Origin of the sequence: Fulvivirga kasyanovii, assembly GCF_009711405.1 — a bacterium.
In the GTDB taxonomy this organism is placed as follows: Bacteria; Bacteroidota; Bacteroidia; order Cytophagales; family Cyclobacteriaceae; genus Fulvivirga; species Fulvivirga kasyanovii.
Genome location: NZ_SMLW01000672.1, coordinates 1 through 57671, shown reverse-complemented (window position 1 = coordinate 57671; position 57671 = coordinate 1). Strand labels below are relative to the sequence as shown.

General features: G+C 41.1%; 55 protein-coding genes (1 of these 55 running past the window's edge). 33 read left to right on the top strand and 22 right to left on the bottom strand.

The window, feature by feature from the left end:
• The 3 genes from E1163_RS27970 to E1163_RS27960 all read left to right on the top strand — a co-directional run.
• The coding region annotated (locus E1163_RS27970; protein ID WP_155176681.1) for a porin family protein crosses the window boundary (this coding region is incomplete at its 5' end): on the top strand, positions 1 to 440 show 440 of its 578 nt. The annotated region extends 138 nt beyond the left edge of the window.
• A gap of 46 nt (positions 441 to 486) precedes the next feature.
• Complete coding sequence (locus E1163_RS27965) at positions 487 to 1479, top strand: carbon-nitrogen hydrolase family protein (protein ID WP_246223958.1); 993 nt, start codon at positions 487 to 489, stop codon at positions 1477 to 1479.
• Positions 1476 to 2786: an HTTM domain-containing protein gene (locus tag E1163_RS27960; protein WP_155176679.1), complete on the top strand. Its 1311-nt coding sequence runs from the start codon at positions 1476 to 1478 to the stop codon at positions 2784 to 2786. Before E1163_RS27965 ends, E1163_RS27960 begins: the two co-directional genes overlap by 4 nt.
• A gap of 112 nt (positions 2787 to 2898) precedes the next feature.
• On the opposite strand, the gene E1163_RS27955 is transcribed toward E1163_RS27960, so the two are convergent.
• From E1163_RS27955 to E1163_RS27945, 3 genes are all read right to left on the bottom strand, one after another.
• Entirely contained in the window at positions 2899 to 3222 is a 324-nt protein-coding gene (locus E1163_RS27955) for a hypothetical protein (protein WP_155176677.1), read from the bottom strand.
• Positions 3223 to 3420: 198 nt separating this feature from the next.
• Positions 3421 to 4425 (bottom strand): alpha/beta hydrolase, encoded by a 1005-nt coding sequence (locus E1163_RS27950; protein ID WP_155176675.1) that lies wholly within the window; start codon positions 4423 to 4425, stop codon positions 3421 to 3423.
• Between the two features lie 39 nt (positions 4426 to 4464).
• The gene (locus E1163_RS27945) at positions 4465 to 5118 is read right to left on the bottom strand and encodes a YciI family protein (RefSeq protein WP_155176673.1); all 654 of its coding nucleotides are present in this window, start codon (positions 5116 to 5118) and stop codon (positions 4465 to 4467) included.
• A gap of 173 nt (positions 5119 to 5291) precedes the next feature.
• On the opposite strand from E1163_RS27945, the gene E1163_RS27940 reads away from it, so the two are divergent.
• Positions 5292 to 5474 carry a hypothetical protein gene (locus tag E1163_RS27940; RefSeq protein ID WP_155176672.1) on the top strand — a complete coding sequence of 61 codons (183 nt, stop codon included), beginning with the start codon at positions 5292 to 5294 and terminating at the stop codon, positions 5472 to 5474.
• Positions 5475 to 5476: 2 nt separating this feature from the next.
• On the opposite strand, the gene E1163_RS27935 is transcribed toward E1163_RS27940, so the two are convergent.
• Positions 5477 to 6562 carry an aminotransferase class V-fold PLP-dependent enzyme gene (locus tag E1163_RS27935; protein ID WP_246223956.1) on the bottom strand — a complete coding sequence of 362 codons (1086 nt, stop codon included), beginning with the start codon at positions 6560 to 6562 and terminating at the stop codon, positions 5477 to 5479.
• Between the two features lie 140 nt (positions 6563 to 6702).
• Entirely contained in the window at positions 6703 to 7620 is a 918-nt protein-coding gene (locus E1163_RS27930) for a hypothetical protein (RefSeq protein ID WP_246223949.1), read from the bottom strand.
• Positions 7621 to 7796: 176 nt separating this feature from the next.
• Between E1163_RS27930 and E1163_RS27925 the strand changes: the two genes are divergently transcribed.
• The 3 genes from E1163_RS27925 (at position 7797) to E1163_RS27915 (ending at position 10348) form a co-directional block, all read left to right on the top strand.
• Positions 7797 to 9293: an ArnT family glycosyltransferase gene (locus E1163_RS27925; protein WP_185156236.1), complete on the top strand. Its 1497-nt coding sequence runs from the start codon at positions 7797 to 7799 to the stop codon at positions 9291 to 9293.
• A complete protein-coding gene (locus E1163_RS27920) occupies positions 9294 to 10010 on the top strand; it encodes a glycosyltransferase family 2 protein (RefSeq protein ID WP_155176666.1) in 717 nt (238 codons plus the stop codon).
• Positions 10011 to 10072: 62 nt separating this feature from the next.
• A complete protein-coding gene (locus E1163_RS27915; RefSeq protein WP_155176664.1) occupies positions 10073 to 10348 on the top strand; it encodes a hypothetical protein in 276 nt (91 codons plus the stop codon).
• On the opposite strand, the gene E1163_RS27910 is transcribed toward E1163_RS27915, so the two are convergent.
• Positions 10345 to 10737, bottom strand: coding sequence for a VOC family protein (locus tag E1163_RS27910; RefSeq protein ID WP_155176662.1), 393 nt, complete (start codon positions 10735 to 10737; stop codon positions 10345 to 10347). The genes E1163_RS27915 and E1163_RS27910 overlap by 4 nt on opposite strands.
• 201 nt (positions 10738 to 10938) lie before the next feature.
• Between E1163_RS27910 and E1163_RS27905 the strand changes: the two genes are divergently transcribed.
• The 9 genes from E1163_RS27905 to E1163_RS27865 all read left to right on the top strand — a co-directional run bounded on the left by E1163_RS27905 (position 10939) and on the right by E1163_RS27865 (position 20409).
• Positions 10939 to 12720: a chloride channel protein gene (locus E1163_RS27905; RefSeq protein ID WP_343033990.1), complete on the top strand. Its 1782-nt coding sequence runs from the start codon at positions 10939 to 10941 to the stop codon at positions 12718 to 12720.
• An 804-nt stretch (positions 12721 to 13524) separates the two neighbouring features.
• On the top strand, positions 13525 to 14001 hold the full coding sequence (locus E1163_RS27900; protein WP_155176660.1) for a TlpA family protein disulfide reductase: 477 nt from the start codon (positions 13525 to 13527) through the stop codon (positions 13999 to 14001).
• 12 nt (positions 14002 to 14013) lie between these two features.
• A complete protein-coding gene (locus tag E1163_RS27895) occupies positions 14014 to 14625 on the top strand; it encodes a thioredoxin family protein (protein WP_155176658.1) in 612 nt (203 codons plus the stop codon).
• A 92-nt stretch (positions 14626 to 14717) separates the two neighbouring features.
• Positions 14718 to 15233 carry a DinB family protein gene (locus E1163_RS27890; protein ID WP_155176656.1) on the top strand — a complete coding sequence of 172 codons (516 nt, stop codon included), beginning with the start codon at positions 14718 to 14720 and terminating at the stop codon, positions 15231 to 15233.
• 23 nt (positions 15234 to 15256) lie between these two features.
• Complete coding sequence (locus E1163_RS27885; protein WP_155176654.1) at positions 15257 to 16558, top strand: D-alanyl-D-alanine carboxypeptidase/D-alanyl-D-alanine-endopeptidase; 1302 nt, start codon at positions 15257 to 15259, stop codon at positions 16556 to 16558.
• Positions 16559 to 16567: 9 nt separating this feature from the next.
• Positions 16568 to 17662, top strand: a complete 1095-nt coding sequence (locus tag E1163_RS27880; RefSeq protein ID WP_155176652.1) for a glycoside hydrolase family 3 protein — start codon at positions 16568 to 16570, stop codon at positions 17660 to 17662.
• Between the two features lie 27 nt (positions 17663 to 17689).
• Complete coding sequence (locus E1163_RS27875; protein WP_155176649.1) at positions 17690 to 18496, top strand: N-formylglutamate amidohydrolase; 807 nt, start codon at positions 17690 to 17692, stop codon at positions 18494 to 18496.
• On the top strand, positions 18496 to 19869 hold the full coding sequence (gene hutF, locus E1163_RS27870) for a formimidoylglutamate deiminase (protein WP_155176647.1): 1374 nt from the start codon (positions 18496 to 18498) through the stop codon (positions 19867 to 19869). Before E1163_RS27875 ends, hutF begins: the two co-directional genes overlap by 1 nt.
• Positions 19870 to 19962: 93 nt before the next feature.
• Positions 19963 to 20409: a YtoQ family protein gene (locus E1163_RS27865; RefSeq protein ID WP_155176646.1), complete on the top strand. Its 447-nt coding sequence runs from the start codon at positions 19963 to 19965 to the stop codon at positions 20407 to 20409.
• Here E1163_RS27865 and E1163_RS27860 read toward each other — a convergent pair whose 3' ends face one another.
• Entirely contained in the window at positions 20410 to 21423 is a 1014-nt protein-coding gene (locus E1163_RS27860; RefSeq protein WP_155176644.1) for an Lcl domain-containing protein, read from the bottom strand. It abuts the gene before it with no gap.
• The gene (locus E1163_RS27855; RefSeq protein ID WP_155176642.1) at positions 21416 to 21934 is read right to left on the bottom strand and encodes a T9SS type A sorting domain-containing protein; all 519 of its coding nucleotides are present in this window, start codon (positions 21932 to 21934) and stop codon (positions 21416 to 21418) included. Before E1163_RS27855 ends, E1163_RS27860 begins: the two co-directional genes overlap by 8 nt.
• A gap of 182 nt (positions 21935 to 22116) precedes the next feature.
• On the opposite strand from E1163_RS27855, the gene E1163_RS27850 reads away from it, so the two are divergent.
• Positions 22117 to 23403 carry an OmpA family protein gene (locus E1163_RS27850; protein WP_155176640.1) on the top strand — a complete coding sequence of 429 codons (1287 nt, stop codon included), beginning with the start codon at positions 22117 to 22119 and terminating at the stop codon, positions 23401 to 23403.
• Here the strand turns inward: E1163_RS27850 and E1163_RS27845 are convergent.
• Both E1163_RS27845 and E1163_RS27840 read right to left on the bottom strand, forming a co-directional pair.
• Positions 23400 to 24011: a DUF1684 domain-containing protein gene (locus E1163_RS27845; RefSeq protein ID WP_246223947.1), complete on the bottom strand. Its 612-nt coding sequence runs from the start codon at positions 24009 to 24011 to the stop codon at positions 23400 to 23402. The genes E1163_RS27850 and E1163_RS27845 overlap by 4 nt on opposite strands.
• Positions 24012 to 24036: 25 nt before the next feature.
• Positions 24037 to 24492 (bottom strand): LEA/WHy family protein, encoded by a 456-nt coding sequence (locus tag E1163_RS27840; protein WP_155176636.1) that lies wholly within the window; start codon positions 24490 to 24492, stop codon positions 24037 to 24039.
• A 145-nt stretch (positions 24493 to 24637) separates the two neighbouring features.
• On the opposite strand from E1163_RS27840, the gene E1163_RS27835 reads away from it, so the two are divergent.
• The gene (locus E1163_RS27835; RefSeq protein WP_155176634.1) at positions 24638 to 25270 is read left to right on the top strand and encodes a 2OG-Fe(II) oxygenase; all 633 of its coding nucleotides are present in this window, start codon (positions 24638 to 24640) and stop codon (positions 25268 to 25270) included.
• Between the two features lie 15 nt (positions 25271 to 25285).
• On the opposite strand, the gene E1163_RS27830 is transcribed toward E1163_RS27835, so the two are convergent.
• Both E1163_RS27830 and E1163_RS27825 read right to left on the bottom strand, forming a co-directional pair.
• The gene (locus E1163_RS27830; RefSeq protein ID WP_155176632.1) at positions 25286 to 26395 is read right to left on the bottom strand and encodes an amidohydrolase family protein; all 1110 of its coding nucleotides are present in this window, start codon (positions 26393 to 26395) and stop codon (positions 25286 to 25288) included.
• 69 nt (positions 26396 to 26464) lie between these two features.
• Positions 26465 to 27199 (bottom strand): DUF4395 family protein, encoded by a 735-nt coding sequence (locus E1163_RS27825; RefSeq protein WP_155176630.1) that lies wholly within the window; start codon positions 27197 to 27199, stop codon positions 26465 to 26467.
• A gap of 355 nt (positions 27200 to 27554) precedes the next feature.
• Between E1163_RS27825 and E1163_RS27820 the strand changes: the two genes are divergently transcribed.
• Entirely contained in the window at positions 27555 to 28667 is a 1113-nt protein-coding gene (locus tag E1163_RS27820; RefSeq protein ID WP_185156235.1) for a tetratricopeptide repeat protein, read from the top strand.
• Positions 28668 to 28680: 13 nt separating this feature from the next.
• On the opposite strand, the gene E1163_RS27815 is transcribed toward E1163_RS27820, so the two are convergent.
• Complete coding sequence (locus tag E1163_RS27815) at positions 28681 to 30252, bottom strand: ABC transporter permease/substrate-binding protein (RefSeq protein WP_155176626.1); 1572 nt, start codon at positions 30250 to 30252, stop codon at positions 28681 to 28683.
• A 283-nt stretch (positions 30253 to 30535) separates the two neighbouring features.
• Here E1163_RS27815 and E1163_RS27810 point away from each other — a divergent pair, with 283 nt between their 5' ends.
• The 8 genes from E1163_RS27810 (at position 30536) to E1163_RS27775 (ending at position 39265) form a co-directional block, all read left to right on the top strand.
• A complete protein-coding gene (locus tag E1163_RS27810) occupies positions 30536 to 32731 on the top strand; it encodes a GAF domain-containing protein (RefSeq protein ID WP_155176624.1) in 2196 nt (731 codons plus the stop codon).
• A gap of 69 nt (positions 32732 to 32800) precedes the next feature.
• Positions 32801 to 33310 (top strand): hypothetical protein, encoded by a 510-nt coding sequence (locus E1163_RS27805; RefSeq protein ID WP_155176622.1) that lies wholly within the window; start codon positions 32801 to 32803, stop codon positions 33308 to 33310.
• Between the two features lie 15 nt (positions 33311 to 33325).
• Entirely contained in the window at positions 33326 to 33718 is a 393-nt protein-coding gene (locus tag E1163_RS27800) for a hypothetical protein (RefSeq protein WP_155176620.1), read from the top strand.
• A gap of 7 nt (positions 33719 to 33725) precedes the next feature.
• Positions 33726 to 34202, top strand: coding sequence for a hypothetical protein (locus E1163_RS27795; RefSeq protein ID WP_155176618.1), 477 nt, complete (start codon positions 33726 to 33728; stop codon positions 34200 to 34202).
• A 397-nt stretch (positions 34203 to 34599) separates the two neighbouring features.
• Positions 34600 to 35160 (top strand): hypothetical protein, encoded by a 561-nt coding sequence (locus E1163_RS27790; protein WP_155176616.1) that lies wholly within the window; start codon positions 34600 to 34602, stop codon positions 35158 to 35160.
• 277 nt (positions 35161 to 35437) lie between these two features.
• Positions 35438 to 35800 (top strand): DUF805 domain-containing protein, encoded by a 363-nt coding sequence (locus tag E1163_RS27785; protein ID WP_155176614.1) that lies wholly within the window; start codon positions 35438 to 35440, stop codon positions 35798 to 35800.
• A 31-nt stretch (positions 35801 to 35831) separates the two neighbouring features.
• A complete protein-coding gene (locus tag E1163_RS27780; RefSeq protein ID WP_155176612.1) occupies positions 35832 to 37382 on the top strand; it encodes a T9SS type A sorting domain-containing protein in 1551 nt (516 codons plus the stop codon).
• Between the two features lie 23 nt (positions 37383 to 37405).
• Positions 37406 to 39265, top strand: a complete 1860-nt coding sequence (locus E1163_RS27775; RefSeq protein ID WP_155176610.1) for a T9SS type A sorting domain-containing protein — start codon at positions 37406 to 37408, stop codon at positions 39263 to 39265.
• A gap of 120 nt (positions 39266 to 39385) precedes the next feature.
• Here the strand turns inward: E1163_RS27775 and E1163_RS27770 are convergent, their stop codons facing one another.
• The 4 genes from E1163_RS27770 to E1163_RS27755 all read right to left on the bottom strand — a co-directional run bounded on the left by E1163_RS27770 (position 39386) and on the right by E1163_RS27755 (position 44125).
• Positions 39386 to 40318, bottom strand: a complete 933-nt coding sequence (locus tag E1163_RS27770; protein WP_155176608.1) for an ABC transporter ATP-binding protein — start codon at positions 40316 to 40318, stop codon at positions 39386 to 39388.
• A 65-nt stretch (positions 40319 to 40383) separates the two neighbouring features.
• Positions 40384 to 41418, bottom strand: a complete 1035-nt coding sequence (locus E1163_RS27765; protein WP_155176606.1) for an MBL fold metallo-hydrolase — start codon at positions 41416 to 41418, stop codon at positions 40384 to 40386.
• 49 nt (positions 41419 to 41467) lie between these two features.
• The gene (locus E1163_RS27760; protein ID WP_155176604.1) at positions 41468 to 41710 is read right to left on the bottom strand and encodes a hypothetical protein; all 243 of its coding nucleotides are present in this window, start codon (positions 41708 to 41710) and stop codon (positions 41468 to 41470) included.
• Positions 41711 to 41722: 12 nt separating this feature from the next.
• The gene (locus E1163_RS27755; RefSeq protein ID WP_155176602.1) at positions 41723 to 44125 is read right to left on the bottom strand and encodes a TonB-dependent receptor; all 2403 of its coding nucleotides are present in this window, start codon (positions 44123 to 44125) and stop codon (positions 41723 to 41725) included.
• A 275-nt stretch (positions 44126 to 44400) separates the two neighbouring features.
• Here E1163_RS27755 and E1163_RS27750 point away from each other — a divergent pair, with 275 nt between their 5' ends.
• The gene (locus tag E1163_RS27750; protein WP_155176600.1) at positions 44401 to 45441 is read left to right on the top strand and encodes a sensor histidine kinase; all 1041 of its coding nucleotides are present in this window, start codon (positions 44401 to 44403) and stop codon (positions 45439 to 45441) included.
• Positions 45438 to 46202: a LytR/AlgR family response regulator transcription factor gene (locus E1163_RS27745; RefSeq protein WP_155176598.1), complete on the top strand. Its 765-nt coding sequence runs from the start codon at positions 45438 to 45440 to the stop codon at positions 46200 to 46202. The genes E1163_RS27750 and E1163_RS27745 overlap by 4 nt, the downstream gene beginning before the upstream one ends.
• Positions 46203 to 46230: 28 nt before the next feature.
• On the opposite strand, the gene E1163_RS31585 is transcribed toward E1163_RS27745, so the two are convergent.
• On the bottom strand, positions 46231 to 47322 hold the full coding sequence (locus tag E1163_RS31585) for an adenylate/guanylate cyclase domain-containing protein (protein WP_155176596.1): 1092 nt from the start codon (positions 47320 to 47322) through the stop codon (positions 46231 to 46233).
• A gap of 234 nt (positions 47323 to 47556) precedes the next feature.
• Between E1163_RS31585 and E1163_RS27735 the strand changes: the two genes are divergently transcribed.
• The gene (locus tag E1163_RS27735; RefSeq protein WP_155176595.1) at positions 47557 to 49941 is read left to right on the top strand and encodes a GAF domain-containing protein; all 2385 of its coding nucleotides are present in this window, start codon (positions 47557 to 47559) and stop codon (positions 49939 to 49941) included.
• A gap of 15 nt (positions 49942 to 49956) precedes the next feature.
• Here the strand turns inward: E1163_RS27735 and E1163_RS31725 are convergent, their stop codons facing one another.
• Positions 49957 to 50274, bottom strand: coding sequence for a 2TM domain-containing protein (locus E1163_RS31725; protein WP_155176593.1), 318 nt, complete (start codon positions 50272 to 50274; stop codon positions 49957 to 49959).
• 32 nt (positions 50275 to 50306) lie between these two features.
• On the opposite strand from E1163_RS31725, the gene E1163_RS27725 reads away from it, so the two are divergent.
• The 3 genes from E1163_RS27725 (at position 50307) to E1163_RS27715 (ending at position 52751) form a co-directional block, all read left to right on the top strand.
• A complete protein-coding gene (locus E1163_RS27725; protein ID WP_155176591.1) occupies positions 50307 to 50825 on the top strand; it encodes a hypothetical protein in 519 nt (172 codons plus the stop codon).
• A gap of 58 nt (positions 50826 to 50883) precedes the next feature.
• On the top strand, positions 50884 to 51354 hold the full coding sequence (locus E1163_RS27720) for a DUF4199 domain-containing protein (protein WP_155176589.1): 471 nt from the start codon (positions 50884 to 50886) through the stop codon (positions 51352 to 51354).
• A gap of 269 nt (positions 51355 to 51623) precedes the next feature.
• Positions 51624 to 52751, top strand: a complete 1128-nt coding sequence (locus E1163_RS27715; RefSeq protein WP_155176587.1) for an adenylate/guanylate cyclase domain-containing protein — start codon at positions 51624 to 51626, stop codon at positions 52749 to 52751.
• Between the two features lie 77 nt (positions 52752 to 52828).
• On the opposite strand, the gene fabF is transcribed toward E1163_RS27715, so the two are convergent.
• The 3 genes from fabF to E1163_RS27700 form a co-directional block, all read right to left on the bottom strand.
• On the bottom strand, positions 52829 to 54079 hold the full coding sequence (gene fabF / locus E1163_RS27710; protein WP_155176585.1) for a beta-ketoacyl-ACP synthase II: 1251 nt from the start codon (positions 54077 to 54079) through the stop codon (positions 52829 to 52831).
• Complete coding sequence (locus E1163_RS27705; protein ID WP_155176583.1) at positions 54069 to 54635, bottom strand: TetR/AcrR family transcriptional regulator; 567 nt, start codon at positions 54633 to 54635, stop codon at positions 54069 to 54071. Before E1163_RS27705 ends, fabF begins: the two co-directional genes overlap by 11 nt.
• 107 nt (positions 54636 to 54742) lie before the next feature.
• The coding region (locus E1163_RS27700) for an AsmA family protein (RefSeq protein WP_155176581.1) at positions 54743 to 57671 on the bottom strand (2929 nt) is incomplete at its 5' end.

Genomic DNA, 57671 nt, shown 5'->3' with positions numbered 1-57671 from the left:
TTACGGAGAATTATTTTGTAAGTACCGGATTGTTATTGGTTTCCAAAAGGGCGGGCCTTAAGGCCAGGCAGCCATCAGGTACAGAGGTTGAGGAGTATTCGCTGCAATACATTCAAATACCCGTTACGCTAAAGCTTTTTACCAACGAAGTGGCCCTGGATAAGAGAATATATTTCCAGATGGGGGCTACTATGGAGGTTAATGTAAAAGATGATCCGAAAAAGGACCGATACTATTATGTCGAGGACTTTAAACTTTTTGATTCGTCATTACTGATTGGCGTTGGCCTTGAATATAAAGTGGGAGTGAATACCATTGTATTTGGTGGCTTTTCTTACAGTCGGGGCTTGCTGAACACTGTAGGTGACCAGGTAAGGCTGGATGATGACATCACATTGAAGAATGATTACCTTGCCCTGGACCTGGGCATTAAATTTTGATGAAGAATAACAATTATTTAATCAGCCATCCGGATACCCTTTCTGGATGGCTTTTTTTATCTTCACCCGGTTAAGCAACACCAAAACTGCTATTGTTGAAAATATGACCTTGCAAAAAGTAGGCATCGCACAATATGCCGCTCATCACCTTGATCTTGAGAAGAGCCTGAAGCGCCTGGAGCAGATCGTGGATCAGGCCTCGGCAGAAAAAATCAGACTGCTTGTATTTGGAGAAACATGGCTGTCAGGTTATCCTGTCTGGCTTGACCATTGCCCTGAAATAGCCCAATGGGACAATGCAGCTACCAAAGAAGCTTACCTTAAGTTAAGGCAAAGCAGCATCGAAGTTCCCGGTAAAGAAACAGGAATAATCGCTGCTATGGCTCAAAAGCATGGAATGGCCATTGTAATTGGAGTCAATGAGATAATTAAAAAGGGCAGGGCCAGTGGTACGGTTTACAACACGTTGCTGACCTTTGATGAAAAAGGCAGGTTGGCCAATCATCATAGAAAACTTGTGCCGACATATACTGAGCGAATGATCTATGGCCCGGGTGACGGGCATGGGCTACAGGTAGCAGAGACATCTGTTGGTAAGGTGGGTGCTTTAGTGTGCTGGGAGCACTGGATGCCTCTGACACGCCAGGCATTGCATGATGAGGCTGAAGATATTCACATTGCAGCATGGCCTACTGTACATGATAAACACCTTATTGCCAGCAGACAGTATGCCTTTGAGGGCCGCTGCTTTGTGCTGGCTGCCGGTCAGATAATGAAGGCTTCAGAATTTCCTACGGAACTAACACTGCCCACGGAGCTGGCCAATGACCCGGATAAACTTGTGCTTAACGGAGGAAGCTGCATCATAGACCCACGTGGAGAGTATATAATACCTCCATTATACGATAAAGAAGGTCTGGTAGCGGCTGAAATAGATCTCTCCGACCGCATTAAGGAACAAATGACACTGGATGTGAGCGGCCATTATCAACGAATGGATGTTTTTGATTTTCAGGTTAACAAAGTAAGAAAGGTATGACGTTCACGCAAAAGTTATTTCGTCCGGTTGATAACAGTCCGCTTATCCTTTTCAGAATAGTTTTCGGACTATTGATTTTTTTAGAAGCCTGGGGAGCCATTCTTACCGGGTGGGTCCGCAGGGCTTTTATCGAACCACAATATACATTTCCTTTTATTGATTTTTCATGGCTACAGCCCTTGCCTGGCTATGGAATGTATATTCACTATATCATTATGGGTATAGCCGGTTTAATGGTCATGTTTGGGTTTTACTACCGGCTGGGCATTGGCATTTATACCATTATGTGGTCGGGCGTATATTTCATGCAAAAGACCAACTACAACAACCATTATTATCTTCTGGTATTGATGTGTATGTTGATGTGCCTTGTTCCAGCGCACCGCTATGCCTCAATAGATGCCAAGCGGCATCCGGAGAAAAAAAGCCTAACATGCCCACAGTGGTGTCTGTGGATATTTGCGATCCAAACCACTATAGTGTATATCTACGCGTCGGTGGCCAAGATGTACCCCGATTGGATAGCTGCCAAACCCATTAGCATTTGGTTTGACTATAAAAGCGATTATTTTCTCGTAGGTCCACTTCTGGCCAAGGAGTGGTTTCAACACTCCATAGCATACGGAGGTATACTGTTTGACCTTTTGATCGCTCCAGGGCTGATATGGAAGCGAACCAGAAAATATGCCTTTATCGCCTCCATATTTTTTCACCTGTTCAACTCAATTATTTTCCAGGTTGGCGTATTCCCGTATATGGGTATAGCCCTCGGTGTGTTTTTCTTTGAACCGGAAGTTATCAGGAGAATTTTCTTTAAAAGAAAACCCGTACCTGAATATCTCGATACCTATAAACCAAGAATTGCCTGGGTTTACATAGTGGGGTTATATTTTGTGATGCAAATCTTACTGCCATTGCGCCACTGGCTGTACCCTGGCAATGTACACTGGACAGAGGAGGGGCACAGGCTTTCCTGGCACATGATGCTCAGGGTTAAATCTGGTTATGTTTTTTTTAAAGTAGTAGATCCGAAAACCGGCCGGGAATGGAGAGTAAACCCGAATAAATACCTGACCTATAAGCAGTCTAAAGCTATAGCAAGCCGACCTGATATGTGCTGGCAATTTGTGCAGATATTAAAGGAAGATTATGCTGATAAAGGCTATCCGGAAGTAGCTATCTATGCAGTAGGCAAAGTAAGTTTGAATGGCAGGGAACAACAGCCGCTTTATGATGAAAGTATAGACCTGGCAAAAGTTGAGTGGAAACGGTTTAGGCATTCAGATTGGCTGCTCGACATGAAGTAAAGAGAATTACTTGGTTATAAAGAAAGAGGCCTGATCAAAACCGCAAGTTTTATTTTGATATCCCGGGTTTTGAAGAGGCCTCTTCTTGCGAAAAGTGTTACATTACAGGTTATTACCCATCAATTTCTTCGCCTTCTGCGCTGAACTTTTTCTTTTCAGTAACTCCCTGAGGGCTTGTGAAGTGAACTTCATAAACCGTTTTTCTTGATTTAGGGTCAGTTACCTTATATACTTTAGAAGCTTTCCAGTCAGCATAGTCAGAAGAAATTGCTTCAGAAACAGGTGAAGGAACTTCAGTCATTCTGATTTCAACTTTTTCATCCTGCTTTTGCTCCATTTTATCTTGCTGTTCTACTTGTGCTACGGCATTTGTGCTGAAAGCAGCAGTTCCAGCAATGATCATTGAAGCGGCTATAGTTCTAATTAAAGTTTTCATATTTGTTTACTATTTAATTGGTTGGTTAAAAATTTAACATTGTTTGAATAACCCTTCTTTCAGAACCGTGCCAGAGCTGCATACTAAACTTAATATTCTGATTTACAGCCAATTATAATTATTATATATAAAAACATTAATTTTAAAATTGTAGGATTTCCCTACAAGTCGTTGGGGTGTGAGGCGGAATATATCACATTATTCAACAGTATCTAAAGGCTGTAGCTTCAGCACCTCCTCAATGTATTTAAAAGTTTCCTGTCTTACTGACTCCAGGTCTTCTGAGGTAAGGTATGATCCTATTACGTGGTGATTGACATTTGGAAAAGCTATTTTTCTTTTTAGGGATTCAGGCGTCGCGAGTTGGTCATACATCTCCAGCATTGCCGGTACTGATACCGTATGATCCTGTGCGCTGTCATTTTTATAATAATATCCTAAAAATACCGGCTGCGTTACCGAGGCAAAAGTTTCTTCATTCATCGTCTCCTCAATAAGTTTTTCCAGGTGTGTAAGCGCTTCCAGCCGGTATCCATTGATCCAATACTGTTCTCTTTCAGGATCAATTTCCCAACGATTATAATCACTGCCTTTTACGAGCCTGGCCAGTTGCAATCCCCAGGGCTCGTCCAGCAGCCAGGAGTTAGGATCGTAGATTTTTATGTTTGGTGAGTAAAGCAGTAGCCCGGCAATGTCAGGATCACCCTCTGCAAGGTAAAGTGCAAAGGTGCCACCGGTGGAGGTAGCAAGTATAATTAGTTTCTCGCCAAGCTGTTTGCCAATGGCTATGGCTTCTTTTGCGGAATTCATAAGCTTTTCTGCGGTAAGGTCAATCATCGGTTCCTTATCGGCAACACCATGCCCGTAGAGCCGGGGCAGATACAAGTTGCAGCCATAGCGTTTTGCAATCTCCAAATGTAGTGGCGCACCTTCGCCCTGGCTGGCAGAAAAGCCGTGGAGGTATACGATGCTGTAAGGTGTTTTTTGATAGGCAGAGTCCGCCCAGATTATGCGGGATTGATTGTCCGGCTTTATGTTCGGAGTTTCTTCCTCATGTTTTTGTATTTGCTTTTCAAGACTGCGCAGGTCATTGGCAACTTCCGGCAACTCTTTATTAAATTGAGGAGACTCAACCTTTGGCCCCAGAAAGTATACTGCACATAATAACAAGACAATTACCAAAGACCACTTGATTGTTTTCATTTCAAAGCATTAATTGTAAATAAAAAGAAGCTTACGGGACTAACTTTCGCAAAAAGAGCCCTGTCCTACCCATATTGTTTTGATTTCAGGTTGAAGGATACCATTTTTTACTGCGGGATCAGACATTATCACCTCCGGCTCAACCTCTCCTTTCATGATCAGGATGCTCCCGTCATCATTGTCAAACACACCTTCAGAGATCACATTGCCGGTTTTAGTTATGTTGTTGAGATATTGGTCATGTTTGAGAAACCACTCAGGAGCTTGCTGTACGTTAAACTTAGTAATATGTGTTTGATACCTGATGAAGGTATAAAAGACCATTTTAACATCTTCATTCACCTTACAAACTCCACCTGAACGGGGAGTCCATGGAAGAATCTCTATTTTGTATCTGTTGGCTTTTATAGCCGGGTCAGTATATATCCACTCCCTGGCTTCTGTAATATCGTTGGTATTCAATATGAAAATACCTCCGCCTCCTTCAAACGGACCTGCAACAAGCAACTTGTCTTCTGCTGCAAGGCGCTGGATATTGGCCATGTGCCCCTTTTGTAAGCTGTCAACGGCTTGCTCGGATAGTACTTCCTTGTCAGGGTTGCTGTTCAGAAAAACGAACATATATTTTTTTTCCTGCGCATAGGATGTCAATGTAAAGCAGGCCAAAATAAGTAGCAATATCAATCTATTCATTATCAGGTTAATTATGTAGAAGAAACACCTCGCATATGGTAAAAGCTATACCTAATTTAGTTATTAAAACCGCGAACTTTTACAAACTAAAGGCAATTTTATTGCTTTTCACGCCATATTCCGGAAAAGGAACGAAAATTGATCGCTAAAGGTCACATCAACAGAATTATATCATGATCAAGACATTGGCTATCATACTTGTAATAGCAGGAATCATTGGCTTGGTATTAGGTGTTTTGGGTATTTTTGGGAGCAACCTTGTTGCACTCAGTCCCTGGGCACTCGCCATTTTGGGCCTCATCTTTTTTTCTTCCGGGATAGGCCTGTTAAAAAGGGAAAGCGGGGAAACCCAATAACATCAAAGTTCCAAAATTCTATCTATTAGCATGTTCACTTCCCGTTCGCTGTTATACACGTGCGGGGCCACCCTTACTGCGTCTCCCCGAACGGATACATGAATATTGTCACGGGCCATAAGCTCTTTTAACCTGTTGGTATCAAGTCCTTTTGCAGCCCGGATGCCGAATAGGTGTTGAGCCCTGTACTGATCATCCTCCACAGTATAAGCCGTTCCTTTCAGCCGGGCAAGTGCATCTCTGGTAATGTTATGGCAATAGTTTTGGATGTTTTCAGGGCCCCAGTCATTAATCTGCCGTAGTGCTTGCAGCATCATTGGCACCAGAATAAAATTGCTATGTTCCCCGACCTCGTACCTCAATGCTCCGGGTTGATAATCATCCTGATAATTTACCAGTCCTGCAAAATCTTCACTCTTTGCGCGGTTAATCCAGTTTTCTTCAAGAGGGTCGCCATTATCAAAGGCTTCTCCGTAATACGCCATGCCGATGGAGTAAGGTCCGAAGAGCCATTTATAGCCGGCGCAGATCAAAGCATCGGGCTGTATTTCTCCAATGTTAAAAGGAAGTGCCCCAACAGATTGAGTGCCATCGATGATCAGCAATGCCCCAACTTCACGGGTTTTTTTCCTTATAGCTTTCAAATCATATAAAGTGCCGTCCGCCCAGTGTACATGTGCCATAGCTACAAGTTTGGTGTTTTCGTCTATGGAAGCTATTATCTTCTCATTCCAGGCTTGGCCTCTTCCTTCTGCAAGTTTTGGGGCATGTATGGTTCGTAATTCTGCCCCTGCTTTGTCCGTAAGACTTTTCCATGGATAATAGTTACTTGGAAACTGTTCCCCCATCACTATGATGTTCTGATTCTTTTCTAACTGCACATTTTTGGCTACTGTGGAAGTTCCGTAAGAAACGGAGGGGATAATTACAATACGGTTATATTCGGTTGTACCTATAAGTTTTCCAAATTCTTTTCGGAGTAATTCGGTGTCTTTAAAAAAGTCAGATGGAGATATGGATGTAGGGTCGCTCTTCCCGCGGACGCCTTTGATGCCTGCTTCCTCCACACTCTTCAATAGAGGCGACATGTATGCGCAGTTTAGGTAAATATGATCTTTTGGAAGAGAAAACAGCTCAGATTGGTTTTTTAGCATAGTGTAACAATTATTCGTTCGTATCTTCTAAAATAAAGGAAACGTAAGAATAATTAGCAGGGTTGAAAAAGTATCTATTTCAGGTTCAGGGAATCACGAAGATATTTGTCCGATACACTGTTTTTTGACCAATAGTCGATGTGCAAAGTTTTGTCAAGTGTGGCGGAAGTGGTTAGCTCCTTTCCCCCTATTCCGTTGTAAGTTTCTTCCCAGGACTGTATCTGGTAAGGAAAGACCTTATCAAAAGTAATAGACAAACTTCTCTCAGGATATTTAACCTGATAGGTAATTTGTCCGCCTTCTTCATTTAATGTAGCTGTTGCCAGCACGGGTTTAAGGTTTTTGTGCATCAGGCGTGTGTGGAAAAGTCCGGGGATGATCTTTATTTCACCAACCGGCAGTGCTTTGTAATTTAAGCGTATCTGGTTCCACAGCTCATCCTCAAGCAGGGCCGCTTCTATTGACAAATCCTGATCACCTTCTTTTTCAAAATATGAAAATGACTTAAGGGAATACTTTCTGCGGTCCAGGTTCATTTGACTATACACCTGCCCACACCACTCCTGACTGGACATAGTCACCTTGAGTGTTTTGGAGTGGTTGTAGCTGTCAACAGGCGTAAAGGAAGACAGCATCATAGAATAAGGATAAATACCAGTAGTGAACTTTTTGGTGAAATTCAGCTTCATCACCGTTATCTTGTCATCCCTCGCCTGTTCAGGGTTATCCAGCTTTACCTGCTTGGATTTGGAGAATGGTTCGGTTACAAAAATCAGTACGGCCTTTCCGTCATGAATTTCACCATACCTCGATTGTTTTAAGTTGTATGCGGCTACTTCCGCCTTTCCAGAATACCAGTATGCATTGAATTCTTCGTTTTTATAGGGCTTATCCTGTTCTTTTGCAGATGGAGGATTTCCGGCTTCCTGGCTGCAGCTAAGCCCTGAGGAGAGCAGTGTAAGGACAAAAATATGAAGTATGGATTTCATCATTGCACTGATTTATTGTAGTTTTTTCAGGATAGAAGCTTGATTCTGTAGCCCTTTTAAAGGTCATCAAAAAATAAGTTTACCAACGTCGTATCCTTTACATTTTTATAAATTTCTATATTTACCGTTTCTAATAAAAACATATGCCCCAACAAATAACAAAAAAAGAAAAAGGTTCAATGAGGTTTATTTACCTGGCCGTGTTGGTAGTTTCCTTTCTTGCTGCCTATGTCTATACCTTCGACTCAAAACTTGCTATGCTGGGTGATAATGCCAGTTATTATATATTAGGCAAAGCCCTGTCAGAAGGTGAGGGTTATACCGATATCAATAGAATTGACCATAAGTCAAACAATCATTATCCTCCTGGCTATCCGGCTATTATTAGTGTAGTGTTATTATTTGGAAAAAGTATAATTTCCGTTAAAATACTGAACGGTATATTTCTTATAACGGGTCTTTGGCTTCTTTTTGAATTGGTAAATAAGATTACCGAAAATGAGCCCTTTGCGTTTGTGGTAGCCTTCCTGGCACTTATAAACTCCCATATGCTATGGTATTCTTCTATTATGATGTCGGAGATACCTTTCTTTTGTTTCAGTATCCTATCGATCTGGGCTTTTGTGAAGGCCGATCATGAAAAACTGTCATGGAAAGATCCTTATCTGATCATCAGTATTATAGCTATGATAATCTCTTATTATATTCGGTCACTGGGAGTTGCCCTGCTGGGTGGTTATGTATTATATTTTATTTTGCAAAAGAGGTGGAAACCTGGGCTGGCATTTTTTATAGCTTTTGTGGCAGGAGCTTTACCGTGGTTCATCCGGAGTCAAAAACTTGGCGGAGGCTCATATATGAAACACCTGGCTATGATCAACCCCTATCAACCTGAATTGGGAGCGGCTGACTTTGGTGATTTCGTAGACCGGTTTATTAACAATTTCTCCCGGTATATAACCTTTGAAATTCCTAGTGCAATATTCCCCGTAAAACAACCTGAATATGGCACAGCCTATAGTGCCGGAGACTGGCTTTTGGGCTTATTTATAGTCATTCTGTTTTTCTATGGTATTTTTTCACTTCCGAAATACCGTTGGCTGATCATAGGCTATATATTAGGGACACTTGCCATATTAATGATATGGCCTGATGTGTGGATTGGGGTACGGTTTATTGTGCCTGTGGTGCCGGTTTTTATACTTGGCTTTCTGTATGGGTTGTATAATGGGGTTTTGCAATTAAGGAAGCTGCTTTCATTCAATAAAGCTGTGTCTCCTTACTGGCTTTTGCTTTTAGCGGTGTTGTATGTAAAGCCTGTAAATGCTATTCATGATCAGGCGAAGATTCCATATAGCCCGGGCTGGCGCAATTATTTTGAGATAGCAAAGTGGGTGGATCGAAACCTTGAAGAAGATGTAGTGGTGAGCTGTGGTAAGCCCTCTCTGTTCTATCTCTATGCCGATACCTATACCCGAAGATATAAATTTGCCCAGGATCCTAAAGAATTAATAGAGGACCTGGAGAAGCATAAGATTGATTATGTTGTGATAGACCAGGTTTATGGCAATACTCTTCGATATTTGCTCCCGGCGGTTCGGCAATACCCCGAACGGTTTGAACAGGTGTACCATTTGAGAAACCCCGACACCTTCCTTCTTAAATTTAAAAGATAGATGACCATAACGAAATTATCTGTAATTATTCCGGTCTATAACGAAGGCAGGACTATACATAAAATACTCAACAAAGTAAAAGCCGTAAGCCTCATCAATGACATTAAGAAAGAGGTTGTAATCGTTAATGATGCCTCTACGGATGACAGTGAAGCAAAGATACAAGAGTATATGAATGCTAACCCTGAGCTCAACATTCAGTATTATGCTCAGGAAAAAAATATGGGAAAAGGTGCTGCACTTCACCGGGGAATAAAGGAGGCTACCGGGGAATACCTCATTATACAGGATGCCGACTTGGAATATGATCCTGATGAATATAACTTTTTGCTCAAGCCCGTTGTTAATGGTGTTGCTGATGTCGTTTATGGCAGTCGGTTCCTTGGAGGAAATCCACATAGGATCTTATTCTTTTGGCATTCTATTGGTAATAAAATCTTAACATTTCTCTCCAATATGTTTACTAACTTGAACCTGACTGATATGGAGACCTGCTATAAGCTGATCAATACAAAAACAGCCCAGGGTCTTAACTTGAAAGAAAGAAGGTTTGGTTTTGAACCGGAAGTTACTGCAAAGCTCTCAAAAGTGAAGGGCATACGAATATACGAAGTGGGTATTTCTTACTATGGACGTACCTATGCAGAGGGCAAAAAAATCAATTGGAAGGATGGATTTAGAGCAATTTATTGTATATTCAGATACAACCTTTTTTAAGGGCGATGAGTGGTTACTTCTTTATAATAAGTGTTATAAATATCACACATTAGAGCGTTAGGATGATAGAAGCGAAAATATACCGGGGCATTGAATATGTTCGGATAAGTGAGTTGCCGGAAGACCAAAAAGCGTCCATTAAAAACTGGTTGAATATGGATGTAATTATTAAAATACAGACAGAGACGGTATTAATGTCTGACTGCATTCTTTTTAAAGACTATGAATTCTGGTTTAAAAAGATATTTACTAACGCCGTTGCTGCGGAAGAGACCAGTCCGGTAAAGTCAGAGTTCAAAACAAAGAAGAAACCTGTAGGCGGGCTGGCATTTGACTAGCCCCAAATACCTTCTGGTACAAACTCCAGCACATTGCCTTCCGGATCATTGAAGTAGAAAGACTCCTGGCCGCTTTTCCATACCAGTTTGTCAATTATCTCTATTCCCATTGCTTCGATTTTTCTTTTTACGGTGTCATAATCTTCCTTGCTTACTTCAAAAGCATAATGTTGGTTACCTTCGGCATAATGCGGTGGTGGTGAATCTTTATGCCTGCTGTCATCCGGGTTGAAGCAAAGCAAAACAGAAGAGCCTGCCCTGAAGAAAATGTGTTTTCCTTCGTCATAATGTATTATTTCCAGGCCCAATTTGTTGTGGTAAAAATCTCTTGCAGCTTCCAGGTCCTTGATGTAAAGACATGTTTCCTTAATTTTAATGATTTCCTTCATAAACAACAGTTAAACATTTGTAGGTAATTTTCATTATAACATCGGAGCGTAGTTGTAAGTTAATTTTAACTTCTTTTCTTTTGGATACAAAGTACTATACAACCATTTTTCTAAAACTAGCTGAAATTAACAAGATGAAGGGCTTCCCTTTAAAGCTATTATTCTAACTTTGCGCACAATTAACTCGATATTAAATATATAGTGAAAATTGACGGCCTGCTGGTAAAGTTTCTTATTTGGCGTGTAAAGCATGTCAGCAATAAGAACTTTGTTCTTTTTTTGGCAGGTATCATTGGTTTGATAGCCGGAAGTGCGGCTGTAACCCTGAAAGAGAGCGTTCACTTCATTCAAAATCAGCTTATCAGCGAATTTGCCATAGAGAATGGCAACTATTATTATCTAGGTTTTCCTTTAATTGGTATTTTGATTACCGTGGCAATTTCAAGATTCCTGCTCCGTGAAAATCTTGGCCATGGCATAACACAAATACTTTACGATATCGCGAAAAATTCTGCGCTGATCAAAAGATCCAAAATGTTTTCGCGAATGGTCACTAGTGCGATCACAGTTGGCTTTGGAGGCTCAGTTGGGTTGGAGGCACCCATTGTGGTTACCGGTTCAGCAATAGGTTCTAACGTAGGGAGAGCCATGCACTTAAACTATAAGAAGCGGACCATTTTGATCGGGTGCGGAGCCGCAGGCGCAATTTCTGCAATATTCAACTCGCCTATTGCCGGAGTTATATTTAGTATGGAAGTTATTTTGGCTGATGTAACTATTGCCATGTTTATTCCCCTGCTTATTGCCTCAGTTACAGGAGCTTTGGTTTCCCTGAGCCTTTTAGGCGATGATGTCCTGTTTTCATTTAAACTGGTGGATAGCTTTACAGCTTCTGACACCCCTTACTACATCCTGCTGGGTATCTTTTGTGGGTTGGTTTCTGTGTACTTTACCAGAATGACCTATAAAGTGGAAGGGCTTATTGCCAAAGTTCAGAACAGGTTTGGAAGGGCTCTGGTTGGCGGTATATTGCTCGGCTTTGTTATCTTCCTTTTCCCTCCTATGTATGGTGAGGGCTACAACACCATAAAGCTGTTGCTGGCTAACAGAGAGCTTGAAATTTTGAATACCAGTCCTTTTTTTGCTGAAATTGATAATGTCTATATAGTATTTGGTTTCATTTTCGGCGTGATACTTATGAAGCCGATTGCATCCGCTCTAACCATAGGCTCAGGAGGCAGTGGAGGAATATTTGCTCCTTCATTGTTCCTTGGAGGAGTAACCGGTTTTATGTTTGCTACGGTGCTCAATGTTGTAACCTGGGGAGACGCAGATGTAAGTACCAGTAACTTTACCCTTGTGGGCATGTGCGGCGTAATGAGCGGGGTGCTTTATGCTCCCCTTACAGCTATATTCCTCATTGCTGAGATTACCAGTGGTTATGAACTCTTTGTTCCGTTAATGCTGGTGTCTGCCATTTCCTTCAGTACCTCATCATTTTTTGAAAAGCACTCACTTTATACAAAACACCTTATTGAGCGCGGTGACCTGATCCAGTATGATAAGGACAGACAGGTGCTGAGCCAGATTGAGCTACTCAAGATCATAGAAAAAGATCTTTACACCATTCAACCCGAAGCTACCCTTGAGCAGCTTGTAAACCTGGTGAAAATTTCAAAACGTAATATTTTTCCTGTGGTAAATGAGAAACAGGAGCTTGTTGGTGTTGTTACCCTTGACGACATCAGAAACATTATGTTTGATAAAGAGCGGCAGAAGGGTACACTGGTGAAAAACTACATGCACAGCCCACCGGCTTTTATATCTTCTCATGAAAATATGCAATCCGTAATGAGTAAGTTTGAGATCTCTGGAGCCTGGAATTTGCCAGTCATTGATCATGGGAAGTATGTTGGGTTTTTATCCAAATCCAGAATTTTCAACACCTATAGAAAGAAGCTGATCCGCCATAACAGGGACTAACGGCATGCCTGTTACCTTACATTTTTTTTCACCGGAATATAAAATTTTGATTTTCATGAATTAAGCCTTGTATAATTCATGTAATTGGTTAATTTCGCATCCCCCGCTTTGTAACGTCGAAGTTGTCCACAAAGCTTACATTAAAATTTATGCCCATAACACTATGATTTGCAGCGATTTATGCGCTCTCTGTGACGTGCTGTGGATAACTTTGTGATTTTGTGGATAAGTTTTTATTGATTTTGTAGATTCTTTATTTTGTTAAATCCTGAGTCGTAATTTGAAGTAAAAGCTCGTAACAATCTTTAAATTTTTCCGCTAAACATACATGGATATTGCAGAATAATCGAGAACTTTTTCTTAACCTCAGTCAGTCATTCCTGCCTAGTAATCCACATCTGATTCAACTCTCCTTATGTTAATGTATCTTTAACGCAATATTAATGCAATGTAAAATGCGGATTGTTTAACCTTACGTACTCAAAAGTTAAAATCTTGAAATAGTGCAAATTTATATCAAGCTAAATTTCTGAAGGATCACTAACATTTTGAATATGTGTTTACAGTCATATGTTTAATAATCGCTGTCAAAATGGGATACCAAGCAATAAGCTTGGCGGGGTATTATGGGAGGCGCACGTCATTTGATGGTTGCGGTAGTTGTTAAGAGCAGTTAAATTTCTAAATTGTAGCCCATACAAATCGAACCGCTCACGGTAACCGGCAACCGGAATATCAGAAATCACGTATTCTATTTCATCTTCGGTTGTTTGTGAAGTCGGGAAAATAAACTGGTTCTTAATTATGAATAAAAAAAATCTTCTACTCCTTTTATTGTTTTTTACTGGAGTTCCTGCTTTTGCTCAGAAAGCAGAGGTTGTAAAATTTGAAAAGCTCGATGCCATCATAAATCAGGAAAGTGAAAAGGTTACAGTTATAAACTTTTGGGCTACATGGTGTGGGCCTTGTGTTAAAGAGTTGCCCTATTTTAAGGAAGTTGCGGCTCAAAATCCTGATGTGAATGTATATTTGGTGAGCCTCGATTTTGTGGAAAAACTGGATCGTGTGAATACCTTTATAGAAAAGAAGGGTCTTCAATCCCAGGTGCTGCTTTTGGATGAAATGGATTATAATTCATGGATAGACAAAGTAGATGAAAGTTGGTCTGGAGCCATTCCGGCCACATTGTTAATCAATTCAGCTACCGGTGAAAGAAAATTTGTTGAAAAAGAGCTTGAGGAAGGTGAACTTGAGAAGCTTATTGCAGAATTGTCAAACTAAACCATTTATACCATGCTAAAGTTGAAATTGCTTTCGTTATTACTATTTGTGGTGTTTTTTGCGGGCACCAAGGTAAATTCAGGTTATCAGGTCGGAGACACGGTTAAAGACTTTGAGCTGAAAAATGTTGATGGGGAGATGCTTGCTTTATCAGATTTTGAGGACGAAAAAGGGGTAATCCTGATCTTTGATTGTAATACATGCCCATATTCACAGGCTTACCTTGATCGCATCAAGGGATTACACGCTAACTTCAAACCCAAAGGGTATCCTGTGATAGCGATTAACCCCAACGACCCGGGACGATCTCCGGGAGATTCTTTTGATAAAATGGTAGCCTATGCAAAAGAAAACGGGTATAAGCATGATTACCTTCAAGACGAGGGTCAATCTGTGGCCAGGGCCTTTGGCGCCAGTAACACTCCTCACGTATTTGTTTTGAAAAATGAGGAAGGTGAATTCAAAGTTGCTTATATCGGAGCTATAGACAATAATACCAAAGATGCAGCCGCGGCAGATAAAAAATATGTAGAAGATGCTGTAAATGCACTTTTGGAAGGAAAAACACCTACAACCAACAAAACAAAAGCTATTGGTTGTACTATCAAATGGAAAGAAGCATAACTGATATAATAATCTTCAAAGAAGGTCCGCTAAATAAACAAAACCGTTTACATTTGGCGGACCTGTTTTGTTAACCCCTAATAACAATTTAAATGGCTAAACCCGATTTATTATCTATTCCTCCGTTTTACAGGAAGTACGTAGAAGGTGTTGAGGAAGAGGAGTTGATTCCTGCTCTGATTAACAGTGGCAATATTACCATAGACTTGATCAAATCTATCCCTGAAGCCTCCGGCAACTATCGTTATGCAGAAGGAAAGTGGAGTATAAAAGAAGTTCTTGTACATATGATAGACGCCGAACGTATTTTCGCATACCGTGCCTTGCGCTTTGGGAGGAATGATAAAACAGAACTTCCCGGGTTTGAAGAAAATGACTATGCCGTTGCTTCGAATGCAGGCGAACGTAAGCTTTATAAAATACTGGAAGAATATAACAACGTACGTGCAGCTACAATCGACCTTTTTAGTAGCTTTAATGAAGAGGCTTTGGCCAGAACTGGCTTTGCCAATGGCTCAGAGATGTCAGTTTATGCAATAGGATTTGTAGTAGCCGGGCATGAAACCCACCACAGAAATGTATTAAACGAGCGCTATTTTTCTAAGTAGCCGCCGTTTCGTAATTTGCCCCTATGAAATTCAACTTCATTCTGGTAGTCATTGTATTCATGGCTGCCTGTTCCTGTTCATCTATAAAAGGAAGAAAGCAGATCATAAGCTCTGTAGAGGCCTTTGATGCCAAATATCAGCACCATTCGGGTTTGGTAGTTTATGATATTGAAATGGGTCAGTATGTTTTGGACTATCACGGCGATAAATATTTTACCCCGGCTTCCAACACTAAGATCCTTACTCTTTTTGCTTCCTTAAAAGCTTTGGGAGACTCCATTCCGGGCCTATACTATGTGGAAAGCGGAGATTCCCTGATTTTTTGGGGTACGGGAGACCCGTCGCTTCTCAACCAGGCTTTGCCCGAGAGCCGCGTGTTTGAGTTTTTGAATAATACTGAAAAGCAACTATACTTTTCTTCATCTAATTTTTATGATGACCACTTTGGTCCCGGCTGGGCGTGGGATGACTATCTCTACACCTTTTCTGCTGAAAAGTCACCATTGCCTGTGTATAGCAATATGTTTACTGTCAGCAAATCCAAGAGAGATAACTACCTTAAACTCGAGCAACCTTTCTTCAAACAATTTTTCTGGCTTGGGGATACTGTGGAGACAGAAAATGTACTTGTGAGGGATATCGGCTCAAACAATACATTTTACTTTCCTTCTTCTGTAGCAAAGGGCTTTAAGGAGCAAATACCTTTTCACTATAGTGATTATCTTTTGACCTCCGCTTTGGCCGATACTTTACATAAAACAATAAGTTTAGTAAGCTACCACCTGCCTGATGACTATAAAACTCTCTACAGCGTACCTGCAGATTCGGCATACAAGGTGATGATGCAGGAAAGCGATAATTTTATTGCAGAGCAACTGATGTTGGTTTGTGCAGGTCTGCTTACGGACTCTCTGGAAACTGAGAAGGCCATAGCCTACTCCATTAATCATTATTTACAGGGAATACCCGATGAACCTGTCTGGATTGATGGTTCAGGCTTATCGAGATACAACCTTTTCACCCCACGGTCTATGGTTTGGGTGTGGAATGAAATGTATAAAAGTATTCCTGCCGACCGGCTTTTTGGCTTGCTTTCTGTTGGAGGACAATCCGGCACACTCAAGAAATACTATAAAAATGATACACCATATATTTTTGGCAAAACGGGGACGTTAAGTAATAACCACAATATCAGCGGCTTTTTGCGCACAAAGAAAGGCAAGCTTTATATTTTTGCCTTTATGAATAACAATTACCCTACTAAAGCTGCTGTTGTTAAAAAAGAAATGGAGCAGATCTTGCAGAAGATCTACCTGAACAATTAATATTTCAATATGAAGAAGACCCTATTTATTATAGTTTTAATATCCTGCGCTTTTATTCAGGCAAGATCTCAAAATATTGACAGTCTGGATTTTAAAATAGGACAAATGCTGATTGTAGGTTATCCGAAGCAGGATATAAAGCCATCTGAGCAGACCATTGATGACATTGCCAAAGGCAGGATTGGCGGCATTATCCTGTTTGAGAAGAACATTAACCCTTCCAACTCTTATATTAAGCTAAAGCAGCTCACCTGGAATCTGCAGGCGAAAGCGCCACTTCCCCTGTTTATAGCCATTGACCAGGAGGGCGGCAGGGTTAACAGGCTTAAAGAAAAGTATGATTTCCCTAAAAGCGTATCTGCAGAGTACCTTGGGCAAATGGCAAATATAGACAGCACCCGATTTTATGCAGAAATCACGGCATCAACCCTGGCTGGCCTGGGGTTCAATGTGAATTTTGCCCCAGTGGTGGACTTGTCAACGTATAAGGACAACCCTGTAATTGCTAAAATAGAAAGGGCCTATAGTGATAACCCCGATAGTGTTGCACGTCATGCAGCAGTCGTAATAGATGCACATAGGAGATATGGTGTTATTTCAGTTCTCAAGCATTTTCCCGGTCATGGCAGCTCACATGCTGACACTCACCTGGGCATTGCGGATGTAACTGATTACTGGCAGTCAAAAGAGCTTATGCCGTATCAGAATCTACTGGATAAAGGCAAGGTGGATGCTATTATGACAGCACATATAGTCAATAAGAGGTTGGATAAAGGAGGTAATCCCGGAACACTTTCCAAAGCAATTATGACTGACCTTCTTAGAGATAGCCTGAACTATGAGGGTGTAATCTTTTCCGACGACATGCAAATGCATGCTATTACCAAGCACTATGGACTTGAGAAAGCCATCAAACTATCGATACAAGCCGGAGTGGATGTACTTATGTTTAGCAATAATATTCAGGGTAGTGAGAACAGAACGGTTGATGCCGTGCATAAAATCATAAGGAATCTGGTAGAAAAAGGAGAGATCAGTGAAGAGCGAATAGACCAATCGTATGACAGGATAGTTAAACTTAAATCAGGTATCAGAACTTTATAAACCAAATTATAAGAATCCATTTCAAATATGACAGAACCATACCATATCATAGAAGCAGAAGGAAAGAAAGTGCCTGTCCTGATCAGCGTGCCTCATAGTGGTACGCTTTTTCCGGATAACATTAAAGATCATTATGATCAAAAGCTCATAGCTGCACCTGATGATACGGACTGGTTTGTACATAAGCTCTATGACTTTGCTCCTGAAATGGGTATCACAATGATCACGGCCACTTACAGTCGTTGGGTGATAGACCTCAACCGCGACCCTGAAAGTGCTCCGCTTTATGATGATGGCCGAATCATTACAGAGCTCTGCCCTACCTCTTCATTTTCAGGTGAACCGATATACCTCGATCACCATATGCCTGACCGAAAGGAAATAGAAAGACGACTGGAGCTTTATTACTGGCCCTACTACAATAAGATTACAGAACTATTGAATGAACTTAAAGCGGAATTTGGAAAGGTCCTTTTCTGGGATGCCCATTCAATCAGGCAATATGTTCCCCTCATCAGAAAGGAAATATTCCCGGATTTGATCCTGGGTGACAACAAAGGTAAAACCGCAGATGATAAGCTGATTGAAACCGTACTGACGACGTTTAAATCTACGCGACTCAAAGTAGAGCATAACCATCCTTTCAGAGGTGGTCATCTCACCAGGTATTTTGGTAAGCCCGATGAGAATCAGCATGCCCTGCAACTGGAAATGACTAAAATCAATTATATGGACAATAAGGAAGTCCATTATGATATAGAAAGGGCTGGTCATATACGTAACCTGCTTAAAAAAACCTTTGAAAACCTTATTAAAACCGTAGACGAGCTATAATGAAAACTTATAAGTTCAATGGTATCTTACAGAATAACGGATGGGTGGAAGATGCCTGTATAACAGTGGATGATCAGGGCATTATCAAAAAGATATCAACCGAGAGCCCTGCTGATGTCGAGTATGTCAATGGTTTTGCTGTTCCAGGCTTTCAAAATGCCCATAGCCATGCTTTCCAATATGCCATGGCAGGTATAGCTGAACGACACGAAAACCCTGAGGCTGCGGATGATTTCTGGACGTGGCGAGAGGCTATGTATCAACTTGCACTCACTATGTCGCCGGAAGATATTGAGCATGTTGCCTCAATGTTGTATGCCGAGATGGTCAGGCATGGCTACACCCATGTAGCAGAGTTTCACTATCTGCACCACGATAAGAATGGTAAACCTTACGCTAACCTGGCCGAGCACGGAGAAAAATTGATTGCAGCAGCTAAAAAAGCTGGAATAAAGATCACTTTAGTTCCTATGTTTTACCAGAAGGGAGGATTTGGGGTCGAACCTCAGCCCAGGCAGAGAAGGTTTATTTCTCCTACCCTTGATTCATACTTCAAATTATTAGAGGCTTCGGAAAATGCTACAAAGTTGTACAACGGAGCCGCCATAGCTTTCGGAATCCACTCCTTAAGAGCGGTACAACCAGATGATATAGTAGCTGCAATAAAAAACGGGCCAAAAGATATCCCCTTTCATATCCATATATCGGAGCAGTTAAAGGAAATAGAGGATGCGAAGGTTTATTTAAAAAGCCGGCCGGTAGAGTGGCTGTTAAATAATACCGGAGTTAATGAAAATTTTCACCTTGTCCATGCCACCCATCTAATACCGTCTGAGGTTAACGGCATAGCCAAAGCTGGAGCTCATGTGGTACTTTGTCCTTCTACAGAAGGGAACCTTGGCGACGGGATATTTCCGTTAAAGGATTTTCAGAAACAGGGAGGAAGCTGGTCGATAGGCACAGATAGTCATGTAGGGCTTAATCCCCTGGAAGAACTAAGGATTTTGGATTACGGACAAAGGCTGATAACGCATCAGCGTAATACCTTCATTGATAACACGGAGCCGGATAGCGGTGCCTTTGGTATAAAGCATGCCCTTGTTGCCGGAAGAAAGGCAATGGGCAGCCAGAATGAGCAATATTTTCAGAAAGGAGAACATTTTGATGCCGTAGTTTATGATGCTTCTGTGCCTTTACTGGCTTCATCATCCATCAGCAACCTGTTGTCAACAATAGTTTATTCCGGTGATGCAACTATGGTGCTGGGGACTTTGGTTAATGGTAAGTGGATAGTGAAAAGCAATAAACATATCCATGCCGATGAAATAAAAGATAATTTTGTTTCGTGCATAAGAAGCCTAAATATAAGATAGCAGCACTTTTATTTATTCAAGCAAAAAACATGGACCAGGAACTCATGTTATAGCAATACAAATACGAAAGTAGCAACTGTAAATACAGACCTTATGAAACTACAAGTATACCTATCTGGTGAAATTCATTCTGACTGGAGAGATGAGTTGATCAATGAGGCAGAACGGCTTTTGCTTCCAGTGGAATTTTTGACCCCGGTTTTAAATCACGATGCCAGTGATAATGTTGGTATTAAAATATTGGGAGAAGAAGATAACAGCTTCTGGAAAGATCACAAAGCAGCAAAGATAAATGCAATACGAATCAAAAACAGTATTGAAAAAGCTGATATAGTAGTGGTGAAGTTTGGGGATAAGTATAAACAGTGGAATGCTGCCTTTGATGCCGGATATGCTGCGGCTTTGGGAAAACCTTATATTGTTATCCACCCTGCCGAGTTTACTCATGCACTAAAGGAGGTTGATGCCCAGGCTATGGCCGTTGCCGAAAATGTTGAGCAAGTGCTTAAGATACTCGAGTATGTTACACTACCAGAGTAGCTATTCCTTTCGGACGCACCTGCATTTTCCTGCTTGATTTTTTGTTGGTGTATTTGGCTGCCCGGTGCCGAGATGGATGGTATAAGCCATATTTTGCGCCGTTTCAGTTGAAGTCCAATATTCTTCCAGCGTATAATCCGCGATGAGGTAATTCTGTTTGAACAGCGCATCAAGTTCAGCTCTTGAGGGCAGATACCAGTCATCGTATCCAAATGCTACAAGATCAGCACAAATCCGTGCTGCGTATGTTCCTGCTCCGTAGGTGTTTATTAAAATATCCGTATTTCCTTTGCCATCAAAGTCAGAGTTTGCGCCTGTATTTTGGAAGGGGCCAAAAATAATGTCAGTGGCATTATCCGTTGGATGTACATAAATGTATGTGCCTCTAAAGGCTATAGGAACAGGCTGTGACGGGTTCGGGACCTCCGAACCTTCTCCTACCGGCAATGTCACCGAGTTTCCATTTGAAATAGACAACTGATTGCCATCAATCGTTAGAGTTTGTTGCGGTAGTTTAACCGAGTTTCCCGCTGAAATCTTCAACTCGTTTTCAACCAGACTGAGGGTTTGTAACTCATTTTCCGCATCAGCGTCCGCATCATCTACATTTTCTGCTGATTGTGCATGGATTGCATAGGGAACAGTCATTAACTGGCTTTCTCCTAAAAGCTTAAAATTAGAGCCTCCATTCTCGTCCATTTCTATTCTTATAAAATGCTCGTCGCTGGCCCATTTAACATTGCTGAAAGTTTTAAATATTGGATTGCCCTTACCTACGGCGAGATTTACCATGCCAAATTCGTCTGTAGTAGTAGAATGGAACTCTGCGTACACGCGCTCCTTGTTCAATGCCGATTTCAATATGGTAACTAAAAAGGAAATTTTTCTGTTGGCCATTACCTCCCCATTCTCATTTTGGATTAACGCCTGATACCTGAAAGAATTATTTCCCTGCCCAATGACGATTGAAGAGGCAAATACAAAGACCAATAATAAAGTGGCTAACTTATTCATGGGTATGTGCTTTGATGATTTTGTATTTCATGTTTTGTTTGAGGCTTTGACTCTCAACAATCAGAAGATAAATTCCCGGTGAATAGTTAGAAATATCCAACACTTTAATTTGAAGGGCATTTTCTGCCACCCACGTTTCCATCAGGATTCCCTGCGAGTCAAAAAGCTTGTACTGGAGGTCATTTGTGGTGCCGTCATGAACAATGTTCAGGAACTCGTCAGCAGGGTTTGGATAGACATTCAATAGTTTGGCACCAAGGTCTTTATCTATGCCGGTAACAGTTGTGATACTTTTGGGTTGAATAAACCCTTGTATTACTTGCAGGTTGTTGACTTTTGCTCTTCCTCCGGTTATTTCGCCTATGGTCCATAGTATTTTTAAGGACCCATGCTTATATGATCCTCCTGCCGGGGAAATCAGGGTTGTGAGTTGGTTTTGCCCAAAGCATAAACCTCCTGACAGTAATAGGGTAAGGGTGAAAAGTATTCTGGTCATAATAATCAAAGCCATGCACACTGGCCTTAAGCCAAATGCACGTTGATATATACATGTTGAAAAAGGCTTGTAACCGTTGATGTACTTTTTCTTGGGATATAGCACTTTTTATGACTTTGACATTTATTACAGCGTATGGAATTATTAGATTAATCTGCTTTTGTGTAAGTTAAGAGAGTATTAAAGGCTGACACTTTATGGGTAAACTAGCCTTCTTTATATTAATAGCTACGCTTCATGTAAGCAGTTGCCTGTTTGGGCAACAGGTAGATACTGCCAGAACAGCCAACGACCTGGTTAACAATATCTTATTGGGTAATGGTGTGCAAGTAGGTAATGTTAACTTTACAGGGCAAAAGCATGCCATAGGATTTTATGAGGATCATACCTCTCAGATCGGTATTGAAAAAGGCATATTACTAACCTCTGGTAATGCCCTCTTTGTTGTTGGCCCTAATAAATCGCCCCGTTCGGGGTGGGCAAGTGATGCTCCGGGAGATGAAGAGCTGGATGCAATAGCCAGGGGAAAAACTTACGATGCAGCAGTGCTTGAATTTGATTTTGTTACCGTTTCTGAAAACCTGTCTTTCCAGTTTGTATTTGCATCTGAGGAATATCTCGAATATGTTGGGTCAAAGTTCAATGATGTATTTGCCTTTTTTATTGAAGGCCCTGGTATAGGAAAAACCAATATTGCCCGGCTTCCGGATGGTATTACACCTATTACCGTAAACACGGTAAATAATGAATTAAATAGCCAGCACTATATAGACAACACCTATATTAACACCACTGACCCGTTTATTTGGGATGTAAGAAATAGGAAGGTTATTGAAAATAAAAATTACCTGCAGGAAGAAATACCTCCTAAATATAACATCCAATTTGACGGTTTTACTACAGTGCTGGAAGCTAGGTGTAAAGTAGTTCCCAATAAAATTTATCACATTAAGATTGCCATAGCAGATGTTGGAGATGGCATTCTGGATTCCGGAGTTATTCTCAAGGGCGGGTCATTTAGCAGCTACGGCGATCAGGTAGTTAAACTTGATCAACATTTTAATAATGATGTAACTCCAAAAACTGCCGAAAGTAAAAAACCATCACTGATAAGCCCTGGCCAGCGGTTAACCAGAAGCATTCCCAAAGAGATCATATTGGGCAACATAGAATTTGAGTTTGATGAGTATTTAGTTCCGGTAAATGCCAAGCACACTTTGACCAGTGTTATTAATGAATACTATAAAAAACCAGATAGCAAAATACATCTCGTCGGGCATACAGATAACTGGGGCTCCGATGATTATAACATTGAACTTTCACGCCATCGTTCGGAGGCCGTGGCGCATGCACTTAGGGGGCTTGGCATACCAGAAAGTAAAATAATCATCCACTTTTATGGTGAGAAGAGGCCATTAAAGACCAATAGCACTACCGAAGGGAGAGCCAGGAACAGGCGAGTGGAACTGGTGCTGAGCTATTAATGCTTCTTAAAGGCTTTAACACCGGCCAGCACTTCTGTTCTTATCCTGTTTTGCCTTGGCACTATCGGGCACGAATATTTTTTGTTATAGGCGCAGTATGGGTTATATGCCTTGTTGAAATCAAGAATAATAGAATCCCCTTCAGGAATGGTGAGACCCAGGTACCTCCCTCCTCCATAACTCTCCTCTCCATTGGTGAGATCAGTAAATGGCAGGAACAGGTAATTTTTATACTCTTCCGTTTCCCTTAGTTCATGGCTTTGGTAAATCTCCAATACAAACTTTTGACTGTCAAGTTCAAAATGTGCTTCCCCATATTTTTCATATATGGGAGACCGTGTTGTTGTTGTGGCCATTTTAAACGGCTTTTGGCCGGGTGTTCTAACAAATTTAGCCTCAACCCTGTACTTAAGGTCTATCGGGAAGAAATCAAGAGAGGTGAAGGTTTTAAGGTCTTCTTCCGTCAGAGGGCTTTCTTCCGGATTGGCAAATTCCTCATTGAGTTCTTTATGGTACTGCTCTATTTCTTTAATCAATTCATCAGGTTGAGCAAATGATGTGATGTAACAAATTGATAATACAGCCGCTATCAGGATCTTTTTGATCATAACCATAATTTTTTTAAAGGTAAAACTAGATACGGACTTCGTCTTGATAATCTACCGGAACTTTAAAAGGAAAGCCATGTAATGATACCCGGATAAAACCTTTGTAGTGCACCTTAACCTTTTTTCCACCGAGTATGCTGATTACACTTTTCAGGAAACCCATCTGCTTCATATCAAAAGTTGCATCCAAAGGTACCTTAAACTCTGAGTTGGCAGGGATCAATGTTTTTACCGAGTGGTTAATAGTCCCTATTTTATTGCCTTCAACCTCTACATCTACCTCAACCTTCTTTAGCTTCATTTTTACATCATTAGGGTTGTAAAAGTAAGCATTGGCATTAAGATAGGCTTCGGAACCAGTTACCTTGGTTACCTCAATATTGCCTACCCTCCTGAAAACGGGTGCGTCTTCCGGGTGCTTACAACCATACGTAAAGAGCAAAACAGCCAACAGCAGTAAAAGCGGGAATTTATATTTCATGTGTTATGTCTAAAGTTTGTGCACCATTCAGCATGTCATGCTATAGACGCAGCCTGATTTGTGTTTGTTACTTTCTAAACTATAATCATACCAAATTATTTCAAAACAGACACAACGATTGTAAATTTACAGTGTTAACACTTCAATGAATATTACCACAGACCAACTGGAATTTGTAGCCGATGGGTTGGCTAACCAGGATTACGCAATTGTTGATAACTTTCTTCCGACAGAGGAAGTGTTTGATATCCTGAAAGTTTTTGCCTTGCACCAGGATCATGACCGTTTCAAGAGGGCAGGTATCGGAAAAGATGATAACCTTCAATACGATCGAAGTATACGTGGTGATTACATCAAATGGATTGACCCTAAAGATGCTTTACCTCCCGTGCAGAAATTTCTGAATAGGATTAACGATTTGAAGGATTACCTGAACAGGACATGCTTCCTTGGCATCAAAGACTATGAAACCCATTTCACCATTTACCCTCCCGGCTCCTTCTACAAGCGCCACCTGGATCAGTTTAAAAATGATGGTGCCAGAAAAATATCATTCATCTGTTACCTTAATACCCAGTGGCAACCTGGTGATGGCGGTGAATTGAGGCTTTATCTTGATGATGAAATAAAAGATGTAGCCCCTACGGCAGGTAAGCTGGCATGCTTCAGGTCTGAAATCATCGAGCATGAAGTATTGCTGTCTAAAAAAGACCGCTTTAGTCTTACCGGGTGGATGCTAAATTTACCCCTGGGGCTCGAGTTTGTTGTGGATCAGTAGAAAGCCTGTACGCTGCTACTTTGGAAACAAAGATTTATCAATGTTGGGAATAACTTCCAGGGCGTTTTTATAATAAAGCTTTTTCAGGACTTCATCGTCAAGGTTCAATCCATACATTCTCCAGAAGGCATGGTACCTTTTGTAATAGGGAAAGTACTCATCATCAGTTTCCAATACCCTGAAATAGGTGTAGTATTCCTCCGGGTTCCAACTATCCTTTCCGAACATTACTCTATCCTGATATTGGGTCAGAAACCTTTTTGCCATGCGGGGTTGTCTACCCAATTCTGCAATTACCGCTCCTATTTCGGAATACATATTAGGATATTTGTCCATTAGCTCTCCAAGTTTGCCCAAATTATTACCATACCAACCCAGGTGTGCATTAATGAATTTGGTTTTCGGATGTTTTTCAAAAATATGATGTTGTTCACTAATGATTTGTTCCCATGGGGCCGGATCAGTATCAGACCTTTTGCGTCCGGGTCGCACTTTTAATTCCAGCCACCGCTCATTATGCTCGTCATGCTGTTCCCAAAAAGGCTTAGGGTCCGCAGCATGTATCAATACCGGAATGCCCAACTCACCACATTTGGCCCAGACCGGGTCTATACGGGGATCGTCAATGGTAATACGTTGCCCGTCAACTACTGCCATGGTTTGGCTTTTATATATTTTCAGCCCGTTGGCACCGGCGCTTACATCACTTTCTATCTGTTTTACAGTACGCTCAGTCCAGCCAGGTTCATTGATCGTGCTGATATCAATATTAGTGAACACAATAAATCTGTTGGGAGCAGTTTTCTTTACATTTTCAATACTACCGATAAGGTGCTCTTCAGAGCCTCTTCCCCTTCCACTTAGGTTTACCATTACGGCCATATTCAGCTTGTCCATTTCCTCAACCAGTTCATTCAGGTTCTGATTGGGCATATTGAACTGATGATTATGCACATCTATGAATGGATATCTGGCTTTTTTAACAATGTGTTCAGGCACTGCCAAAGTGGACGGCGGATCATATTCTTCCCAATCCATGTGCAACTCTTCCGGTTTAGAGTTGCTTTGGGCTGTGCAGTGAAATGAAATAGATAATAGTAGTGAGAAAAGTATAAATCGGTACATATGGAATTAGCTTTGCTACCTTCTTACGGATTAGACAAGCAAGAAGTTATAAAGCTCATACAACCAGGGTCAAAGTTTAATAGCGTTTTGAATAGAGCCTAATGAGTAGGCTTTGGCCAGAGCACTGTTATTAATGATTTTTGTGGCCTCTTTGGACCTCATACCACTATTGCAGAATATAATAACCTCCTTGCCATGATATATATCATGATCCCTGAGCTTTGGCAGAGGTATGTTTAAAGCACCTGTAATTACTTGTTTTTCATGCTCTTTAGGTGTTCTTACATCCAGAAGAAGAGCTCCTTTCATTCGGAGTTCGCGGGCTTCTGCCAGACTGATGTTGTCACCATGCCCCAAAAAGGCATAAAACTTTTCATATAACCAACTTGCTAAACAAAAATGCGTAAAGATCACGGTAAGTTGTAATGCTATCAATATACCCCCGGAAAACAGCGCAGCAGAGTATAAGCCGTTATAAAGTAATAATCCTGTAGCTAGATTAAAAGTTGCTCCCATTAAGCTTGCATACCTTCTGGGTAGTGGGTTTATGGCAGGTAATTTTTTATTGCTAGGACGACGTGTGATCCTGTTATATGCAGCATCAACCGGGTGATATTGTTTTGAGATGAATCCAGCAAAGCCAAGAGCGGCTAAAAAGAAGTGGATCGAAGGTTCATTGAAAACCAGCCCGACGGTAACCATAAAGAGGCAAAAAGCGGGCATAAGCCTTACATGGTAATTTAGGGCACTTAATTCTTCCAGTGAGCAGGATGAATATCCCTGCTGCATTAAGTAACGATTCATAGGTAAATTAGGTTGAATAGGTATCTTATGTATACTGCAGAAGGGTAAGAGGTAATCAGGAATAATACCGTTTTTAAAAAAGAATTTTTTCTTCGAATGGAAAATAGTGCGGGTAAAATGAAAGAAAAGGCTGTCAGATGGTGTGTCAGCCTTTTCTATCTGTTCTGTTTAGGTTTAATAAATCCAGTATGCCTCTGGCAGAGGAGGATATACTCTGAACCAATAAAATGACTTACCGTTTGGCCATCAACTTATATAAAAATAAATTCATTTACAACTCGTTGTTTTACCGTTACTACAATATTGTTTGAAATCACCTATATTTGAAGCCATCTGAATGATTAATCTACTGCCTATGAAAGCCCTGAGTGTTATTGTTATGATTCTGTTTCCTTTTCTGGGTATAGCCCAGTCGGCTGAAGAGCTATATGACAAAGCTGTGAAAAGTATTGAAAATGAAAAGTATAAGGAGGCGGTTCAGACATTAACCAAAGCTATAGAGGCCAAAGCCAAATACAAAGAGGCCTACAACCAAAGAGGGTTTGCTAAAAATCTATTGGGTGATTTTTACGGAGCTATTGGTGATTATAATATTGCGCTTGAGATAGATTCAACTTTTGCCGACGCACTTGTTAATCGTGGAGATGCCAAATTTAACCTTGGAGATGACTATGGGGCTTTGGAAGATTTTGATAAGGCAATAAAATATGATCCTAAGTCCGCGGAGGCTTACACCAGCAGAGGGTTTGCCAAATATAACCTGGAAGATCTTCAAGGAGCCTACTTTGATTTTTCCAAAGCTATAGAGCTGGATCCGGATGATGCAGATAAGTACTTCAACCGTGCTGTTGTAAAAGCGGAACTTGAAGAATATATCAGTGCTATAGATGATTACAACAAATCTATTTCCCTTGATCCATCCGATCCTGATGTGTATAATTATTTAGGTGTAGCAAAATATAATATAGGAGAGGTTGAGGAGGCTGTAAAGGATTACAATAAATCCATTGAAATGGATGCCACGGATCCTGTAAAGTTTGAAAACCGTGCATTAGCAAAAAGTACATTGGAGGATTATGAAGGTGCACTTGCCGATTATAATAAATCAATAGAATTATTTAACGAAGACCCTGATACCTATAATTTAAGAGGCGTTGTAAAGTATAATTTGGAAAACCATGAAGGTGCTATAGAAGATTATAACAAAGCCATTGAGTTGGACCCCTACAATCCTGTGTATTATGACAACAGGGCACTGTCGAAAATGGCAACAGAAGATTATAAAGGTGCCATTCAGGATTACTCTTACTCCATTGAGCTGTTTCCAACCGATCCCGAAACTTTTCATCAAAGGGGGCTGGCCAAAATACAGAAAGGGGATAAATACGACGGCTGCCTTGACCTCAATACTGCGGTAGAGTTGGGCTCTGAGGAGGCAAAAGCCTCTGTTAAGGAACACTGTAAGTAATAACCTGCTGATATTAGTCGGTTTCTTTACTCTTGTCGACCCTGGCCAGATCACTGATGGAGCGGATGTTCAGGTTTTCAGCCTGGTCTTTCCTCATCATTAATGCGAAAGTATTGTTGAAACCAAGAGGTGCCAGCCAAATAATACCATACTTTTTTTCGAATTCACGGCTTACAAAATCATATACTTCATCTTTTTCATAGGCAATCTGGTCCTTTTTTTCCGGTTTAAGAATTACCAGCAAACCTGTGCCTGTATATTCAGGATAAAGGTCTACCTCTCCTGCATTCAGTGCATCGAAGAGTAGTTTGGTCCCTCCAAACCCAAGCTTTAAGTCTACAATGAGGCCCGTTTTATTTTCTATGATAATTTTGAAAATATGGGCGAGGATATAACTTTCAGTAAAATTCTTTGAACCGATAAGTACATCTGGATTTCCTGCAAGAGAAACATCAACTTGGAAGCCTTTGTCTTTTAAAAAGTTTAAAGCAACCTCTTCGATATCCTCCCCTTTTTCATCTACCAGATAATTCATACGTGCCATTTCCTCATCAGAAATTGAATTTTTTAACTCATCTAGCGCGACAGCTATTTGCGGGTATTTACTAAGTGTTTTCTGTCTAATGATAGGAGCGGCATGGTACGGCGGGAAATAGTTTTTGTCATCTGTAAGTTTATAAAGATTGAAAGCTTCTATCCTTCCATCGGTAGAAAAACCACTGATTACATCTACATGCTCGTTTTTGACCGCCTGGTACATCAGGCCTATTTCCATTTCTTTAACCTCCAGGTCAAGGTTATATGTCTCCTTTAGGCCTACATACCCATCGCCTCGTTCGATAAATTCGGATGGAAAGCCAGCGACAAATTGTTTATGGTTCACTTGTTTGTTGATGCTGTACCAGGCGATAAATATTAAACCGGCAACTGCAGTGAAGAGTATGGGCTTAATCATCAGATATACATGCCTTTGTATATAACCCATCAACCCATCAAAAATAAGAGCCATTAAGGCTGCAGGTATGGCACCTGCCAGTATCATGTATGGATTATTGGTACTTAGACCCCTAAAAATGAATTCACCTAGTCCTCCTGCAGCTATTAAGGCACATAAAGTAGCTATGCCTACGTTAATGACAAAAGCGGTACGAATACCTGCAAAAAGTACAGGCATAGCCAGTGGTATCTCGACTTTTATCAGTACTTGCAGTGGTGACATGCCCATACCTTTGGCTGCTTCCCTAATGGCTGGATCAATTTCGGTAATCCCTGCGTATGTATTCCTGACTATGGGTAGAAGTGCATATAAAAAGAGGGCTACAATGGCCGGAATGACACCAATGCCTAAAAATGGCAGAAGAAATCCTAGCAAAGCCACGCTGGGTACGGTTTGAATAGCATTAACAAAACCAATTACAGGAGAAGAAAGCCGCTTGTTTTTACTAATCAAAAGGCCAAGTGACAAACCAATAGTGGAGGCTATAGCCAATGAAATTAAAGTTAGCCAAAGATGCTCGGTGATTTGATTCAGCAGCTCTTCCCGATGAGAGTCAATAAAGGATATGAATCGGTTAATTTGCATCATTAAAATACCTGTTCTTGTTGCTCGGTGTATACAATTAGCTTAAACCTTCGCTGGGCTTGGTGCTTTCAATAGCCTTAAAACTATCAAACCTCCTTATCTAATACGCGGCAAGCAAGCCAAATTTGAATATATTTTTTGTTGTCCACCTTTTTGTCAACCTAAAAGACCACCTCTTTGTCTCGGGTAACTTTAAGAGTCTGAATTACAAAAGCCTTATCATCGCAGTCTGGTTTACACTGATTAACAGGCCGTTTACTCCTCAAACCTAAAAGATAACGGGGGCATGGAAGTCAATATACAAAATGACATGAGAAAATTGAAGGTCAACTTATTGGGGAAATTTGCCATTACTTATGCTTTGCTAATAGTAGCAACTCTGGTAATATTTTTTGCTGCTCATATTCAACATAAATATATCAAAAGACTGGATCGTGAAATTCACGAAGTACATGTGCCCGAGCTTTTGTTTTTGGGCGAGTTTGAAGCTTTGTTATTTGAATCTCAGGATACAGAACTTGCACACCATGCCCTGGTAGCTAAGTATAGGTCACTTAAAAAAAATTACAGTAATCACATTACAGCGTATTCAGACAGGGATGAGAAATTGGAGAAAATTCTGTCAGCATTTGAGGCTATGTTCATTTCCAGGGAGGCGTTAACTAAACTTTTGCGCGCAGATGAATTTGGAAATTCTCAATTAACACAGATTTCAGCCGGTGAAGTCCGGGAGAAAATAAAAAAACAGGTTTCTCAAATAAAGAAAATGCTTGAAGGCGTGATTCAGGCACAGGAGCGGAAGGTCTCTTCAGTTGTAGCGCATAAGGAACGTGCGGACGATGTTTTAGTTGTTTTGGTAACCCTTCTGCTCCTGACATTTTTTGCCGGTTGCCTGCTTTCCCTTTATCAGCTAAACAGCAAGGTGTTTAAACCATATTCACAACTTAGGGATACTATAGTAGAGATCAGTGAGGGCAAACCGATAACTGCAAATCTTGAAGTTGGGCAAGACGAAATAATGACCAATGCCCTGGGTAATCTGGTCAATGACCTGAAAGCGATGACTTCCTTTGCTGTTGCCATCGGAAACGGAGATTACAACAAGGACCTTAAGCTAAGGCGTGAAGGTGATGATATGAGTATAGCTTTACTGGAGATGAGGGAGAACCTTAAACAAAGTTCAGTGGAGGAAAAGCAAAGGAATTGGGCGGTTTCTGGCCTTGCCAGATTTGCTGACATCATACGCAGCCAAACGGACCTTAAAGCCTTAGGAGATAGCATCATAAGCGAAATTGTAAAATATACCAGTTCTAATCAGGGAGCACTGTTTATTGTTGAGGATGAGGATACAGATGATCCATTCCTTAAAATGGTTGCCTGTTACGCTTGGGATAAGAAACGATTTGTTGAGAAGGAAATTAGGCCGGGACAGGGTTTGACCGGAGAGTGCTGGCAAGAGGGGGATCCCATATTCATAACCCAAATACCACAGAATTATGTACATATAACCTCGGGATTAGGTGAGGCAACACCGGGCTGTGTTTTTATTTCGCCGTTGAAGATAAATGATAAGGTCTACGGTATTCTTGAGTTGGCCACCTTTGAACCTTATCAGTCACACGTACGGGAGTTTATCATCAAGGTAAGCGAAAATATTGCCTCGGCCATATTCAATGCCAAAGTTAATGCCCAAACACAAAAGCTACTTGAGCTTAGCCAGCAGCAGGCCGAAGAAATGAGGGCGTCTGAAGAGGAACTACGCCAGAATATGGAAGAATTACAAGCTACTCAGGAAGCTGCCGAAAGAAAAAATATTGAGTTGGAGCGGGCGAATGTTCAGGCAGAAGCGCAAAGGCAAAGCCTGGGTAAAGTACTTGAAAAGCTTAGGCTGAGGGAGAAGGAAAGCCAGGAGAAGTCTGAGGAGTTGCGTCAGAACGTAGAAGAGCTGCTTGCTACCCAGGAAGCCGCTGAAAAAAGAAATGTGGAGCTAGAGCGTGCGAATGCCCAGGCTGAAGCTCAAAAGCAAACCATGAGCAAAATGCTTGAGAAGCTTAAGCAAAAGGATATGGAAAATGAGGAGAAGGCCGAGCAGATAAAAGCCCAGGAGCAAATGATGCGTCAGAGTGTGGAGGAATTGTTAAAAACTCAGGAAGAGGCTAAAAAGAAAAATATGGAACTCGAACGAGCCAATGCCCAGGCAGAGGCTCAGAAGCAATCCATGGCCAGAATGATTAATAAGCTCAGGGAGTCGGAAAAGCAAAATAAGGTGCAAGCAGAAGCTATGAAGGCTCAGGAAAAGGAAATGCATCAAAAAATGGCAGAGCTCACAGCTTTAAAGGAAGAAGTAGAAGGGCAAAGAAAAATTGATGCATTGAAATCGGTTGAAGTCCAAAGGAAAATAACAGAGGAGTTAACTGCCAGACTGAGAACGGCCGAGGAGGAAGTGAAAAGACTTAAGTCTATGAATCAAAATCAAAATTAAGAACACCGTGCAGAGATATAGCGGGTAGAGTAGATCTGATACTACACTCGAAATTTGATTAAGGTAAGCATGATAAGTAAGGAATTATTTGCCATTAAGTTCGAGACAGATGACAAAAGTGGGTCTGGATTTTTGCTCCGGGAGATCAATTCCATTTTGTTGATTTGTAAAGGGCCTGTTTTGCAAGAGGAATTTAAGATTATACAAAGCGAATTTCTTAAGCAAATAGAAAGGAATAAGGTAAAGACTTGTATTGCTGATTTTGGCCTTATGAACATAGGCATGAAGGCACCCTATGTAAAGAAGGATTTTCACGAAAACATTTCTGCTGCAGGAATCACCAGACTGGCTCTGGTACTACCAATTAATGCAACAAATGGGCAATGTGTACAGAATGCATTAGATACGCAAATCCTGCAACCGGCTTCATTAGTAGCATTTTATTCCTACAGCCTATCGGATGCTTTGCTGTGGATGGCGGGTAAGAGTAAAAAGCCTGTGTCATATCAATCCATAAAGAATATAATGGCATCGGCGAAGGAGAGGTTAATGTTTACAATTAATTCAACAATCGGGTAAGGTTAATAAGTTACTATGGAAATATTTTTTGAAAAGGATTTCGCAAAGATATCCTATAATTCTGCAAACAGCATCATCATCTATCAGTGGCTTGTACCCCCAACTGATTTGGAGTTTAAGCATGGCTGTGAACAAATGATTGAGGCCATAGCTCATTTTAAAACAGGAAAAGTAGTGGTAGATATCAGAGAGCAGGGTACAGTGGCGCCATACCTTCTAGAGTGGATGACCTCTGATTGGATATCAAGAGCGGTAGCTGCAGGGTATACTCATGGTGCTATTATAATACCTACCGACGTATTTACCCAGCTTTCAGTGGATGAAATCATGGATACGGTCAGCAAAAAGGTAATATCCCGAAATTTTGATGGTATGGAGGATGCCGTTGACTGGATTAAAAAGCAATAACTAACTTATGGAACTATACTTTAAGTCAGATTATGTAAAGATCTCATATGAGCCTTCCTGGGGCTATATAAAAGTTCAATGGTTAATTCCTCCAACAAATGGGGAGTTCAGGGAAGCTTGCGAGCAAATGTTGGGTGCGATCATACATTATGAAGCAACAAAAGCATTAATAGATACAAATAAGCAAGGGGCTATTCACCCTGAACTTATAGAATGGATGGACAAAGTCTGGGCAAAGAGAGCAATAGCTAATGGATATAGGCATTGCGCGATTATAACGCCTACTGATATTTTTGCCAGTTTTTCTTTGGCAGAGATCGCACAAATGAGTGATAAAACCCTGGTTGTAACTGAATATTTTGAGGAAGAGAAGATAGCCATAGACTGGTTAAAAAAATTATCTGTACCAGGAACCGGGGGTCAGATAAGAGATAGAACGGAAGTCGGCACTAGCGGAAACAAAGAGCAAGCTAGCCTCTTTTAGCTACTTATTAATTTAATAGTACTACCCTTTGAACAACGATTTACTAGAGCGTAAAATACTCCTTCATTCAGTTCGCAATACGATTGTTATAGTATTGATATACTTGATCTATGATTTGATTGCAGGTGATAACCCTGATCTGGTGGTTGGAGGAATATTTACATGCTTGATTTTTATGGCCTGTTACTGGCTCATTACTGTTCGGTTTTCTGTGTTTCTCAAAAGGCTCCTGGCCTTTATTTATCTCGTATGCGTTACAACTGGTTTTCTATCGCAGGGAGGTATGTCCGCTCTTACAGCTATAGATTTTTGTGGAATTTTGCTAGTGTTCTCAACAATTTTTACCGGGAGGGAAAGAAACATATTTATTAGGGTATTAATTATTCTGGTTCTGTTATTGAGTTACGTTGAAGTTTTTAGGGCAGACCTTATTGATAACCTCAGGGTTAATGACCACCCACTGGTCAACGTTGTTGAAGTAATTGTGCGTCTGATGAGCCTGTTGCAAATTTTCCTGACCTATAAAAATCAATATGATTCGGAGCAGTCACGTTTGTGTCGTGCCAATGAGGGACTGGAAAAAGCCCATTATCAAATAGCGGCTTATAATAAAAATCTGGAAAGATTAGTAGATAGCAGGACAGAAACCATCCAAAACCTCAACAAAAAGCTGATTGAGTACACCTACTTTAACTCCCATAAAACCAGGGCGCCATTAGCAAGAATTCAAGGGCTTCTTCACATCATGAAGTTGAAGCCAACCTATAAAGAAGATGAAGATCTGCGCAAAGTGGTAGATCTCACTTATAACAACAGCCTGGAATTAGATAACATCATAAAGCAGTTTTCAGCACTACTCGAAATGGAAATATCGAAATCGCATGAGAAGGCTGAGCATAAACAGCGCATGCTGGCTGTAGAAGAGGATAGTACAGTAATGTATAAGAGGAGCGTATAAAATGGAAAAGATAACGGATAAACTGGTTTTAACTTCCTTGCTGCTACCTGTAATCGGTGTTTCAGAAGAGTTGCTCCTCCATCTGTTGGAGGTTAATACAGACCCAAATGGCCCTGATAAATGCAGGCGAGTCAGCCATTCCAGCCGTAACACACACTTTCATTCACATATACGATTGTGCGGTTATGTAATTTGTGAAAGTCAGAAGGAATACAACGAATATGGTAGTTGTAGGCAAGAATAATTTAAGAGAATATTAATAGATAAAAATCAGACTATGTATTGGTATTTAACAGTTTTTAAGAAGTACTCAAAATTTTACGGTAGAGCCAGGAGAAAGGAATTCTGGATGTTCATGCTTTTCAATATGCTGGCTTTGATATTAGCCATGATTACTGATGTCAATGCGGGAACAGTCTTTATCGAACCTGGTTTTGGGTTATTTTCAATCATATATATGGTGGTGGCTTTTGTTCCCACCATGGCAGTTGGAGTCCGAAGATTGCATGATATAGGTGAGGGTGGCCAGTTGCTGTTGCTCGGGTTGGTGCCTCTTCTAGGCGCAGCATGGCTCCTGATCCTACTGGCTAAGGATGGTAATCCAGGGGGAGGAAACCAATATGGAAGATGTCAAAAATGATGACCCCAACCTAAATTAATTTATCAGATAAATGAAAAATATGAAAATCAAGAAAGAAAATTCCTTTCTGGTAATTAAAGTGATGTTTTTGTCCCTCTTTTTACTGAGTTATCAGGAAGGAAGCACACAGTGTACGAGCGGTTATACATCAGGTGACCTGACCATTTCAGGTACATGTACTATAAGCTCAGATATTACAATTACCGGCGCCCTCAAATTTTCAAGTGATGCCACCCTGGTGATAAACTCTGGGGTTATTGTGACTGTAACGGGAGATTTTGAGACCGGGGTGTGGCCGGGTGGCACATACACGATATCAGGAGGTGGTACCCTGAATGTAGCTGGAAGGTTCTACAATAACATATACCAAAAATCGCTGACAATTTCTGATTTGACGGTAAATGTTGATAATAATGGAGGGACAAGTGAGAGCAAAAATGAGTATGGCTCAATATTTAACCTGGAAAACGGAACTCTCTTTACAGTTACCAATGGAAATTTTGTCAATGGAAACTCTGCAGAGCTTACCATTGATAATTCAACCATGATTATAAGCTCAGGTAATTATAAAAACGATAGTGGGTCTAGTACCACCGTTCAAAATGAGGGAAGTCTGATTGTTTCTGATGGGGACCTGACCACGGAAGGTGCCTCGCAATTGATGGTTGATAACAGTACGGTAAACATCTCAAACGATTTTAACAACAGCTTCCAGGCTCAACTGGATATAGTTAACAATTCTACCTTTACCATAGGAGGTGTTTTTGACAATGGATATGACACCTATGGGAATCCCGTAAACGAGGGCTATATCAACGTGAATGGTTCAAATCTAAATGTAGGGTATTTCAACAATGCTTTTGCCAGCAATATGGATATTGATGGCGGTGGCGTTGTGACTGTAACTAATGATCTCCTGAATGATTATGGTGCTTCAATTGATATTCCCGATGGAACGCTTGTGGTAGGAGGAACAATAACAGATAATAATAATGGGATAAATGCCACATGCTCTGATGGTTGTTGTGGAAATGGCTGCGGAGCCTTGCCGGTTACCGTTATTGACATGGGATACCAACTCGTAAATAACCATGTGGTATTAAAGTGGAGAACTGCTTCGGAGCTTAACAATGATTACTTTTCTATTGAGAAATCGACTGACGGCAAGTCCTTCGCCAAGGTAGGTGTGGTAGATGGTGCAGGAACCTCTTACATGGCAACAGGGTATCAATGGAAAGATGAGATACAGCTTCAGGGGATATCTTACTACAGGTTAAAGCAAACAGATTTCGATGGCAGCTACTCGTACCAAAAAACGATTAAGATAGATCCGGGACATGCAACATCTGAATTTAGAATTATGCCAAACCCGGTTTCTCAGGAAGACTTCATCTACGTGTATGGAATAGGTGAAGAAAGGGCAACTTGGAAAATTCAAACGATTAACGGTCAGGTATTAAATGAAGGAGTATTCTTCGGGCAACCAGCCGTTGTCAGTACATCTGGTTTAAGTGAGGGCGCTTACATTCTCGACTTCCAATCGGACAAACAGCAAAAACAAGTTAAGATAATAGTTAAGTAAGGTTAAATAATTTTTTGATATCCATGTTTAGGTCTTTCCTCAGCGTACTTGCACTTTTGATTTTTTGTGTAAATAATCTTAAGGCTCAAAGCATTATAAATGCATATGCTAAAGTTACCGGCATTTCGGGAACCACGCTTACACTTTCTGATATGAATGAAACCAATGATACTTTTGTCTCTGGTGAACAGGTTATTATCATGCAGATGCAGGATGATGTCATTGGGTCTAATACTTCCAATGATAGTAATTTTGGTACACTGGATAACATTCAGTCTGCAGGGTTGTATGAAGTGGCTACTATAGCCTCCGTGGCATCTTCAACCCTTACACTTACTACCTCATTGAAAAACTCATATCATACAGGAAATAACTCTTCTGTACAGATTATCTCATTTCCTGATCTGGGAGGAGGCGGAGACTATACCACAACATCTGATCTGACGGCACTTACCTGGAATGGAAATGTTGGTGGGGTCATAGCACTGCAGGTTAGTGGTGTTTTAACTTTAAACCATAACATTAATGTTGATGGAAAGGGCTTTAGAGGAGGTTCAGTTTCTGTTAACAGCGGTACTCATGACTGCCTTACCAATACATGGATAACCAGTAATACCGGATATGCTGGCAAGAAAGGAGAGGGCATTTATAAAGTGTCAAATACTGATTATGAAGTGGGAAGAGCAAAAATAATCAATGGTGGCGGTGCAGGGGCTCGTCATAATGGCGGTGGCGGTGGTGGTGGAAATGTTACAACTGGCGGAGAAGGAGGAGCTGGTTGGAACTGTTCCGCAAACCCCGTTAGTGGACAAGGTGGAGTTTCTTTAGGCTCACATATAACTTCCAGCCGCATATTTATGGGTGGCGGCGGAGGAGGAGGCCACCAAAACAATAGCGTTGGCTCTTCCGGTGCTAACGGAGGCGGGATTGTATTGATCAAAGCCAATGAAGTTAATACCTTAGGCTCATGTAGCGGGCGTATTATTTCTGCTAATGGCATTGATGCCAATGATTCCGGCAATGATGGATCAGGAGGTGCCGGGGCAGGGGGAACAATTATTTTTAGTGTTTCCAATTTTAGTATTGATGCCGGGTGTACGTTGGCAGTATCTGCCAATGGTGGTAGCGGAGGTTCAGCTATTACTACTGATATTCACGGTGCAGGTGGTGGTGGAGGTCAGGGTCGTGTTATGTTTACTGTAGCTCAACCTGGAAATACATCGGTATCCACAAATAATGGCTCTTCCGGCTGTAATAACGGTACAGATCCGTGTAATTCAGTACCCGACGAACAACCCTCTGGCAGCGATGGTGAAGGTATAAGTGATGAGGTAGCTTCAGACCCGCTGCCTGTGTCTCTTTTATACTTTAATGGAGCATTTGTGAACTCAGGGGAAGTAGTACTTAAATGGGGTACCGGAAGCGAATTAAACAACGACTTCTTCACTATTGAGAAGTCATTCGATGGTAATGATTGGGAAGTTATTGGCTTTAAAAATGGTCATGGAACAACCTCGGTGGAGCATAATTATGATTTCATTGACGATGCAAGCAATGCTGGTTCGGTTTTCTATAGGTTATCTCAGACTGATTTTGACGGCACTGGAAGGTATATGGAAACGATTAAAATAGAAGCCGGCCGGGCCGAAAATGACATATTGCTTTATCCTAACCCGGGCAAAGGACAATTTACTTTGCTTTCAAAGGGAGACACCAAAGGAGGGATAGAACTATATGACACTATGGGCAGAGCGATAGAAGTGGAGTATGTGCAGTCTGAAAATAAAATCAGTTTCCATCTGGACGGTAAGCCCAAAGGAGTATATATACTCAGGACTCATATTGATGGAAAAGACAAGGTATTTAAGCTCGTGCTTGAGTAAGGAGCAGGTACCGTAAAATTAAAGCTATTCCTTGTTGAGGTGGAGGGTTCTCAAAAATTTTTGAGCGACCTTCCATTCTTATATGTTATGGTAGACTAGTGCTTCACATTTGTAACTTCATTAAACACTCTCTTTGAATTTACTAATCAACACCTCTCTATGGTTAAAATAGATCTTTAATAAGCTGTTATACTGAAGTGATGCTTTTTTGTCGGTGTACATTAGGCATTCGGCCAGGCTGGCTTCAGGTTGCAAATCAGCAGGAAGATCAAAACCTTCAAGGCTTATAAATCCAGAGAGATCCTGTAGGGTTACTGCATTTAGCTCAAGCTGTAATTTATGTTGGCTGAAAAACTCTTTCACAAATTTATTCGCAGGCTGAAAAAGCAGCTCCTTTGGGGTTCCGATCTGTTGAATCTTACCCTCATCAAGCAGGCAGATTTTATCTCCAAGCACCATGGCTTCAATGATGTCATGGGTCACCAGTATGATTGCTTTGTTAATAGCTCCCTCCAGTTGCTTAAATTCTTTTTGAAGCTCTTGCCGGGTAATAGGGTCAAGGGCACCAAAGGGCTCGTCCATAAGTATCAATGAAGGGCCACCGGCAAGGGCACGCGCTATACCTACCCGTTGCTGTTGCCCGCCGCTAAGTTCATGTGGCTTTCGTGACTTAACAGATGAAGGAAGGTTCATCATTTCCAGAAGACTGTCTACCCTGTTTTGAATCCGGGTTTTATTCCACCCCAGAAGCTCCGGAACAATGGAGATGTTCTGCTCGATGGTGTAGTGAGGGAAAAGCCCTATACTTTGAATAACATATCCTATCTTTCTTCTAAGCTCATAGGGAGTCAGTTTGTCTGTGTCTTCCGATTCAATGAATATTTTCCCACTATCTTTTTCTATTAACCGGTTGATGATCTTTAATGTGGTTGTTTTACCACTTCCACTGGGGCCCAATAAAACCAATACCTCACCCGGTGCAACAGAAAATGATAAGTTACTAACTACAGGAGTTGAATGGTATGATTTTGTTATGTTGCGGACTTCTATCATAAGGGTACAAGGTAAAACTAAGCAAATTGAGCTGAATTAACAGTATTGATTCCCGAAGTGCATATCTATTTTAGTACTCGTCCCTCACCCTCGTTTAATATCCAAAATTTATCATTTAGAAGACCCTGTTCTGCCAAGGCATGAAGTAATTCCTCCACAGGTTCCTGCTGTCCGTCATCGCCCAAAGGAAAAGTGCCGAAATGTGTAGCTACACTTTGTTCGGAATTTACGTCTAAATGTACCTGAACAGCCTGCCGGGGTGAAATATGAACAGGAGACATAAACCAGACCGGTTTATAAGCGCCAATGGGTATGAGGGAAAGTTTAACAGGTTTCATACTTTCGCCAATCTCTTTGAAAATGGACTGATCGTAGCCTGTATCGCCGGCAAAGTAGATGTTACCCTCAGGCCTTTTGATCACGTAGCCACACCAAAGTGTACAGTCCCGGTCCAGCATGCCTCTGCCGGAGAAATGCTGGGCAGGAACGGATGCTACCTTCATAGCTTGGTTGAGAGGCAGCTCTTGCCACCAATCGAGGCTGATAACTTTTTGTATACCTAAAGTTTGCATGAACTTATCCACACCTAAGGGAACTACAAAAATTGGTTGATGTACTCTCATGATCCGGCATACCGTATCTTTATCAAGATGATCGTAATGATTATGGCTGATCAGGACATAATCAATATTTGGTAAGTCTTCAAAGCGGATACCCGGGGGCCTCATTCTTAGTGGGCCTGCCCAGGAAAATGGACTTACTCGCTCACTGTATACAGGGTCGGTAAGTATATTAAAGCCATCAACCTGAATGAGAAAAGAGGAATGATTGATAAAGGTTACTCTGACTGAATGGGTGGTTTCAGGAGGCTTTTGACCGTATTTTATGTCTGTTATTTTTTTCCATGGACCCTGCTCTCGTTGTATCAGCCATTGGAGCACTCGTTTTAAACCTTGTGCTGAAGCACCGGAAGGGTTCTTAAACTTTTTACCATCAAAGTTGTCTGTAGCAGGGCCTTTATAACGTGGCGCAGAAAGGTATGAGCCTACACTTATGATGATTAGAATAAATACTAATACAGCGACTAATATCCAAAGCATAGGTTTTCATCGGTTGGTTTTAATTTAAAGATAAAAGATAGATAAATGTTTAGAAAAAACGAGGTATAGGCTGATAATCTCCAAGCGCCTCTATTTCAAACCCCATCTCATTGACCATGGAAATCAACTTGTTAAAGTTGACCAGATAGCTTTTGCACTCTATTCTAAGAATGTTATCCACATCGGTTAAGTCAAAGTTTATAGTGGCGAACGGAAAGTGGTGAGAAAGGGCAACCAGCACCCTTTCAGCATCCACTTTATCATTAATATTGGTTTTAAACACTTCTACCATGGCAATAGCATTTTAAAATTGTATCCTGTACATCACATCAGGGAAGAAACCTATTTGCTCCACCAGGTCCACCTGGTCTGTCACTTCATTGTACCTCCTTACAAATTCATTTTTACGGTTGGTCACATTCTGTAGATCTACAAAAAACTGATGTGATATATTTTTGTTTTTGCTATTTAGCCTTATTCCGAACTTTACATCCCATCTGAAATAGGCTTTGTATCTTTCTGAAAAAGCTATGTTATCCATGCGGATTTCCCTGCCTGCATTTTCCCGCGTAGCGTCAAGGTCTACGGGGGTATACGGCTTGCCCCCTGCAGAGGTTAATTTGGTGTCAAAGGTCAGGGCATTTCTATTGCTCTCACCAAACGTCCACTCTTTACCAACGAGCAGGTTGCCCACAAGGTTATTATTGAAAGCAGTATTTCGTTCAATTCCATCACTTCCTTTATATTTTGATTCATATAGAGAAGTGGTCATTAACAAATAGTATCCACGGCTAAAGAATTTTTCCACTGTAAGTTCTACTCCATAGTTAGTGCCCGTGCCCTCATTTACAAGCGAACCTTCTTCATTAAATATAAAGTCGGCACCTTCGTTAAGTACAGAGTAACTGCTCGGCTGGCTTTCAACCGGTACATCAAAAATATTCTGATAATAGGCCTCAGCTTTTAATCGCCAGTCAACACTCAGATTTCGGTCATAGGCCAATACATAGTGGTGACTTTTGATGAATCCAAGGTTTTCATTGGTACGAGCATAGGTGCCAGGTGATATCTCCTCTTCAAAGAATAAAACCGGTGTTGGGACAGTTTGAGCGTGAAAGCCATACGCCAAGCTCCAACGCTGGTTGGGTCTTATTTGCCAGCTAATGGCCGCCCTGGGCTCAAGAATAAAGTCATCTGTGTAATCCAGATACTGGCTGTGAAGTCCAAAGGTAATGCTTAAGTTATCTGTGAGTTTGTTCTCGGTCTGCGCAAACATCTGACTTAGCGTGTATACATCTTTTAGATCGCGTATCGTAATGAAATAGTCAGGGATCCCATCACCGTCATTATCCGGAATATCAGCACGGTTATCACGGTCAGTTACTGAGAAGTCGGCGTCATACCTTTCGATTAGTGCTCCTGCCTTGAGGCTCCACCTTGCGTTGAATTTTTTGTTTAAAGTAGTTGACAGCGTGTATCGGTTTTCCCTTGTTGATGCGTCAACAGCCCGGTATTTTTCCAGTAGTATATCCTCATTATTTTTCACCAGGTTATCTTGCTGGTATTCATTGAAGTTAGTTGATGCACCAATGGCTGTTTTTATAAAAGTGGTTTTGTTCAGCCGGATCAGGTGACTGAGACCGATAATGCCTAATTGATTATCTACATACGCATCTTCGTTCGGATTTGCAAACAGATCATCGTCTTCTACTTCATCACCTTTAAAATCAATGTTGCTTAACCCCCCTAATCCAAACATTTCGAACCTGCCTGCTTTTGTTTCTCTAAGATGGGCCTTAAAAGAAAAATCCTGGTAATAGGGAACCGCTGTGGTACCGGTAGCTGCAAGGCTGGCGATCCCATAGCGATATGAAGCAATGAAAGAACTATTGTTGCTTCTGCTCAATGGCCCTTCGGCCATAAACTCTAATCCGCTAAAAGCACTAAGCTGGCCTGTAAACTCATAAGTGTCTTTATTACCATTTCTGAAATTCACATCGAAGACTGCTGCATTGGCGTTGCCATATTCTGCCGGAAAGGCCCCCGTCAGGAAATCTGATGTCCGGAGCAGGTTGGTATTCAAGGCATTTACCGGGCCGCCGGTGGTTCCCTGAGTAGCAAAGTGATTGGTAGTGGCAATAGGTATGCCTTCAATGCGCCAAAGTAGCCCCACTGGTGAGTTTCCGCGTACCACAATGTCATTGCGTGAATCATCAGGAGCACTTACACCGGCAAATGAAGTGGCCAGGCGTGCTACGTCATTCCTACCCCCCGAAAAGCGTGTAACTTCCTCAAGACTGAACGTGCGTGCACTAACCTTAGCCAACTCATTGAGAGGCATGTCTTTATCAGCTTCGGAGGTAATCACAATTTCATCCAGCCTTTCTACAGACTCCTCCAGCTTTAGTTGCAGTACGATCTCTTTGCCTGCGGTAACCAGCACATTTGGAACAGTAATGCTCTTATAGCCAATATATTGTACGATCAGAGTTTGCCTTCCAACAGGAACATTCTCTATTTTAAAGTAACCCTCTGTATCGGTCACTGCTCCTTTTACGGGATCAGAGTCTGCCACTGTAACAGTAGCACCAATAAGCGGGTAATCGGCCTGAGAGTCTGATACTTTTCCTTTGATAACCTGTGTTTGGGCTAAAACTGAATAGGAGATCAGCAGTGCCAGGAATGTAAATAGCAATAATTTGGTCATGGGGGTATTTTTTTGATTTTTCGTTAAACTTAGCTGTGGGAAGGGCACCAGTAAATGCTAATCATATTGAAAGCCGGAAATAATGATCTGAGTGCCGATAATATGAGTGTGGAATACTCTTGGGTAGGTAAGAAGGCATTGTTTTGGTTTAAACCCTTTATTTTCCTTTTTCACACTCTGATTTTCCGGTTTAACCTTGAATTCAATTCGTAGCATTCATATGTTTTCACTAATTTGTGTTACAATTGAAAGCATTAATCTCTCTTCTTATTTAAATGAAACTTCGGGAAAAGTATTTTAGGTGGGTGGGTATACCGGTATTTGCATTGTTCCTCACTCTGGTAATCAAGCGCGGGGAGGATGCTCCATTATGGGAGCGTTTCCTGACAGCAACTTTAATAACCGGCTTTTTCTGGAATGGGGCGTTTATGATTTTTATCTATTTCAGAAAAAAGTTTCCTTTCATAAGACAAACCCCAAGGCGCATTTTGATTACCATAGTGGCATTAAGTATATTCCTGATAGTAGGCGATACCGCCATATGCCTGATCCTGGGTAAGAAGACTTTGGCTCAATTATCTGATCCGGCTGTTTTCTTTAAGTATACGGATATCAATTTTCTGGCTTCCTTTTTTATCGGTTCCATATATGAAAATGTATATTTCTTTGAGCAATGGAAGAACACGATACGCTTGAATGAAGCACTGAAAAACCAACAGATTAGAACACAGTTTGAAGTGCTGCAAAACCAAATGAGCCCTCACTTTTTATTCAACAGCCTGAATACCCTCACCACATTAATTGCCGAGGATCAGGAAATTGCCTCGGAGTTTACGCAAAAGCTATCTGAAGTTTACCGGTACATACTGGCAAACAAGGAAAAAGAGCTGGTACAATTGAAAGATGAGCTCGAATTTGCCCAGGCTTATGTTTATCTGCTGCGAATGCGTTATCCGGAGAATTTGACAGCAAGCTTTTCAGTAGATGAGCAGTATCAAAGAAAGCATATAGCGCCACTTACCATCCAAATGCTTGTTGAAAATGCAATTAAGCATAATGTAATTTCCAAAGCTTACCCGCTTCATATAGAAGTATATGTTGAAAATGGCAGATCCATTGTGGTTAAAAACAATTTGCAGAGTAAAAAAGTGATCGAAAAGTCTACCAAAACTGGTCTTGCCAACATTAAAAAGCGCTATGAGTACTTTGGAAAAAAGAACATTGATATTATCACCACGGCGAACAACTATCTGGTGGCTGTTCCCCTGATCAGTTTGGTGAATGAGCAGGATCAGCCATTAGTAGCAGAATTATGAAAGTACTGATCATAGAAGACGAAGCTCCGGCATTTCGAAGGTTACAGAAGGTGCTGGAAGAAGTACAGCCTGGCATTGAAATCGTGGAAGTACTTGATAGTGTTGAAGAAAGTATCAAATGGTTTAACAATCACAATGCCCCGGACCTTGTTTTTATGGATATTCAGCTTAGCGACGGGCTGAGTTTTCAGATTTTTGAGAATATAAAAATCACCCGTCCCGTAATATTTACTACGGCATTTGACGAATACATGCTCAAAGCATTTAAAGTCAATAGCATTGATTATCTGCTCAAGCCCATAAAGAAAGAGGACCTGGCGCAAAGCATACAAAAGTTTCATGAAATGAAGTCAGCTTTTAGTGACAGGGAACTTCCAGACCTCAATGAGCTGATCTCTAAGATCAAAGTGGATGACAGAAAATATAAAGCACGGTTCCTGGCAAAGCAGGGTGAGAAACTGGTATCGGTTGAAGCCAGCAATATTGCCTATTTCCAAACACGTCATGGTGTAGTTCATCTTGTAACTTTGCAGGACAAAAAGTACCTCATGGATAAAAACTTGGATGAACTTGGCCTGCAGCTTGATCCAGATAAATTTTTTAGGGCGAACCGGCAGTATCTGATCAATTTTTCCGCAATTAAAACCGTACACAAATACCACAAGGGAAAACTTCTTGTAGAATTGCTGATGTCCTCTGACGAGTCACTTACCGTGAGCAGCGAAAAGGCCGGGATATTTAGGGAATGGCTTGGGGAATAAAAAAGCCGATTAATGAGGCAAGGCAAACCTATTTCTTCACAGAGCAAACGTCAATACTTGTAAGCTTTCCCTTGAGTTGTATTTGGCCTATGGAAGCGCATCTATATCCGTTCAGGGCACGGGTTCTTTTGAGTAACTCCCCGGATATGAGAAAATGCTCACCATAATCATTACAAATAGATTGTATTCTGGATGCAGTGTTGAGTACATCGCCATGATAAGCAATGTCCCTTTTGATGTTCCCAATCTCTGCAACTGTTACCAGGCCGCCATGTACACCGGCTTTAAATTCGGGAACGACGCCATATTTCTTCATATAATGATTTCTGCGCTTTTCCAGAGCCTCTTTAAAGGCATAAAAAACAGAAATATATTCTAGGGTAGGTAACACACGGTCAGTTTTCCAGGTAAGCACTACCTCATCACCTACATATTGGTAGATTTCCGCTTTGAATTTATCAACCAGTAGATTGATATCATCAAAGCAGTCTTTTATGAGCTGAGAGTATTTAATATTACCGAGCATTTCAGCGTATGTAGTTGAAGATTTGAGATCCATAAACAGAAAGATGCGGTCTTCTACTACCGGGTGCTGATACTTACCACTAATGAAATTGATGAGGTTATTAAGACCAAACTTTTTAATTGTTTGTATCACAAAATTCACCAGAAGGGTTTGAAAGCCCAAGAATACCAGAGCGAATATAATTATCCAATAAACTATTTTGAATTGGCTCATTTCCCTGATCGCATTTTTTGGAAAAAAATCAAACTGGCTCATAATGAGATAAACTATAACGGTGCTCAATAAAAAGCCTCCTAAATAAACTGCGCTCTTAATCAGGATCACTTTACCAAAGCTATATTTTTCCACCAGTAACTTTTCTGAGATTTCATTAGCGCCAATGAACAGCAGGCCGAACAACAATCCGAATAGCGTAGCTTCCAGCATCTGAAAAGGGGAGGCCCAATAATTTATAACCGGGTTTTGAAGGGTAGTAAGGTCAATATCAGCGAGTTCAATAAACCCGGTAACATTGGCCAGTGCAAACCACGATGACAAGCCCATGATAAACACCCAATAGAGCAGAATAATAATATATAGCTTTAGCTTATTCACCTTATAAAATTAGCAGTAATTCTCTATTTTGAGCGAAATCAGTGTAATTCATTTTACTCAGCCAGACACGATATTTAAATTTTTCAACAGGTAGGTAAAATATATTTCCGGGTAAAACGACTTAGTAGTATAGAGTTAGCAGTCTTCCAGCGGGCCTGATAATTTTAATAAAGGGCCAAACCTAAACCTATTTAAACTTAATTTCGTTTTAAATTATTGTCTAACACCTGAGAAATGACTCATTGCAATATAAATCCAGCGGACTTTCCTTTTGACAGTGTGCTTAACCTGGCATCACTGATCAATTATTGGGAGGCCAATTTAAAAACTAACACTTTGTTTTCCGGCTATCCTGCAGATGAGATCCGGAAAATGATTGATGAGGCGCCTGAACTTAAGGAGCCTGTGTACGACCTGAAGGTACTAGATAAGCACAAAAGGCTGATCGGGCTTTTAATGAGCGCGGTTTTTCCGCCAGCTATGATTGAGTCTGAACTATCTGCTGCTATTGTACCTTTCAGTTTTCAGGGGATTTTTGCTACTCCTGGTTATCACAAGATCATGCCTTTTGACCATATCCGTGAGGATGTGACAGTTAATTTTGCTGATGATAACCTCATGGCCGGCAAGATCATGATGGCTTGTATATTTATTCTGAATAAGTTTTATGGTACTAATTTGGCTATGGACAGGCCGATGCTGGCATCTGTTCCAGATGAAGAAACAGGGCTAAGGCAAATATTCAAAGTAAATCTCAACACGCAGTTTGTGGATGTTGTATGTCATGGAGAACCTGACCCGATCGATAAAAAAATGATCAGGGAGCTGCTTGATGATCTTTACAATACTGAGCTCTGGCTGAAATATATTAAACCTGAAAAGTTTCAGTTTCAAGGATTTGGCATCATTAAACTTGTCGATGTCACTGTTGAAGAGATGCTTTCTTCTATCAAATATGACCTCTTAAAGAAAGATGCAGTTACATGTGCAGAAAGCTTCCAGTCCATTCAGGAAAAAATTAGATCTATTTTCCGTCTACCGGAAATGAAGATGGGTCTTTCCTATATCGACCCATACGATAACGTGATCTCCAACTATGGGGCTAGTGACTGGAGCAGTTTTATGATGCCTAACAGTGAGGAAACCCTGACATGTGAATGCTTTGAAGGGTCAGTATATGAGGATGCATATCAAAGAATGAGGCCTGTTATTATAGAAGATCTTGGCGAATATGAAAATAAAGGGCCGATCGAGCGGGCTTTATTGAAGAAGGGCATAAAGAGCATCGTGGTTGCTCCTCTGGTACACGATAGAGAGGTTATAGGGATGCTAGAGCTTGGAGCCACATATCCTGGAAAGCTCAATCCTATGAATGCTGCCCAGGTAGAAAACGTGTTGCCCATGTTTACAGCGGCTGTAAAAAGAGTACTGGGTGAGATGCAAACAGAAGTAAGGGCATTGATCCAGGAAGAGTGTACCGCAATCCATCCTACAGTGGAGTGGCGCTTTATGGAGGAGGGCTATGAACTGATGAGCCTCAGGAGAAAGGGTATAAAAGCTGAACTGGGTGATATTATTTTCCCTGAGGTATACCCGATCTATGGTCTTTCTGATATTAGAAATTCATCGCTGGAGAGGGCAAAGGCTATTCAGCAGGATCTCAAAAACAACCTGAAACAGGTTAAAAAGGTGATATCTACCATATTGGAGTATAAGAATATGCCCATACTCGATGAAATCAATTACCGGGTAGATCTTGAAATTAAAAAAATATCCAGAGGCCTCGACTCCGGCGATGAATCCGGGGTGCTGGAGTTCCTGCGAAATGAGATAGTGCCTACTTTCAATCATTTTAAGGAGTCTGAGGAGTTGCTCAGACCAGTTATTGAAGACTATGAAAAGCTGATTGACCCTAAACTTGGGGTTATTTATGATAAGAGAAAGGACTTTGAAGAAAGTCTTACCAGGATTAACGAAACCATATCTATCTACCTGGATCAGGTAGAGCAACGTGCCCAGGAAATGTTTCCTCACTATTTTGAGAAGTATAAAACCGACGGCGTTGAGTACAATATCTATCTCGGCCAGTCTTTGGTAAAGGATGATAAGAAATTCAGTAAGCTCTATCTGAGAAACTTCCGGCTCTGGCAGTTGCTCACCCAATGTGAGATAGCGGTGAGTATAGAAAAGCTTAAACCGGAGTTGTCTAAAGAGCTTGACATTACTCAATTAATATTGGTTCATGGCGAGCCGTTATCGATCAAGTTCAGGAAGGATGAGAAGCATTTTGACGTGGATGGTGCCTATAATATCAGGTACGAGATAGTAAAGAAGCGAATAGATAAAGCTTACATTAAAGGAACTGATGAACGTCTTACTCAGCCTGGCAAAATAGCTATTGTTTATACGCAGCAGAAAGAGGCAGAGGAGTACATGAAGTACATCGAGTATCTTAAGGCTATTGACTATCTGACAGGTGATGTAGAATTCCTTGAGCTGGAAGAACTGCAAGGGGCAAATGGTTTAAAAGCTATTCGTGTGGAGGTGAACCTGAAATCGAAGGTGAAGGACTTCGGAAACGAACTTCTTAAGGATGTGATAGCGGCAATAAGTGCTTAAATGTAGGGCTGGTATCTAAAAACCGCTCCAAATATGCTTTTTATTTTTGCTGGTAAAAATATTTACTCCATAAATTCGGAGTCCATGGTATATTAAAGCCAATGCCCAGAGTACCACGGGGAAAAGCAGGCCCCACCTTCCGCTGATATCCTGAAAGATCATAAGAATAAAGGTTATATTGAAAACAAAATATACTACTACGTGTACAATAAAATAATTTAATTGTCGCAGTAGTATATTTTGTTTTGTGATATAACTCCGTATTGTCCATTTTTTTCTTAGAACGTCCGAATCTTCGAAATGTTTTAGGAGGGGTTCATATTTCTTCTCCATTCCTTGTATATTAGCTATTTTAAACAACCAATATGAAGAAAATGGCTTTACGTTTTGTGGTACTCCTTTTAATATTATCGGGAAATTTACTGGCACAGGGTTCAGAGGAGTTGGACAGGAGGAATGGATTTAAAGATATTAAAATGGCCTCCGATGTTACAGCATATGAAGGGCTTGAATACAAGAAGGATATAGAAGACAAGGTTTTCCCCGAAGCTAAACTCTACACTCCTAAAAAGGGTCATTATGAAAATATAGGAAGTTTGAAAATTTACGATCTGGAGGTAAAGGTATATAAAGACTCTATTTTTGAGATCAAAGTTATTACTGAAAAAGACCCTAATCTTTACAAAGGATTAAAAAAGGCATTTGGAGAGCCGGATTTTGCCTATCGCTCCAATCAATATTACTGGCAGTCTGAGCGCTTAAAGCTTTCATACAGTTCACATTCTAACAACAAGATTGAGATGGTATACCGATCATATGAAATGAATGAGAAGTTAAAGGAAGAAAAGAAGCAGGTTGTGGAGGAAATTGTTGATGACTTTTAAATAGGGAAACAAATGTGGTGGTTAGCTTGTTTTATTTAGTAAAACAAACAGTACCACTATGAGCAAGTATTCAATAGAAAAAGTCGGACTCAGGTACGGTATTTATGCGGCCGTAGCCTACATTTTGTTTTTCATCATTATGCAGATCGTTGGGTTGGCCCATTTCTATTGGTTAAGGGCGCTCAATTATATCTTCCTGTTTTCAGCCGTTTTCATGGCTATTAAGGATTACAAAAATACGCATAAAGATACCTTTGCCTATCTAAATGGTATAGGTGTAGGTGTTGTCACTTCCGTTATTTCCTGCCTCATTTTCGCCGTATTTCTATGTATTTACCTGCAGGCGATAAATCCGGATTTTATGGCTGCTATCAAGGAAAATGAAATGTTTGGAGAATACCTTAACCCATACATTGCTGCGGCTGCCATTCTGTTCGAAGGGTCTTTTTCAGGTATAGCTACAGCTTTTATCTTAATGCCATACTTCAAAAAAAGTCATGCCGACGAAACAGGCCAGATGGTGCCTTAGTCAATCTTTTCTATCTTTTTTGTTTGAGGGTCGGGCTGTCTGGTCATAGGCGCAGGCAATATCCACGACTTGAGGAAAATTTTCGCCAGATTACTGGCATTAAAAGCCTTAGGTATGATTAAAACAAGTGCCTGTAAGCAGGTATTACAAAGGTTCTGCTGCTGAACGCTTCTTTATATTGCTATTTCTATTTATAATGCCTGATTTTTGTAACTGTTATCAACAAAAATAGTTTTATCAGGTAAGCAGCACAGTCTGCAAGTCATTTAATGAAAAACATACTTTCAAACAATACAAAAATAAAGATCAGGACGGTTCTCTTTATTACGATTGGCTGGATACTTATCGGAATATTGAACATTTACTATAACCACCTGATCATGTTGTCTCAGGAGGCTTTCGAATTTAATGATTATGATCTCGAAACTGCACTCATAACCAATGTGGTTGCGTTGTTGATTGCCGGTGTAGGGGGTGGTTCGCTCATTATTTTCTTTTTGAAAGACCGGCTTAGAAAGATGCCGCTGGGCATGGTGATTATTATCAATACCATCTCTTTCCTGGTCATAATAGCAGTGGTAAGTACTATAGCATTTGTGTTTTACTATTACATTCTGGTAGGGGAATCATATTTTGATGGCGATCTTTGGTTTAACCTCACAGAATTCGTTAGCAGCTATGGCTTCTTGCTCAACCTCATTGTGTGGACAATAGTAGCTACGGCCACTATAGTGGTATTGCAGGTAAATGATAAATATGGAAGAGGTGTATTTCTGGAAACGCTTTTAGGCAAATACCACAACCCGATTAATGAGGAGCGGATCTTTATGTTTCTGGATCTTAAATCATCAACTACTATTGCAGAGCAGTTAGGACATAAAAAATACTTCAAGTTACTTAATCGCTTTTTTGAGGATGTCACAAAAGGTGTAATTGAAAATAAGGGCGACATTTACCAGTATGTTGGTGATGAGGTGGTTATTACCTGGTCTCTTGAGGATGGTTTGGAGAACGCTAATTGTATTCGCTGCTTTTTTGAGATAGAAAGCATCATAAATCGCAGAGCGCATAAATACATGGAAAAATATCGGGTGAAGCCTACATTTAAGGCTGCTTTGCATGGTGGCGAAGTTACCACCGGAGAGGTAGGTACTTTTAAGAAGGACATTATATTTACCGGTGATGTGCTAAATACCACTTCGCGAATTGAGGATAAATGCAATGAGTTTAATGCTAAGCTATTGGTATCTGATGCGCTGGTTTCCCAACTGCCTGTTAATGGAGAGTTTGAAGTGCAGGAAATAGGCGACGTGGAGCTTAGGGGTAAACAGAATCTGGTGAAGGTTTACAAGGTCTCTAAAGTATTCACCGGCGAGGAAGACGTGATAGTGGAGTAAGCGTTTCAGCAGGAATTGATGAAGTTGTGGTGAAATTTTTAATTTACCGCAACTTCATCAACATATGACTTGCAATTTTATCCCTCCCACTTTTTAAAAAGGGCAATCGCATTGTGTCCACCAAATCCGAACGTATTGCTCATGGCATAGTTGATCGTTTTTTCAACGCGCTTACCTAAAGTCAGGTCAATGCCTTGTGGCAGATCGGGGTCAACATTTTGTGTGTTGATCGTAGGCGGTACTATATTCTCCTGGACAGCCTTGACCGTAGCAATAGCCTCAACAGCACCCGCAGCACCCAGCAAATGGCCTGTCATGGATTTCGTTGCACTTACATGAAGCTTGCTGGTATCTTTCCACATGCGTTCAATGGCCGAAAGCTCCGAAGGGTCTCCTACCGGTGTGCTGGTAGCATGAAGATTGATGTAGTCAACATCATCAGCGGTAATGCCAGATTCCTCCAACGCCATTTCCATAGCCAGAATAGCTCCTAAGCCTTCGGGGTGAGTGGCCGTGGCATGGTATGCGTCATTGGACATACCTGCACCTATTATTTCACCGTAGATCTTTGCTCCTCTTGCTTTGGCATGTTCCAGTTCTTCAAGTATTAAGGCTCCTGCGCCTTCGCCCATTACGAAGCCATCACGGTCAACATCAAAAGGCCGGGAGGCAGTTTCCGGGCTGTCATTTCTGGTTGATAGCGCTTTCATGGCACCAAATCCACCTATGCCCGAGCGTGTTATGGGAGCTTCCGAGCCACCTGCGATCATCAGTTTGGCTTTACCCCATTTGATATAATTAAAAGCATCCATGATGGCGCTGGTAGAGGAGGCACAGGCCGATACTGTACAATAGTTAATGCCTCTTAACCCATATTTCAAGGCTATTGCTCCTGATGGTGTATCCACTAATATTTTCGGTATGAAGAATGGAGAAAAGCGCGGCCCGCGATCCGAGTGGGCGTATTCTATCACCTCATTCTCGAAAGTGTGAATGCCACCGTTTCCTGAGGCCCAGATCACACCGAACTTATTGACGTCCGTTTTATCAAGTTCTATTCCGCAGTCTTGCACAGCTTGCTCAGAAGCAATAATACTATAAAGCGTGAAAGGATCATTTTTTCTTATATCCTTGCGGTCAAAATGATCCTCGAGGTTAAGTCCTTTCAATTCGCAGGCGAATTTGGTCTTAAATAGTTCCGTATCAAATTTTGTAATAGGCCCGGCTCCGCTCTGTCCCTCTATGAGATTGTTCCAGAAAGTCTTCACATCGTTGCCAATGGGCGTCAATGCACCAAGACCTGTTATTACTACTCGTTTAGTTGTCATCTTTAGTTGGAGTTATGTCTAATTTGATTTGATTTTTAATTTGTTCAAACTTATCACTTCCCAGCACTCTTGCTATTTGCAGGCCTGCCGCAAGGCTTGTTACCACAACTGCTGCTTTGCCCTCGGCAGGTCCGTGAAATTGAAAGGTTCCGAGGCGTCTGCCTTCTTCCAACAACTCGGTGAGCCATTGGTTTATATCAACTACCATAGCGTGCAGGCAATCCCTCATACTTTCAGGTACGGCATATAAGTCGCTGGAAATGGAGCCCACCATACAGATCCTGTTATGGACCATGTTTTTATCGTAAACCCTGAAAAACCTTTCCAGCTTTTGCCAGGGATCGAGTTTATCTACTTCATTTTTCCATTTAATCACATTTTCATGCTCTTTACGAATAACAGCGCAGCCTAGAGCTTCTTTGCCAGGAAAATGATAATGGATGGCGGCATTCTTTATACCCAGGGGTACAGAAATATCACTGAAACTAAAGGCATTGTAACCTACCTTTAAAATCAGGTTTTTGGCAGTAGCCAATATTTTGTCCCGAGTATTCATGTAGCAAACTTACTTACTTGTAGGTAAGTAACAAAATTAACCACAATAAAAAGCCCTCCGGTTATGCTTTACCGGAGGGCTTTCCATGAGAAAGGCTTTATAATTCTTTAATTTCCGCCCTTTTTCTTCTTTTTGAACAGGTCTTTAATTTTGTCTTTAGCCTCTTCTTCTACCTTTTTTTGCAGATCTGTAGATTCTGTTTTGGTAGTATCTTTTTTATCTCCGCCCAGCAAGTCACCAATTACCTCCTTCGCTTTTTCATCTTTCACATCCTTGAGAAGGTCGGTAGCAGCATCTTTAATTTCTTCTTTGGCCTTTTCTTTAACAGCTTCCTTGGCCTGTGCCTTCTGGTCTCCCATTAGCAGCTTTGGTTGAGGGTTGTCATAAGTTCCCCCTAGGCCTATTGATAGCGGAATGGTTGACCCGGAATTATTGCCGCCACCGTAAGAAGCTATCAGGTTATTGAACTGCGTACCCAGCTTGCCTGCGGGTATATCCATCTTAAGATTATAGCTTATACTTCCGTCGAGTGCAGTAGCACCTCCAATTGTTGTTTTATAGCCACCAAGGCTAACATCAAATGGCTCCACTTTAAGTTTGCCATCTTCTATTTTAACGGACATCAGTACATCCTTGATCTTTACCTGGTCAACTTTGTCAAGGCTGGCAAGGCTCATGATCCCGTTGACAATTTTCGAGTTGTCAACAGTTGCCTGGGCCACCTGTAGCAAACCTCCTCCGTTGGTAGTGATCAGGTTCGGCATCATCTCCTGATCCAGCAGTCCGTTTACTTTAAAGTTGGTTGATACTTTACCATTTACTTTTTCAGCAATAGGGGCAAAATTTCTCACCAGCTCAAATGTTTTAAAAGACTTTTGAATTGACAGGTCTTTGATATCCATATTGAAATTGTATGCCGGCTTATCAATTTCCCGGGCATTGTATGAACCGTTCACCACAAATGCTCCCTCCAGCAGGTTGAAGTTGAGGTTATTGAGGTTAGCAATGCCGTCTTTTACAATAATATTACCTGTCGCATTGGTTATTTCCATATCCATGATCAGGACTTTTTTGATATCTGACTTAAGCATAAAGTCAATATTCTCAGGAACCTGAACTACACCATATGACTCTTCCTCACCTACTGTTGGTGCAGCCGGCTCTTCTTCTTCGGTCATAAATTCGTTAAGATCCAGCAAATTAGAGCTGAAATTCATGGTGCCTTTCAGGGTTTGGTTCTCTCCAAACAGGTATCCTATGTAGTTGGAAATGGCCCCATTCATGGTCATATCACTTTTCCCTACTGTTCCTTTGTAGTCGGACAGTGTCATTTGTTTTGGATCAAATGAAGCCATAGCATTAGATATGGTCACATCATATGGAAGCTCAGCATCTGTATATTTGAAGTTGCTGACTGAAACCGTACCACTCGTAGGCAGGTTCTGATATTTTTCTGCTTCCAGATCAGCCATGTTACCTGCTGTTTTAATATCCGCATTTATCTTTCCGGCCAGGGTCATGCCCTCAATAGGGAATACTTTTGTGATCTTTTCCAGATCTATGCCACCTTTTGCAGCCAAATCCCATTTGTAGTTATCAAGATTTTCCAGCACCAGGTTTGCACTGAAGGGTTCGCCATCCATGATCATGCTAAAGTCTTTAACCACAGCTTTGAAGTCACTCATTTTGCCTGTAGGATCGGTTATTTGAGAGCTAAAGCTAAGGCTCTCCAGTGCATAGGGAAACTCAGATGTTTTAATGTAGCCGTCACTCATGCTCATATTGGCATCGATAGCCGGTATTACCTGGCGAACACTATCGTAGACGCCCGAGGCTTTGAGGTCGATGTTAAAGATACCTTTCATGCTCATGCCCTCCATCGGAAACATGGAATTGAGTTCGCCAAGGTTCAGCTTTCCTTTCATTTCTGCGTCCATATCATAGTTGCGCAGGTTCTTGATCAGCAATTTGGCATCTACCGGATTTTGTCCAAAGTCCATGTGGAACTGTTTCAGGTTGACAATGGTGTTTTCAATAACACCATCCTGGTTGTCCACCAAAAGGTCCATGTTGATGTTTTTAATGGCTGTGGGCAAATCGGGGTACTTAAACATGGCATCATTAACTTTCAGGGCAACGCCAAAAGCAGGCATGGTCAGGCTGTCATACTTACCTTTGACCGAGCCGTTGAAGGCTAATGTTCCCTCTGTCTCAATATCTTTGAAGTCCGCAGTATAAATGCCCGGAACCAGGGATAAAAGGCTCTTGAAGGTATTTTCTTTAGTGCCATAGTTGATATCCATGTCCATGCTTCCGTCTTCCAGCAGGGCGAGGTATCCGTCAAAGCTCATGTTAAAGTCATTGATCTTCACATTATTTTCTTTGAACGTGTACTTTCCATATTCATCACTTATGGCCAGGATAGCATCAATTTCTATATGTTTATCAGTAACATATTCTGTACCGTCGAAGATAACCGTTACAGAGTCGGCGCTTGTTTTTGTGGTAAGGTCGAAAATGTCCTGTGTAAAATCGCCACTACCCGCGTGCTGGAGATTCTTCAACTCCATTTTGAAAGGAAGGGACTGGTCATCGTATACCACATGGCCATTGGTGATTTGCCAGTGGTCAATACCTATGTTAAATTCAGTGGCAGCCGTGTCTGCTTCCGTCTCTACAGGTGCACTTTCATCGGCCACTGCAATATCATAGTTGGCAGTACCATCTTCCAGTACTTTAATGAATATTTCAGGGTTGTCGAGCTGAATACCTTTAATCTTGATCTGATCACCCAGCAGGCTAAAGATATCTACTTCAACCTCAAAGTGCTGCACGGCAAAGAGTATCTGCCCTTCAAAAGGAGCTTTGTTAATTATTCCGAAATTATTCAACGTCGCGGTCGCATTAGGAAAATTCTTAAAAAGAGAGATGCCAAAATCTTCCGTATCCCAGACCACATCAGCATTGACTGATTCTGCGAGGGCTTTATCTATAGATGCTTTGATATCATCTTTAAAAACTATCGGTATAATAAAT

Excerpts from the sequence above, each read along its gene's own strand:
- E1163_RS27965 (WP_246223958.1), top strand. The coding sequence starts at position 487 with ATGGCTTTTTTTATCTTCACCCGGTTAAGCAACACCAAAACTGCTATT.
- E1163_RS27960 (WP_155176679.1), top strand. The coding sequence starts at position 1,476 with ATGACGTTCACGCAAAAGTTATTTCGTCCGGTTGATAACAGTCCGCTT.
- E1163_RS27955 (WP_155176677.1), bottom strand. The coding sequence starts at position 3,222 with ATGAAAACTTTAATTAGAACTATAGCCGCTTCAATGATCATTGCTGGA.
- E1163_RS27950 (WP_155176675.1), bottom strand. The coding sequence starts at position 4,425 with ATGAAAACAATCAAGTGGTCTTTGGTAATTGTCTTGTTATTATGTGCA.
- E1163_RS27945 (WP_155176673.1), bottom strand. The coding sequence starts at position 5,118 with ATGAATAGATTGATATTGCTACTTATTTTGGCCTGCTTTACATTGACA.
- E1163_RS27940 (WP_155176672.1), top strand. The coding sequence starts at position 5,292 with ATGATCAAGACATTGGCTATCATACTTGTAATAGCAGGAATCATTGGC.
- E1163_RS27935 (WP_246223956.1), bottom strand. The coding sequence starts at position 6,562 with ATGTCGCCTCTATTGAAGAGTGTGGAGGAAGCAGGCATCAAAGGCGTC.
- E1163_RS27930 (WP_246223949.1), bottom strand. The coding sequence starts at position 7,620 with ATGATGAAATCCATACTTCATATTTTTGTCCTTACACTGCTCTCCTCA.
- E1163_RS27925 (WP_185156236.1), top strand. The coding sequence starts at position 7,797 with ATGAGGTTTATTTACCTGGCCGTGTTGGTAGTTTCCTTTCTTGCTGCC.
- E1163_RS27920 (WP_155176666.1), top strand. The coding sequence starts at position 9,294 with ATGACCATAACGAAATTATCTGTAATTATTCCGGTCTATAACGAAGGC.
- E1163_RS27915 (WP_155176664.1), top strand. The coding sequence starts at position 10,073 with ATGATAGAAGCGAAAATATACCGGGGCATTGAATATGTTCGGATAAGT.
- E1163_RS27910 (WP_155176662.1), bottom strand. The coding sequence starts at position 10,737 with ATGAAGGAAATCATTAAAATTAAGGAAACATGTCTTTACATCAAGGAC.
- E1163_RS27900 (WP_155176660.1), top strand. The coding sequence starts at position 13,525 with ATGAATAAAAAAAATCTTCTACTCCTTTTATTGTTTTTTACTGGAGTT.
- E1163_RS27895 (WP_155176658.1), top strand. The coding sequence starts at position 14,014 with ATGCTAAAGTTGAAATTGCTTTCGTTATTACTATTTGTGGTGTTTTTT.
- E1163_RS27890 (WP_155176656.1), top strand. The coding sequence starts at position 14,718 with ATGGCTAAACCCGATTTATTATCTATTCCTCCGTTTTACAGGAAGTAC.
- E1163_RS27885 (WP_155176654.1), top strand. The coding sequence starts at position 15,257 with ATGAAATTCAACTTCATTCTGGTAGTCATTGTATTCATGGCTGCCTGT.
- E1163_RS27880 (WP_155176652.1), top strand. The coding sequence starts at position 16,568 with ATGAAGAAGACCCTATTTATTATAGTTTTAATATCCTGCGCTTTTATT.
- E1163_RS27875 (WP_155176649.1), top strand. The coding sequence starts at position 17,690 with ATGACAGAACCATACCATATCATAGAAGCAGAAGGAAAGAAAGTGCCT.
- hutF (WP_155176647.1), top strand. The coding sequence starts at position 18,496 with ATGAAAACTTATAAGTTCAATGGTATCTTACAGAATAACGGATGGGTG.
- E1163_RS27865 (WP_155176646.1), top strand. The coding sequence starts at position 19,963 with ATGAAACTACAAGTATACCTATCTGGTGAAATTCATTCTGACTGGAGA.
- E1163_RS27860 (WP_155176644.1), bottom strand. The coding sequence starts at position 21,423 with ATGAATAAGTTAGCCACTTTATTATTGGTCTTTGTATTTGCCTCTTCA.
- E1163_RS27855 (WP_155176642.1), bottom strand. The coding sequence starts at position 21,934 with ATGGCTTTGATTATTATGACCAGAATACTTTTCACCCTTACCCTATTA.
- E1163_RS27850 (WP_155176640.1), top strand. The coding sequence starts at position 22,117 with ATGGGTAAACTAGCCTTCTTTATATTAATAGCTACGCTTCATGTAAGC.
- E1163_RS27845 (WP_246223947.1), bottom strand. The coding sequence starts at position 24,011 with ATGATCAAAAAGATCCTGATAGCGGCTGTATTATCAATTTGTTACATC.
- E1163_RS27840 (WP_155176636.1), bottom strand. The coding sequence starts at position 24,492 with ATGAAATATAAATTCCCGCTTTTACTGCTGTTGGCTGTTTTGCTCTTT.
- E1163_RS27835 (WP_155176634.1), top strand. The coding sequence starts at position 24,638 with ATGAATATTACCACAGACCAACTGGAATTTGTAGCCGATGGGTTGGCT.
- E1163_RS27830 (WP_155176632.1), bottom strand. The coding sequence starts at position 26,395 with ATGTACCGATTTATACTTTTCTCACTACTATTATCTATTTCATTTCAC.
- E1163_RS27825 (WP_155176630.1), bottom strand. The coding sequence starts at position 27,199 with ATGAATCGTTACTTAATGCAGCAGGGATATTCATCCTGCTCACTGGAA.
- E1163_RS27820 (WP_185156235.1), top strand. The coding sequence starts at position 27,555 with ATGAAAGCCCTGAGTGTTATTGTTATGATTCTGTTTCCTTTTCTGGGT.
- E1163_RS27815 (WP_155176626.1), bottom strand. The coding sequence starts at position 30,252 with ATGATGCAAATTAACCGATTCATATCCTTTATTGACTCTCATCGGGAA.
- E1163_RS27810 (WP_155176624.1), top strand. The coding sequence starts at position 30,536 with ATGGAAGTCAATATACAAAATGACATGAGAAAATTGAAGGTCAACTTA.
- E1163_RS27805 (WP_155176622.1), top strand. The coding sequence starts at position 32,801 with ATGATAAGTAAGGAATTATTTGCCATTAAGTTCGAGACAGATGACAAA.
- E1163_RS27800 (WP_155176620.1), top strand. The coding sequence starts at position 33,326 with ATGGAAATATTTTTTGAAAAGGATTTCGCAAAGATATCCTATAATTCT.
- E1163_RS27795 (WP_155176618.1), top strand. The coding sequence starts at position 33,726 with ATGGAACTATACTTTAAGTCAGATTATGTAAAGATCTCATATGAGCCT.
- E1163_RS27785 (WP_155176614.1), top strand. The coding sequence starts at position 35,438 with ATGTATTGGTATTTAACAGTTTTTAAGAAGTACTCAAAATTTTACGGT.
- E1163_RS27780 (WP_155176612.1), top strand. The coding sequence starts at position 35,832 with ATGAAAAATATGAAAATCAAGAAAGAAAATTCCTTTCTGGTAATTAAA.
- E1163_RS27775 (WP_155176610.1), top strand. The coding sequence starts at position 37,406 with ATGTTTAGGTCTTTCCTCAGCGTACTTGCACTTTTGATTTTTTGTGTA.
- E1163_RS27770 (WP_155176608.1), bottom strand. The coding sequence starts at position 40,318 with ATGATAGAAGTCCGCAACATAACAAAATCATACCATTCAACTCCTGTA.
- E1163_RS27765 (WP_155176606.1), bottom strand. The coding sequence starts at position 41,418 with ATGCTTTGGATATTAGTCGCTGTATTAGTATTTATTCTAATCATCATA.
- E1163_RS27760 (WP_155176604.1), bottom strand. The coding sequence starts at position 41,710 with ATGGTAGAAGTGTTTAAAACCAATATTAATGATAAAGTGGATGCTGAA.
- E1163_RS27755 (WP_155176602.1), bottom strand. The coding sequence starts at position 44,125 with ATGACCAAATTATTGCTATTTACATTCCTGGCACTGCTGATCTCCTAT.
- E1163_RS27750 (WP_155176600.1), top strand. The coding sequence starts at position 44,401 with ATGAAACTTCGGGAAAAGTATTTTAGGTGGGTGGGTATACCGGTATTT.
- E1163_RS27745 (WP_155176598.1), top strand. The coding sequence starts at position 45,438 with ATGAAAGTACTGATCATAGAAGACGAAGCTCCGGCATTTCGAAGGTTA.
- E1163_RS27735 (WP_155176595.1), top strand. The coding sequence starts at position 47,557 with ATGACTCATTGCAATATAAATCCAGCGGACTTTCCTTTTGACAGTGTG.
- E1163_RS31725 (WP_155176593.1), bottom strand. The coding sequence starts at position 50,274 with ATGGAGAAGAAATATGAACCCCTCCTAAAACATTTCGAAGATTCGGAC.
- E1163_RS27725 (WP_155176591.1), top strand. The coding sequence starts at position 50,307 with ATGAAGAAAATGGCTTTACGTTTTGTGGTACTCCTTTTAATATTATCG.
- E1163_RS27720 (WP_155176589.1), top strand. The coding sequence starts at position 50,884 with ATGAGCAAGTATTCAATAGAAAAAGTCGGACTCAGGTACGGTATTTAT.
- E1163_RS27715 (WP_155176587.1), top strand. The coding sequence starts at position 51,624 with ATGAAAAACATACTTTCAAACAATACAAAAATAAAGATCAGGACGGTT.
- fabF (WP_155176585.1), bottom strand. The coding sequence starts at position 54,079 with ATGACAACTAAACGAGTAGTAATAACAGGTCTTGGTGCATTGACGCCC.
- E1163_RS27705 (WP_155176583.1), bottom strand. The coding sequence starts at position 54,635 with ATGAATACTCGGGACAAAATATTGGCTACTGCCAAAAACCTGATTTTA.